The organism is Streptomyces sp. NBC_00536 (assembly GCF_036346295.1).
Taxonomy (GTDB): Bacteria; Actinomycetota; Actinomycetes; order Streptomycetales; family Streptomycetaceae; genus Streptomyces.
In genome coordinates this window covers 689,280-745,748 of sequence record NZ_CP107819.1, presented here as the reverse complement: position 1 = coordinate 745,748, position 56,469 = coordinate 689,280, and the positions used below count along the sequence as shown (strand labels likewise).

General features: G+C 71.6%; 49 protein-coding genes and 2 pseudogenes (2 of these 51 running past the window's edge). 21 read left to right on the top strand and 30 right to left on the bottom strand.

Features of this window, described 5'->3' with window-relative positions; all coding sequences use genetic code 11:
- Positions 1–523, bottom strand: the start of a protein-coding gene (locus OHS33_RS03200; protein WP_330328841.1) for an IS110 family transposase. 668 nt of this gene lie to the left of the window's left edge; 523 of the gene's 1,191 nt are visible here — the first part of the coding sequence; its start codon is at positions 521–523; the stop codon falls past the left edge of the window.
- Between the two features lie 297 nt (positions 524–820).
- Entirely contained in the window at positions 821–1,810 is a 990-nt protein-coding gene (locus tag OHS33_RS03195) for an Acg family FMN-binding oxidoreductase (protein WP_443065198.1), read from the bottom strand.
- 457 nt (positions 1,811–2,267) lie between these two features.
- Here OHS33_RS03195 and OHS33_RS03190 point away from each other — a divergent pair, with 457 nt between their 5' ends.
- The 3 genes from OHS33_RS03190 (at position 2,268) to OHS33_RS03180 (ending at position 5,946) form a co-directional block, all read left to right on the top strand.
- On the top strand, positions 2,268–3,170 hold the full coding sequence (locus tag OHS33_RS03190; RefSeq protein WP_330328840.1) for a universal stress protein: 903 nt from the start codon (positions 2,268–2,270) through the stop codon (positions 3,168–3,170).
- Positions 3,170–4,027 (top strand): universal stress protein, encoded by an 858-nt coding sequence (locus OHS33_RS03185; protein WP_330334886.1) that lies wholly within the window; start codon positions 3,170–3,172, stop codon positions 4,025–4,027. Before OHS33_RS03190 ends, OHS33_RS03185 begins: the two co-directional genes overlap by 1 nt.
- A 170-nt stretch (positions 4,028–4,197) precedes the next feature.
- Entirely contained in the window at positions 4,198–5,946 is a 1,749-nt protein-coding gene (locus tag OHS33_RS03180) for a sensor histidine kinase (RefSeq protein ID WP_330328839.1), read from the top strand.
- Positions 5,947–5,963: 17 nt separating this feature from the next.
- On the opposite strand, the gene OHS33_RS03175 is transcribed toward OHS33_RS03180, so the two are convergent.
- Together OHS33_RS03175 and OHS33_RS03170 are read right to left on the bottom strand one after the other, a co-directional pair.
- Positions 5,964–6,668: a response regulator transcription factor gene (locus OHS33_RS03175; protein ID WP_330328838.1), complete on the bottom strand. Its 705-nt coding sequence runs from the start codon at positions 6,666–6,668 to the stop codon at positions 5,964–5,966.
- Positions 6,669–6,875: 207 nt separating this feature from the next.
- A complete protein-coding gene (locus OHS33_RS03170; RefSeq protein ID WP_330328837.1) occupies positions 6,876–7,340 on the bottom strand; it encodes a Crp/Fnr family transcriptional regulator in 465 nt (154 codons plus the stop codon).
- A 277-nt stretch (positions 7,341–7,617) separates the two neighbouring features.
- On the opposite strand from OHS33_RS03170, the gene OHS33_RS03165 reads away from it, so the two are divergent.
- Positions 7,618–9,495, top strand: a complete 1,878-nt coding sequence (locus OHS33_RS03165) for a PAS domain S-box protein (RefSeq protein ID WP_330328836.1) — start codon at positions 7,618–7,620, stop codon at positions 9,493–9,495.
- 23 nt (positions 9,496–9,518) lie between these two features.
- On the opposite strand, the gene OHS33_RS03160 is transcribed toward OHS33_RS03165, so the two are convergent.
- On the bottom strand, positions 9,519–11,879 hold the full coding sequence (locus OHS33_RS03160) for a phosphoketolase family protein (protein WP_330328835.1): 2,361 nt from the start codon (positions 11,877–11,879) through the stop codon (positions 9,519–9,521).
- A 240-nt stretch (positions 11,880–12,119) separates the two neighbouring features.
- On the opposite strand from OHS33_RS03160, the gene OHS33_RS03155 reads away from it, so the two are divergent.
- On the top strand, positions 12,120–12,995 hold the full coding sequence (locus OHS33_RS03155) for a universal stress protein (protein ID WP_330328834.1): 876 nt from the start codon (positions 12,120–12,122) through the stop codon (positions 12,993–12,995).
- Positions 12,996–13,085: 90 nt separating this feature from the next.
- Here the strand turns inward: OHS33_RS03155 and OHS33_RS03150 are convergent, their stop codons facing one another.
- Positions 13,086–13,796: a response regulator transcription factor gene (locus OHS33_RS03150; protein WP_330328833.1), complete on the bottom strand. Its 711-nt coding sequence runs from the start codon at positions 13,794–13,796 to the stop codon at positions 13,086–13,088.
- Positions 13,797–14,117: 321 nt separating this feature from the next.
- On the opposite strand from OHS33_RS03150, the gene OHS33_RS03145 reads away from it, so the two are divergent.
- The gene (locus OHS33_RS03145; protein WP_330328832.1) at positions 14,118–14,612 is read left to right on the top strand and encodes a pyridoxamine 5'-phosphate oxidase family protein; all 495 of its coding nucleotides are present in this window, start codon (positions 14,118–14,120) and stop codon (positions 14,610–14,612) included.
- A gap of 15 nt (positions 14,613–14,627) precedes the next feature.
- Here OHS33_RS03145 and OHS33_RS03140 read toward each other — a convergent pair whose 3' ends face one another.
- The 3 genes from OHS33_RS03140 to OHS33_RS03130 all read right to left on the bottom strand — a co-directional run bounded on the left by OHS33_RS03140 (position 14,628) and on the right by OHS33_RS03130 (position 19,399).
- Positions 14,628–16,310, bottom strand: a complete 1,683-nt coding sequence (locus tag OHS33_RS03140) for a GAF domain-containing sensor histidine kinase (protein WP_330328831.1) — start codon at positions 16,308–16,310, stop codon at positions 14,628–14,630.
- Positions 16,311–16,505: 195 nt separating this feature from the next.
- Positions 16,506–17,540: a 3-oxoacyl-ACP synthase III family protein gene (locus tag OHS33_RS03135; protein ID WP_330328830.1), complete on the bottom strand. Its 1,035-nt coding sequence runs from the start codon at positions 17,538–17,540 to the stop codon at positions 16,506–16,508.
- On the bottom strand, positions 17,537–19,399 hold the full coding sequence (locus tag OHS33_RS03130) for a ThiF family adenylyltransferase (RefSeq protein WP_330328829.1): 1,863 nt from the start codon (positions 19,397–19,399) through the stop codon (positions 17,537–17,539). Before OHS33_RS03130 ends, OHS33_RS03135 begins: the two co-directional genes overlap by 4 nt.
- Positions 19,400–19,595: 196 nt before the next feature.
- Between OHS33_RS03130 and OHS33_RS03125 the strand changes: the two genes are divergently transcribed.
- Complete coding sequence (locus OHS33_RS03125; protein WP_330328828.1) at positions 19,596–21,290, top strand: SulP family inorganic anion transporter; 1,695 nt, start codon at positions 19,596–19,598, stop codon at positions 21,288–21,290.
- Positions 21,291–21,381: 91 nt separating this feature from the next.
- Here OHS33_RS03125 and OHS33_RS03120 read toward each other — a convergent pair whose 3' ends face one another.
- Positions 21,382–22,347: a GlxA family transcriptional regulator gene (locus OHS33_RS03120; RefSeq protein ID WP_330328827.1), complete on the bottom strand. Its 966-nt coding sequence runs from the start codon at positions 22,345–22,347 to the stop codon at positions 21,382–21,384.
- 71 nt (positions 22,348–22,418) lie between these two features.
- On the opposite strand from OHS33_RS03120, the gene OHS33_RS03115 reads away from it, so the two are divergent.
- Positions 22,419–23,069, top strand: a complete 651-nt coding sequence (locus OHS33_RS03115; protein WP_330328826.1) for an HD domain-containing protein — start codon at positions 22,419–22,421, stop codon at positions 23,067–23,069.
- Between the two features lie 127 nt (positions 23,070–23,196).
- Here OHS33_RS03115 and OHS33_RS03110 read toward each other — a convergent pair whose 3' ends face one another.
- A complete protein-coding gene (locus OHS33_RS03110; protein ID WP_330328825.1) occupies positions 23,197–24,003 on the bottom strand; it encodes an alpha/beta fold hydrolase in 807 nt (268 codons plus the stop codon).
- 62 nt (positions 24,004–24,065) lie between these two features.
- Between OHS33_RS03110 and OHS33_RS03105 the strand changes: the two genes are divergently transcribed.
- Both OHS33_RS03105 and OHS33_RS39775 read left to right on the top strand, forming a co-directional pair.
- Positions 24,066–24,485 (top strand): MarR family winged helix-turn-helix transcriptional regulator, encoded by a 420-nt coding sequence (locus OHS33_RS03105; protein ID WP_330328824.1) that lies wholly within the window; start codon positions 24,066–24,068, stop codon positions 24,483–24,485.
- A gap of 199 nt (positions 24,486–24,684) precedes the next feature.
- Positions 24,685–24,810: pseudogene (locus OHS33_RS39775) on the top strand (DUF1062 domain-containing protein); the annotation flags it as partial.
- 211 nt (positions 24,811–25,021) lie between these two features.
- Here the strand turns inward: OHS33_RS39775 and OHS33_RS03100 are convergent.
- Complete coding sequence (locus OHS33_RS03100; RefSeq protein WP_330328823.1) at positions 25,022–27,007, bottom strand: hypothetical protein; 1,986 nt, start codon at positions 27,005–27,007, stop codon at positions 25,022–25,024.
- 200 nt (positions 27,008–27,207) lie between these two features.
- Between OHS33_RS03100 and OHS33_RS03095 the strand changes: the two genes are divergently transcribed.
- From OHS33_RS03095 to OHS33_RS03075, 5 genes are read left to right on the top strand one after another with little or no spacing between them, the layout of a single operon-like run.
- Complete coding sequence (locus OHS33_RS03095; protein ID WP_330328822.1) at positions 27,208–28,563, top strand: ABC transporter substrate-binding protein; 1,356 nt, start codon at positions 27,208–27,210, stop codon at positions 28,561–28,563.
- Positions 28,560–29,483 (top strand): carbohydrate ABC transporter permease, encoded by a 924-nt coding sequence (locus OHS33_RS03090; RefSeq protein ID WP_330328821.1) that lies wholly within the window; start codon positions 28,560–28,562, stop codon positions 29,481–29,483. Before OHS33_RS03095 ends, OHS33_RS03090 begins: the two co-directional genes overlap by 4 nt.
- On the top strand, positions 29,480–30,310 hold the full coding sequence (locus tag OHS33_RS03085) for a carbohydrate ABC transporter permease (protein ID WP_330328820.1): 831 nt from the start codon (positions 29,480–29,482) through the stop codon (positions 30,308–30,310). Before OHS33_RS03090 ends, OHS33_RS03085 begins: the two co-directional genes overlap by 4 nt.
- Positions 30,311–30,312: 2 nt before the next feature.
- Positions 30,313–32,097, top strand: a complete 1,785-nt coding sequence (locus tag OHS33_RS03080) for a glycoside hydrolase family 36 protein (RefSeq protein WP_330328819.1) — start codon at positions 30,313–30,315, stop codon at positions 32,095–32,097.
- Complete coding sequence (locus OHS33_RS03075) at positions 32,094–33,107, top strand: LacI family DNA-binding transcriptional regulator (RefSeq protein ID WP_330328818.1); 1,014 nt, start codon at positions 32,094–32,096, stop codon at positions 33,105–33,107. The genes OHS33_RS03080 and OHS33_RS03075 overlap by 4 nt, the downstream gene beginning before the upstream one ends.
- On the opposite strand, the gene OHS33_RS03070 is transcribed toward OHS33_RS03075, so the two are convergent.
- The 7 genes from OHS33_RS03070 to OHS33_RS03040 all read right to left on the bottom strand — a co-directional run bounded on the left by OHS33_RS03070 (position 33,108) and on the right by OHS33_RS03040 (position 42,312).
- Positions 33,108–34,523, bottom strand: coding sequence for an ammonium transporter (locus OHS33_RS03070; RefSeq protein WP_330328817.1), 1,416 nt, complete (start codon positions 34,521–34,523; stop codon positions 33,108–33,110).
- Entirely contained in the window at positions 34,520–35,896 is a 1,377-nt protein-coding gene (locus tag OHS33_RS03065) for an ammonium transporter (protein ID WP_330328816.1), read from the bottom strand. The genes OHS33_RS03070 and OHS33_RS03065 overlap by 4 nt, the downstream gene beginning before the upstream one ends.
- A 181-nt stretch (positions 35,897–36,077) precedes the next feature.
- Entirely contained in the window at positions 36,078–37,403 is a 1,326-nt protein-coding gene (locus OHS33_RS03060) for a lipase family protein (RefSeq protein ID WP_330328815.1), read from the bottom strand.
- Entirely contained in the window at positions 37,400–37,528 is a 129-nt protein-coding gene (locus tag OHS33_RS03055) for a hypothetical protein (RefSeq protein WP_330328814.1), read from the bottom strand. The genes OHS33_RS03060 and OHS33_RS03055 overlap by 4 nt, the downstream gene beginning before the upstream one ends.
- 47 nt (positions 37,529–37,575) lie before the next feature.
- On the bottom strand, positions 37,576–38,427 hold the full coding sequence (gene xdhC, locus OHS33_RS03050; protein ID WP_330334885.1) for a xanthine dehydrogenase accessory protein XdhC: 852 nt from the start codon (positions 38,425–38,427) through the stop codon (positions 37,576–37,578).
- Between the two features lies 1 nt (position 38,428).
- Complete coding sequence (xdhB, locus tag OHS33_RS03045; RefSeq protein WP_330328813.1) at positions 38,429–40,828, bottom strand: xanthine dehydrogenase molybdopterin binding subunit; 2,400 nt, start codon at positions 40,826–40,828, stop codon at positions 38,429–38,431.
- Positions 40,825–42,312 carry a xanthine dehydrogenase small subunit gene (locus OHS33_RS03040; RefSeq protein ID WP_330328812.1) on the bottom strand — a complete coding sequence of 496 codons (1,488 nt, stop codon included), beginning with the start codon at positions 42,310–42,312 and terminating at the stop codon, positions 40,825–40,827. The genes xdhB and OHS33_RS03040 overlap by 4 nt, the downstream gene beginning before the upstream one ends.
- A gap of 574 nt (positions 42,313–42,886) precedes the next feature.
- Between OHS33_RS03040 and OHS33_RS03035 the strand changes: the two genes are divergently transcribed.
- Together OHS33_RS03035 and OHS33_RS03030 are read left to right on the top strand one after the other, a co-directional pair.
- Positions 42,887–44,080 carry a serine hydrolase domain-containing protein gene (locus tag OHS33_RS03035; RefSeq protein ID WP_330328811.1) on the top strand — a complete coding sequence of 398 codons (1,194 nt, stop codon included), beginning with the start codon at positions 42,887–42,889 and terminating at the stop codon, positions 44,078–44,080.
- Positions 44,081–44,186: 106 nt separating this feature from the next.
- Positions 44,187–44,615 (top strand): hypothetical protein, encoded by a 429-nt coding sequence (locus OHS33_RS03030; RefSeq protein WP_330328810.1) that lies wholly within the window; start codon positions 44,187–44,189, stop codon positions 44,613–44,615.
- 37 nt (positions 44,616–44,652) lie between these two features.
- Here OHS33_RS03030 and OHS33_RS03025 read toward each other — a convergent pair whose 3' ends face one another.
- Complete coding sequence (locus tag OHS33_RS03025; protein ID WP_330334884.1) at positions 44,653–45,264, bottom strand: nucleoside/nucleotide kinase family protein; 612 nt, start codon at positions 45,262–45,264, stop codon at positions 44,653–44,655.
- A gap of 116 nt (positions 45,265–45,380) precedes the next feature.
- Positions 45,381–46,142, bottom strand: coding sequence for a helix-turn-helix domain-containing protein (locus tag OHS33_RS03020; RefSeq protein WP_330328809.1), 762 nt, complete (start codon positions 46,140–46,142; stop codon positions 45,381–45,383).
- Between the two features lie 402 nt (positions 46,143–46,544).
- On the opposite strand from OHS33_RS03020, the gene OHS33_RS03015 reads away from it, so the two are divergent.
- Positions 46,545–47,957 carry a phenylacetate--CoA ligase family protein gene (locus OHS33_RS03015; protein ID WP_330328808.1) on the top strand — a complete coding sequence of 471 codons (1,413 nt, stop codon included), beginning with the start codon at positions 46,545–46,547 and terminating at the stop codon, positions 47,955–47,957.
- Complete coding sequence (locus OHS33_RS03010; RefSeq protein ID WP_330328807.1) at positions 47,954–48,859, top strand: hypothetical protein; 906 nt, start codon at positions 47,954–47,956, stop codon at positions 48,857–48,859. The genes OHS33_RS03015 and OHS33_RS03010 overlap by 4 nt, the downstream gene beginning before the upstream one ends.
- 59 nt (positions 48,860–48,918) lie before the next feature.
- Here the strand turns inward: OHS33_RS03010 and OHS33_RS03005 are convergent, their stop codons facing one another.
- The 3 genes from OHS33_RS03005 to OHS33_RS02995 are packed head-to-tail and all read right to left on the bottom strand — an operon-like array spanning position 48,919 to position 50,951.
- Positions 48,919–49,194 (bottom strand): hypothetical protein, encoded by a 276-nt coding sequence (locus OHS33_RS03005; protein WP_330328806.1) that lies wholly within the window; start codon positions 49,192–49,194, stop codon positions 48,919–48,921.
- Positions 49,191–50,213 (bottom strand): hypothetical protein, encoded by a 1,023-nt coding sequence (locus OHS33_RS03000; RefSeq protein ID WP_330328805.1) that lies wholly within the window; start codon positions 50,211–50,213, stop codon positions 49,191–49,193. Before OHS33_RS03000 ends, OHS33_RS03005 begins: the two co-directional genes overlap by 4 nt.
- A 45-nt stretch (positions 50,214–50,258) precedes the next feature.
- Entirely contained in the window at positions 50,259–50,951 is a 693-nt protein-coding gene (locus OHS33_RS02995; protein WP_330334883.1) for an aspartate/glutamate racemase family protein, read from the bottom strand.
- A gap of 163 nt (positions 50,952–51,114) precedes the next feature.
- Between OHS33_RS02995 and OHS33_RS02990 the strand changes: the two genes are divergently transcribed.
- Complete coding sequence (locus OHS33_RS02990) at positions 51,115–51,465, top strand: VOC family protein (RefSeq protein WP_330328804.1); 351 nt, start codon at positions 51,115–51,117, stop codon at positions 51,463–51,465.
- Positions 51,466–51,581: 116 nt separating this feature from the next.
- On the top strand, positions 51,582–52,268 hold the full coding sequence (locus OHS33_RS02985) for a hypothetical protein (protein ID WP_330335345.1): 687 nt from the start codon (positions 51,582–51,584) through the stop codon (positions 52,266–52,268).
- Between the two features lie 126 nt (positions 52,269–52,394).
- On the opposite strand, the pseudogene OHS33_RS02980 reads toward OHS33_RS02985, so the two are convergent.
- The 6 genes and pseudogenes from OHS33_RS02980 to OHS33_RS02955 form a co-directional block, all read right to left on the bottom strand.
- A pseudogene (locus tag OHS33_RS02980) lies at positions 52,395–52,613 on the bottom strand (cytochrome P450); the annotation flags it as partial.
- A gap of 140 nt (positions 52,614–52,753) precedes the next feature.
- Complete coding sequence (locus tag OHS33_RS02975) at positions 52,754–53,182, bottom strand: hypothetical protein (RefSeq protein ID WP_330328803.1); 429 nt, start codon at positions 53,180–53,182, stop codon at positions 52,754–52,756.
- 165 nt (positions 53,183–53,347) lie between these two features.
- Positions 53,348–53,971: a GOLPH3/VPS74 family protein gene (locus OHS33_RS02970; RefSeq protein ID WP_330328802.1), complete on the bottom strand. Its 624-nt coding sequence runs from the start codon at positions 53,969–53,971 to the stop codon at positions 53,348–53,350.
- Positions 53,972–54,083: 112 nt separating this feature from the next.
- Complete coding sequence (locus tag OHS33_RS02965; protein ID WP_330328801.1) at positions 54,084–54,662, bottom strand: DUF4396 domain-containing protein; 579 nt, start codon at positions 54,660–54,662, stop codon at positions 54,084–54,086.
- A gap of 102 nt (positions 54,663–54,764) precedes the next feature.
- Positions 54,765–55,688 (bottom strand): class A beta-lactamase, encoded by a 924-nt coding sequence (gene bla / locus OHS33_RS02960; RefSeq protein ID WP_330328800.1) that lies wholly within the window; start codon positions 55,686–55,688, stop codon positions 54,765–54,767.
- An 8-nt stretch (positions 55,689–55,696) separates the two neighbouring features.
- A protein-coding gene (locus tag OHS33_RS02955) for a M1 family metallopeptidase (RefSeq protein ID WP_330328799.1) crosses the window boundary here: on the bottom strand, positions 55,697–56,469 show its 3' portion. It continues 643 nt past the right edge of the window; the window shows 773 of its 1,416 coding nt (coding positions 644–1,416); the start codon falls outside the window, past its right edge — the gene reads right to left on this strand; its stop codon occupies positions 55,697–55,699.

The window sequence follows — 56,469 nt, the reverse complement described above, 5'->3', positions numbered from 1 at the left end:
TCAGCGGCCCGGCATTGGTGAGGTCCAGGGCCCGGTCCAGCGCGGGGAAGATGCCGGTCAGGAGGGCGCGGAGGCGGTTGACGGTGCGGGTGCGGTCGGCGACCAGGTCCGAGCGGTGGGCGGTGAGGATCTTGAGGTCAGTGGCGACCTCGTCGCTGGTCCGCAGGAGCTGCAGGTCGCGGCGGATGCGGGTCTGGTCGGCGATCACCGCCGCGTCCTTGGCGTCGGTCTTGCCCTCGCCGCGGTAGCCCTCGGAGGCGCGGTTGATGGCCCGTCCGGAGATGTAGAAGGCGCGCTGGCCGTGGCCCAGGAGCACTGCGATCACCAGGGCGGCTCCGCCGTCGGCCAGGTCGATGCCCCAGGTCACCTCGTCGCCCAGGTCCAGGACGTCGGCGAGGAGTTGGAGGAGCTCCGGCTCGTCGTTGGCGACTCGTCGCGAGAGCAGCCGGCGGCCGTTCTCGTCGATGACCACGCAGTGGTGGTGGGTCTTGCCTGCGTCGATACCGGCCCAGATGGCGGCCACTTGGTTCCTCCGTGCGTCGGACTGTGCGGACGTACCACGGACGACGTCGCTGTCGATTCCCTACGGAGCGATCGAGTCGCAATTCCTAATTGGCAGCCGAGTCGTCGTGGGGCGTCGGGCGGCCAATCGTTGGTAGCCACAAGCGGCAGAAGTTTGAAAGCCACACCCGACGCCCCTGGGTGGGAGAACCATACGAAGGGCTCGCCCGGTCCCGCAGAACAACGTAGGGATGACTGAGACCTTTCAGGACTGCAAGGACGCGGCATTGTCAGACCGGCGGTCGGGGCCGCGGCCGGCTCATCGGACCTCGAAGACATCGGCCACGGGGCGTCGGGGCGTGGCGGGTCCCTGGGGGCCGTAGCCGAGCCGGAGCACCATCTGGACGTGGCTCATCGAGGCAGCCGGGTCGCGTACCGTCCAGCGCAGTTCGGGCCATTCGAGCGGCTGCGAGGTCATGGAGGCGACCAGCCCGTCGGCGGTGGCCTGGAGCAGGACCCGTTCCAGGGCCTGGCCGGCGCGGAGCCAGTCCCCGGGTCCGTCGCCGGACGTACCCAGCAGTGCGATCTGCGGCCGCCGTTCGAAGGCCGCCCACCCCCGGCCGGGTACGGGCCGGGAGCGGCCGAAGTCGCGTACCGCGGCTCCCGGGCCGGACTGACGAGGGCCGAACGCCGAGGCGGGAATGCCGTCCGGCCGGGTCTGCCCCCCTGGGGTACCGGAGTGGGTCCACGCCGCCGTCTCCTCCCGCAAGGCGGGGTCCGTCTCCTCACGGTGCTCGGAGTCGTGGATGAGACCCAGCACGGTCTCGGTGTGCCAGGCACCCGGCACCGACAAGCGGCACCCTTCCAGCAGCGCGGCGGACCGCAGGCCGTCCAGCAGCGGAGCGGGGATCTCCTCTTCAGTGAAGGGGAAACGGCTGGAGTGCCGCCTGCGCACGGCCGGACGCAGCGCGGCCAGCGGCTCGTCCGGCGCTTCGGCCCGCTTGAGGTCGACCGTGGCGAGGAGCCACGGATCGCCGCTGTCGGGGAACAGGCGGACGGCTGACTCCCAGCCCGCCCAGGCGGCGGACACCCGCAGGTTGAACAACGCGGCCGCGCAGCCGACGTGGAGAGCCCGGTGGTCGGGGTCGGCATGGACCATGGCCCGGCCGGGGTCGCCGTGGAGTTCGACCACCCCGGTGGCCGGCCGGAAGACGAACTTCCAGGGCTGGGCATTGTGCATGGACGGGGCCATGACGGCGTCCTCGACGAGAGGTACGACATCCGATGCTGCCGGGAGCTGAGTGTTCACGGGACGTTCCTGCCTGGGTGGAGTGCCTCACCCGTGGGCGACCACGGGGAGCGGCGGATGCGCCGCCCGACGATGACGAGGGCTCTCCCCAGAGCCTGACCCCATCACGTCGTTCCTGGTGAGGGGCCGGTCGGTCCCTCCCGGGACCGATCGGCCCCCCGCGAGCCCCATGCGTGCGCGATGACCGCGACGGGAGCAGGCCCGCGTCGCTCGCCTCGGCGGCCGGCGCGGCGGCCGGCGCGGCGGACGGCCTGCCGGAAAGGCACCGGGTGGTGATCTCCATGTCCGGGTGCCGGGGGCGTACCTCCGCCAGGTCCCCGCTGCGGCGATCCACGCGGACACGCAAGGCCAACGGGGACCTTTGGCCCCCTCGAGGGACCTGAGAGGCCCTCTCCCCGCCGAAGCGGGTGGTGGCAGCGTGAAATCCGGACCCGTGCGGCTCTCTGGAGGAGGAACCATGCAGGACACCAGGAACACCTCGGAACTCGGCTCCGTCGTCGTCGGTGTCGACGGCTCCGAGCCGGCCCGTCAGGCGGCGCTGTGGGCGGCGGCCGAAGCCGCCCGCCGTGAGCACCCGCTGCGCATCGTGTACGGGGCCGACACCGACGGCAGGGCCCTCTACGTCTCGGCGGAGAGCGTCGAGCGCGTCCGGCAGATGGGCCGGGACCTGCTGGACACCACCGCCGCCGCCGTGTCGGAGCGGTTTCCCGGCCTGCGGGTCGACACCGAGTTCAGCCGCGGCGCTCCCGTCGCCAGCCTCCACCACGCCGCGGGCCTCCACGGCACCATCGTGGTCGGCAACCGCGGCGGAGGCGGATTCGGCACCCTCCTGCTCGGCTCCGTCGGCCTGAAGGTCGCGGCCGGTGCGAAGACGCCCGTCATCGTCGTCAGGGGCATCGAGAACAGCGCCGAAACGGGCGTGGTGCTCGCAGCAGTCCGGGACGAACACGACCTGGAGTGCGCGCGGTACGCCGCGCGCGAGGCCGAGCTGCGCAAGGCCTCGGTCAGACTGCTCCACGTGTGGAACATCCTGCAGTCCGTCGGCAACGTCGTGAGCCTGCTCGACGACGTGGAGGAGATCGTGGGCGAGCACGTCCATCACCTGACCGCGGTGGCGGACCGGATCCGCGAGGAGTTCCCCGCCCTGACCGTGCAGGCGGACGCGGAGAAGAGCGTCTCCGTGGCAGGGGTCCTGGTCGAGGCTTCGCGCCACTCGGACCTGCTGGTGATGGGAGGGCGGCGGTCGCCCAGCTACCTCGGCCCCACGCTCGGGCGGGCGACGCACGGCCTCGTCCACCACGCGCAGTGCCCCGTCCTGCTCGTTCCGCGCCACCGGCACGGGCACGGGAGTGATGCGTGATGGACACGCGCGAGCACCACGAGATCGTCGTCGGCGTGGATCCGGCCAGGGACTGGCGGCTGCCCCTGGCCTGGGCGGTGGACGAGTCCTGGAGACGCCGTCTCGGGCTGCGGCTCGTCGTCGCGGTCCCCCCGGAGCACGACGCGCAGCGCGTCGACGGCACCCCGGGCGGCAGCGCCCCGCGCCAAGCCGCGGAGCAGACCCTGACGGCGGCTGTCGCCTGGTGCAGGGAGCGCCGCCCGGAAGTGGAACCCGTGGCGGATGTGTCCGAGGGGTATCCCACCCAGGCGATCGGCCGGCTGTCGGAGAACGCCCGGATGATCGTGCTCGGATCGCGTCACCTCAGCCGTACGTCGGAGTTCCTCAGCGCAGGCTCCCTCGTCGTCCCCATCACGGCGCAGGCGAAGTGCCCGGTCGTCGTCGTGGGCGACGCCGAGCACATCACGCAGCAGCCGCCGTACCTGGTGGTGGGCATCGACGGCAGTGAATCCTCGAAGGCGGCGCTGGCGGTGGCGTTCGAGGAAGCCGGACCGAGGGGAGCCGAGCTGCGTGCCGTATCGGTGTGGCACCCGCCGCTTTTCGTCCTCCAAGAGGAGGAGGCGGCCGTCCGGGCACAGCGTCGGCTGCTGTCCGAAACGACGGCCGGATGGTCGCAGAATTACCCGGACGTCAAGGTGACGCACGAGGTGCCGACCGGGCACCCGGTGGAGGAACTCGCCGCTGCCGCCGAGCACGCACTGGCGGTGGTCGTGGGCCGTCGGGGCCGGGGCGGCTACACCGGGATGCGGCTCGGATCGGTCGTCCACGGGCTGCTCCACCGGGCGCACTGCCCGGTGATCACCGTCCCCGTGGTGTGAGGACCCGGTGACGGCGTCGCAAGCCTGACGGCCCGATGCACGCGCCGCGCCTTCCGTGGAAGCCGATGGGTCTTCCCCCGGCCCGCGTTCTCCTGCGCGGCCGCGGCACCCCGGGGCTACGGTGGGAGTGACGCGGTGCGGATCGTGCCGGGGCCCCGCTGGAGGTGCGGATGGGTGGGGAAGACCGGGCGGCCGAGGGGCCGAAGGCTCCACGGCTGAGGCTGGACGAACTGCTCGACGAGCTCCAGGCCCGCATGGACGAGGTGCGCGGTACCCGGGACCGGGTCAACGGGCTCTTGGAAGCCGTCATGTCCGTCGGCCGGGAACTCGATCTTCCCCAGGTCCTGCAGGGCATCGTCGAAGCGGCCGTGACGCTGGTCGACGCGGAGTACGGGGCCCTCGGCGTCATCGGCGACGACCGGAAGCTTGCCCAGTTCCTTCCCGTGGGCATCAGCGATGACCTCCGCGCCCGGATCGGCGAGCTGCCGTCCGGCCACGGCATCCTCGGTGAACTCATCCGGCACCCGGAACCGCTGCGGCTCGCCGAACTCTCCCAGCACCCGGCCTCGTACGGCTTTCCCGCCCATCACCCGCCGATGCACTCCTTTCTCGGCGTCCCCATCCGGGTCCGCGAGGAGGTGTTCGGCAACCTCTACATGACCGAGAAGCGGGGCGGCATCGACTTCGACCAGGAGGACGAGACGGTCCTCTCGACGCTCGCGGTGGCGGCCGGCATCGCCATCGAGAACGCCCGCCTGTTCGAAGAGGTGCGGCTGCGGGAGCGCTGGCTGGCGGCCAGCTCCGCATTCACCAGCGCCCTGCTCTCCGGGTCCCCGGAGAGCCAGGTACTCGAAGGAATGCTGGAACGGGCCCGGGACATCACCGCCGCGGACATCGGGGTCTTCTACCTCGTGGGACAGGGCGGGGAACTGCGCGGCTCGCTGGCCCTGGGGGACGGGGCGGAGAGGCACCGGGGCATCGTGCTGCCCAGCAGCGAGGGCACCCTGGCCGCTGCCGCCCTCGGAGAGGAGGAAGGGCTCGTCTTGGTCGCGGATGTCGAGACCGACGAGCGGATCACGGTGCAGCCGGAACGGTGGCGGGGGTTCGGACCGGCCCTGGCCGTCACGGTCGGCACCAAGGAGAAGCTCAGCGGTGTCCTCATGCTGGCCCGCAGGAGCGGCCGCCCGGCGTTCGCCGGATTCGAGGTCGCCGCGCTCCCCGGCTTCGCGGGTCAGGCCGCCCTGGCCCTGGAGCTGGCCGACCGGCGCCGCGACGCCGAACAGATGAGCCTGCTGGAGGACCACGACCGCATCGCCCGCGACCTGCACGATCTGGCGATCCAGCGCCTCTTCGCCACCGGGATGACCCTGCAGAGCGCCCAGCGGTTCGTCGACCATCCGGAGGCCTCGGAGAGGCTGGTCCGCGCGATCGACGACCTGGACGCCACCATCAAGATCATCCGCTCCACGATCTTCGGGCTCCGCGAGCGCGAGAAGCCGGGGGTGGCGCCGAAGCTGCGGCTCCGTGCGGTCCGGACCGTGGACGAGGCGGCCGCGGTACTGGGCTACGCACCCGCTCTGCGGATGCAGGGCCTGATCGACACCGACGTACCCGCGCCCGTGGCGGACGAGGTGCTCGCCGTGATCGGGGAGGCCCTCAGCAACGTCGCCCGGCACGCGGCGGCCACCCGCGCCGAAATCTCGCTGGCCGTGGGCGAAGGCGTCCTGAGCGTCGTGGTCACCGACAACGGGGTCGGCATCCCTGAGGGAGGCCGCCGCAGCGGACTGCGCAACCTTGAGGAACGGGCGCAGAGGCTGGGCGGTGAGCTGACCGTAGCGGCGCGCGGCCCCGAGGGGCGGGGCACGACACTGGAGTGGCGCATCCCGCTGACCAACGACCTCCCACAGCCGTCCCGGTAACCGGTCGACCGCCGTGCTCAGTGCATGTCCTTGCCCTGCTCGTGCTCATGCTCGTGGACCTGGGCGGCGATCACCGCTGCCTGCACCCGGCGCTCCACTCCCAGCTTCGCCAGCAGCCGGGAGATGTGGTTCTTGACCGTCTTCTCGGACAGGTAGAGCCGCTTGGCGATCTGCGCGTTCGTGAGGCCCTCACCGATGACCTCGAGCACGGCACGCTCCCGCTCGGAGAGGGCGTCCAGTCGGGCGTCCTGCGGAGCCTTCGTGGTGACCGGTTCCCGCAGGGAGTGCATGAGGCGGGCGGTCGTCGCCGGGTCCAGCATCGACTGGCCCGTCGCGACCGTCCGGACGGCGGCGACCAGATCGGTCCCCTTGATCTGCTTCAGCACGTACCCGGCGGCGCCGGCCATGATCGCGTCGAGCAGCGCGTCCTCGTCGTCGAACGAGGTCAGCATCAGGCACGCCAGTTCCGGCATGCGCGAGCGCAGCTCGCGGCACACGGTGATCCCGTCGCCGTCGGGCAGGCGCACGTCGAGCACGGCGACATCGGGGCGCAGGGCCGGACCGCGGGTCAGCGCCTGCTCGGCGGTGGACGCCTCACCGACGACCTCGATGTCGGGCTCCGCGTCCAGCAGGTCGTGCAGCCCGCGGCGCACGACCTCGTGATCGTCCAAGAGGAAGACCCTGACGGGTGCGTCGGCCGAGGCCGCCGGTGCGTCGGACATGTGCGCCCCTGTGCTCGGTTCGCTCCGCGTTCGTCTCGTACGCATCATCTCAGGGAGCGGTCGGACGCACCTCGCGGAGCCGGCCCTCCGCGCCGGGGGAGCGATCTCGGTGAGGACGGCGGACGGTGTACCGGGACGCGGGCATGGGGCGCTCCTTGTTCACGTGTGGACGGGGTGCGTTCGTGCCGTGCCGACGGGCAGAAGGCGTCAGAAGGTGTTTCCGCTGCCGTACGGCCCGTACAGGTCGAGCAGACGGACCCGGGCGGCATGCAGCCGGTGAGCGAGCACCTGCGCGACCCAGTGGCCCATCGCGGAGCCGAAGGCGGTGTCGGTTTCCATCATCGTGAGCACGGCGGCGGCATCGAAGGCGTGGACGCGTACGGGTGTGGTGGCGACCGCCCCCAGCTTCCACATGGGCGGCTGGAGCATCCACGAGCATCCGACCAGTTCACCCGGCCCGAGATTTTCGATCACCGCCGGCTGCCTGCCGGGCACGTGCACGTCCAGGGCGACGACGCCGGTCCGGACGATCCAGAAGCGGTCCGCGTGACCGCCCTCGTTGAAGAGGCGGGTGCCCTCGGGAAGGCTGACCTCTTGTGCGGCATCCATCAGCCGGTCACGGTACGGGGCCGGCAGCGCACCGGCGATCTTGGTGGGGCGAGTGGTTCGCATGGCGGCCTCCGGTCGGTTCCACTCCAAGTCTCGACCGCCTCCCGGCTTCGGGGGAGGGGCCGACCGGCCCTCGAAGCGCCCGCGGACGGGACCGTTCGGCCCTGCTGTGGCGTGCCGGACGCCGGGACGCCGGCCGCGTTCCGTGCGGGCCCGCACGTGCGGTGGGCATGTTCACGGCCGGTCATTTGTTGCTGGATTCCCGTCAATCCGGGGCGTGGTGTCCGGCCGCGTGGTCGCATGTTCCCTTCTGCGGGATCCGGCGAGCGCGAGGCACGAGATGGCAGCGACGACCGAAGAGCCCTTCCGGGCTCTGCTGGAAGCGGCACCGGACGCGATGGTCATCGTGGACGACGCCGGGGTGATCCGTTTGGTGAACGCCCAGACCGAAGCCCTCTTCGGCTACCCCCGTGAGGAACTCCTGGGGCACTCCATCGACGTCCTGGTGCCCGAGCGGTTCCGCGGCCAGCACCCCGGCCACCGGCACGGCTACGCGGCCAGCCGCCAGGTGCGCCCGATGGGCGCGGGCCTGGAGCTGTACGGGCTGCGGCGGGACGGACGCGAGTTCCCCGTGGAGATCAGCCTGAGCCCCCTGGAGACTCCCGAAGGGCTGCTGATCTCGGCTGCCGTACGGGACGTCAGCGAGCGCCGGGCCGCCGACGCGCGCTTCCGCGCGCTGCTGGAGGCGGCGCCCGATGCCATGGTGATCGTCGACGAGAGGGGCACCATCCAGCTGGTCAACGCCCAGACCGAGGCACTCTTCGGCTACGGCCGCGAGGACCTGCTGGGGCGGCCCGTCGAGGTGCTCGTACCGCACCGGTTCCGCGGCCACCACTCCGATTTCCGCGACGGCTACTTCGTCAACCGGCAGGTCCGGCCGATGGGCGCGGGCCTTGAGCTGTACGGGCTGCGCCGGGACGGGGGCGAGTTCCCGGTCGAGATCAGCCTCAGCCCCCTGGAAACCCCCGACGGCACCCTCGTCTCCGCCGCGATCCGCGACGTCACCGAACGCAAGGCCGCCGAGGAGATGCTCGCCGAGCTCTACGAGCAGCAGCGCCACGTCGCCCTCACCCTCCAGCGCAGCCTGATGGGCTCGCCGCCCGACGTGCCGGGGATGGCGACGGCCAGCCGCTACTTCCCCGCCCGGCAGGGCGCCGGGGTGGGCGGCGACTGGTTCGACCTGATCCCTCTGGGCGGCGGCCGGGTCGGTGTCATGATCGGCGACGTGATGGGCCGCGGACTGGACGCCGCCGCCGTCATGGGGCAGCTGCGATCCGCCTCCCACGCCCTGGCCAAGACCGGGATGCCGCCCTGGCAGCTGATGCGCGCCCTCGACGCCGTGGTCAGTGAACTCCCGGACCAGTTCGTCACCTGCTGCTACCTCGTCATCGACGCCGACGCGGCCGAGGTCACCGTCTGCTCGGCCGGTCACCTGCCGGTCCTGCTGGCCGGTCCCGGCGGCGAGGTGACCCGGCTCCCGGCGGAGGTGAGCGTCCCGCTCGGGGTCGGCGAGGTCCCCCACCACGAGAGCCGGCACAGAGTGGCACCCGGCTCGGTGCTGGCTCTCTACACGGACGGGCTGGTGGAGACCCCGGGCAGCGACATCGAAGGTCAGGTCGACGGGCTCGCGGCAGCACTGGAAAAGGGCCTGGCCGCGACCGGGTGCCTGGAGGCCGCGGCCGACCGGCTGCTGGCGGAGCTGCTTCCGGACGCCGACGACAACGCGGACGACGTCACGCTCCTGCTCGTGCGCATCCCGGAGGCCCCGGCCACCTCGCGGACCGTGATCCTGGCAGCCGAGCCCAGCAGCGTGGGTGAAGGCCGCCGGTTCCTGCGCGCCACCCTGGCCGCGTGGGGCAAGGGCGACGAACAGCTGCGGGAGACGGCCTGCCTGCTGGCCTCCGAGCTCCTCTCCAACGCGGTGCGCCACGGCCTCGGCCCGCTCAGGCTCCGGCTCCGGCAGGCCGGACAGGAGCTGGGGGTGGAGGTCTGCGACGGGAGCCCGGTGCTGCCCCAGGCCCGGTTCGCGGCCCCTGACGCGGAATCGGGCCGCGGACTGCTCCTCGTCGACTCCCTCGCCAGTTCCTGGGGCACCCTCCCGACGGCGGAGGGCAAGGCCGTCTGGTTCGCCCTTCCGTTGCCCTCGCCGCGCGGCTGACGGCGCGCGTCAGCCGGAGGCGCTCAGTAGGGCCAGGACCAGTCCGCGACCTCGGGCAGGTCGGTGCCGTGCGCGCGGATCCAGTCGTGGTGGCGGATGCGCTGGTCGTCCATGGCCTGGCGCAGTCCTTCCGCCCGTCCGGCGAGCCCGGGGACGCGGTCGATGACGTCCATGACGAGCCGGTACCGGTCCATGTCGTTGCGCACGACCATGTCGAAGGGGGTCGTGGTGCTCCCGGACTCCTTGTATCCGCGGACGTGCAGCTGGGCGTGGCCGGTGCGGCGGTAGGCGAGACGGTGGATGAGCCACGGATAGCCGTGGTAGGCGAAGACCACCGGCCTGTCCGTGGTGAACAGGGCGTTGAACTCGGTGTCCGTCATGCCGTGGGGGTGTTCCTCGTGGGGCATCAGCCGGGCGATGTCGACGACGTTGACGACCCGGACGGCCAGCGCGGGAAGGTGCTCGCGGAGCAGGGCGGCCGCGGCCAGCACCTCCAGGGTGGGCACGTCACCGGCGCAGCCGAGGACGACGTCCGGCTCGCGTGAGCCGTCGTCCGTCCCCGCCCACTCCCAGACGCCCGCGCCCCGCGTCACGTGGGTGCGGGCCCCGTCGATCGACAGCCAGTCGAAGCACGGCTGCTTCCCCGCGACGATCACGTTGACCCGGTCGCGGCTGCGCAGGGCGTGATCGGCCACGGCGAGCAGGGTGTTGGCATCCGGCGGGAGGTAGACGCGGACGACCTCGGGGCTCTTGTTGAGGACGTGGTCGACGAACCCGGGGTCCTGGTGGGAGAAACCGTTGTTGTCCTGGCGCCACACGTGCGAGGTGAGCAGGTAGTTGAGGGAGGCGATCGGGGCCCGCCAGGACAGTTCGCGCGCTGTCTTCAGCCACTTGATGTGCTGGCCGACCATGGAGTCGACGATGTGCGCGAAGGCCTCGTACGTGGAGAAGAGACCGTGGCGGCCGGTGAGGAGGTACCCCTCCAGCCAGCCCTGGCAGGTGTGTTCGGAGAGGATCTCCATGACCCGGCCGTCCCGGGACAGGTTCCGGTCCGTGGCCTCCGTGAGGGCCTGCCAGGCCTTGCCGGTGACGTCGTACAGGTCGTCCAGGCGGTTGGAGGCGGTCTCGTCCGGGCCCACCACCCTGAAGTCCCGCCGTCCGGCGGTGTCGCGCATGACCTGGGCGAGGAACCGGCCCAGGACGCGCGTCGGTTCGTGGAGGGTGGCGCCCGGCTTGTCGACCGGGACGCAGTACGCGTCGAGGGCGGGCAGCGGCAGCGGCCGTAGCAGCCGCCCTCCGTTCGCGTACGGCACGGCGCCCAGGCGGTGTTCGCCCCGCGGGACGCAGGCCAGCACCCGCTCCGTGGGGCACCCGTCGGCGTCGAACAGCTCTTCCGGCCGGTACGAACGGAGCCAGCCCTCCAGCTGCTTCAGGTGCGCCGGGTTCTCGCGGACACCGGCGAGGGGGACCTGGTGCGCCCGCCAGGTGCCCTCGACCGGCTCGCCGTCGACGGTCACGGGCCCGGTCCAGCCCTTGGGGGTGCGCAGGACGATCATCGGCCAGCGCGGGTACTCGCGTCCCGGATCGGCGCCGCCCGTCCGCGCCTCGTGCTGGATGAGCGCGATGCGGTCGAGCGCGTGGTCCATCGCCCGGGCCATGGACTGGTGGACGAGGGCCGGGTCGCTGCCCGTGACGTACAGCGGGTCGTGCCCGTAGCCGCGCAGCAGCGCGTCGAGTTCGGAGTCGGGGATCCGGGACAGCACCGTCGGGTTGGCGATCTTGTAGCCGTTCAGGTGGAGGACGGGCAGGACGGCGCCGTCGTGCACCGGGTCGAGGAACTTGTTCGCGTGCCAGGACGCGGCCAGCGGGCCCGTCTCGGCCTCTCCGTCCCCGATCACACAGGCGACCAGCAGACCGGGGTGGTCGAAGGCCGCTCCGTAGGCGTGGGACAGGGCGTATCCGAGTTCGCCGCCCTCGTGGATGGATCCCGGGGTCCCGGGAGCCACATGGCTGGGCACACCGCCCGGGAACGAGAACTGCCGGAAGAGGGTGTTCATGCCGGCCGCGTCCCGTGTGACACCCGGGTACGTCTCGGTGTACGTGCCCTCCAGCCAGGAGTTGGCGAGGACGGCGGGGCCGCCGTGGCCCGGACCCCAGACGCACAGGGCCTGCAGCGCACGGTCCTTGATGACCCGGTTGAGGTGGGTGTACACGAGATTGAGGCCGGGCGAGGTGCCCCAGTGGCCGAGCAGCCGGGGTTTGATGTGCTCCGGCCGCAAGGGCTCGGCCAGCAGCGGATTGCCCATGAGGTAGATCTGGCCGGCCGCGAGGTAGTTGGCGGCGCGCCAGTGCGCGTCGAGTTCCGGGATGGGGTAGGCGGTCATGTCCGCTCCTGCGTGCGACGGTCCGGGACGTTCGTCGACTGAGCCGATCCCGCAAGTCTGCGCTCCGGCCCGCTTCTTGGAGGAGGGGAGGACCGGCCCCAGGGGAGGGACTGTCGGCCCCTGTGAGGCGGGGCAGGGGGCGGCGAAAGTGAGGTGTGCGGCGCCGGTTCCCCCGGCCGGGGCCGCACATCCCCTGCCGGCCGACCCCGATGCACTGGCATCAGTACGGAGGACAGACCCGTGAAGCGCACCCTTGTCGTCGGAGTGGACGGATCCCCGCAGAGCCGGGCCGCGGCGGACTGGGCCGCACGTGAGGCCGTACGGCGTGACCTGCCCCTGCGCGTGGTGCACGCCTGGCTGTGGCAGTCGCTCGCACTTCCGCTGCCCCAGGACCGCGAGGTGGAAGAACGCCGGGCCGACGACGTCATGGAGGAGGCCCGGGACGCGCTCGGCCACCGGTACCCGCACCTGTCGCTCAGCGCGGAGGTGATCCTGGAAGCGCCGGTCCAGGCCCTCCTGCACGCGGCGAAGGAAGCGGAGATGCTGGTCCTCGGCACGCGCGGCCACAGCGCCCTGGCCGGCTTCCTGCTCGGCTCCTACGGCCGGCAGGTGATCGCCGCGGCGGAGTGCCCCGTCGTCTCCGTGCGGTCCCCGCACGGCGGGCCGCTGGTGCTGCCGGAGGAGGGGGAGGTCGTCGTGGGGCAGCAGGGCGGTGTGGAGGAGTCCGCCGAAGTGCTGGGAGTCGCCTTCGAAGCGGCCGCCGTGCGCAAGGTCCCGCTGCGCGCGGTGCGCGCCTGGAACCTCCCCCCGGTGTACGGCTACAGCCCCGGGTCGATGTGGCTCGCCGACCAGTTCGGCGGACTGGAGCCCTATGAGAAGGCCGCGCTGGAGCAGGCTCTGGAGCCGTGGCGGCTGAGGTATCCGGACGTGGAGGTCATCGAGCACGTCGAGCGGGGCAGCGCCGGACACGTCCTGCTGACCGCCGCCTCGGACGCCCAGTTGCTCGTCGTCGGCCGCCAGGCCCGCGAGTCGTCGCTGGGCGCGCGCATCGGTTCCGTGGCCCACGCGGTCCTGCACCACGCCGTCTGCCCGGTCGCCGTGGTGCCGCACCCCTGACCCGTGCGGGACGGCAGGGAGGGCGGGGCACGCCACCACACGGTGTGCCCCGCCCTCCCCGCCCGCCGGGAGTCTCCGTGCCCGGCAGGGCTACTGCTCGGCGGCCGGGACCGGCTGCCGGCCCGGCGGGATCAGCGTGTGGCTGGCGATGACGGCGGCCTGCACACGGCGTTCCACGCCCAGTTTGGTGAACAGTCGCGAGATGATGTTCTTGACCGTCTTCTCCGCGAGGAACAGCCGCTTGCCGATCTCCCGGTTGGTGAGCCCCTCGCTGACCATGATGAGGATTTCCTTCTCACGGTCGGTGAAGCCGGGGAGCCCGGGCACCTGTTCCTCCTTGGGGACGTCGCCGCGCATCCGCGCCATCAGGCGCGTGGTGGCGCCCGGATCGAGCATGGACTGGCCGGCCGCCACGGTGCGGACGGCCGTGACCAGGTCCGTGCCGGAGATCTGTTTGAGCACGTAGCCGGAGGCGCCCGCCATCACGGCGTCCAGCAGCGCTTCCTCGTCGTCGAACGAGGTGAGCATCAGGCAGGCCAGCCCGGGCATCCGCGACCGCAGCTCGCGGCACACGCTCACACCGTCGCCGTCCTGGAGCCGGACGTCCAGGATCGCCACCTGGGGGCGCAGCGCGGGGATGCGGATGAGTGCCTGTTCCGCGGTGCCCGCTTCACCGACCACGGTCAGGTCGGGCTCGGCGTCCAGGAGGTCGTGCACCCCTCGGCGTACGACTTCGTGGTCGTCGAGCAGGAAGACGCTGATGGGCGTCTTCGCGGGGGAGGGGGCACCGCTGTCGGTCATGACGCAACTCCTTCGACGGGTTCGTCCCGGGTGCACGAACATCAGCATCCTGCCGGTCGCGTGGGCCGAACGGACAGGGCCGATCGGCCCTCATCGGCCACGAGCCGGACCGCTTGGGCGCCGGGCGGGCCCGGTGGAAAAAGGGCCTTCGGCCCTGCGGGCGTGGCCTGCCGGCCCTTCCCGGACGGGTTCGACGGGCGACGAGCCGAATCCGGTGCCCGAGTGGGGACCATTCGGCCCTGGCTCCCCTGTGGATCACGGGGGAGGCTGGGGAGTCGGAAGCAGCAAGGGGCCCACGGGGGCTGGACGAAGGTGCGCATCATGGATCAGGAAGGCACACGGCGCTCCCACGGGCGCACCGGTGACGGCCAGGGTGCACGGCGCATGCGGGAGCTGGACCGCACCGAGGCGCTGCGGCTCCTGTCGACCGTGTCACTGGGACGCATCGTCTTCACTCAGCACGCCCTGCCCGCCGTCCGTCCGGTGAACCATCTGGTCGAAGGCCAGGACATCGTCGTCCGGATCCACGACGGCGGGGCCCTGGCCTCCCTGGTGGCACCCGCTGACACCACAGGGGTGGTGGTGGCCTACGAGGCGGACGTGATCGATCCCGACACCCACCTCGGCTGGAGCGTCGTCGTCACCGGCTACGCGTGCCCGGTGGCCGACGCCGACGAGGCCGACCGGTACGCGTCCCTGCTGCGGCCGTGGGTGGGAGCGCCGATGGCCAGTGCCCTGCGCATCCGCCCCGATCTGGTCACCGGATTCCGGCTGGAGGCGGCGGCGCCACCGTCGGTGCCGGTCACCGGGGCGTGACGGTCCTGGTGGGCGTCAGGTCCCGGTGTGCAGCGGCGCCCTCCACACGAGCCTGCTGCCCCCCTCGTCGGGAACCTCCACGGCGAAGGAACCACCCAGGTCCCGTGCCCGTTCGGCAAGGTTGCTCAGACCGCTCCGGCGTCCCTGTGGGGGGATGCCGACGCCATTGTCCGAGACGGTCAGCACGATCTCGTCGGCCCCCGCTTTGAGGTTCACCCCGACCCGGGTCGCCTGTGCGTGGCGCGCGGCGTTGCTGAGGAGTTCACCCAGCACCGCCATCACGTGGTCGGCGATCCGCGGCGGGACGTCGGTGTCGAGCAGCCCCTCCATGCTCAGGCGCGGCGGATGGCCGAGAGTGGTGGCGGCGTCACCGATCGCGCGGGCGGCGCGTGCCCGCAGCCCCGGTCCGCTCTCGCGGTCCTTGGTGCGGAGCCCGAAGATCGTCGAACGGATGATCTTGATGGTCTCGTCCAGGTCCTCGACGGCCCGGCCGACCCGTTCGGCCGCTCCTTCGTGCTCCACGAGACGGGCGGCGCTCTGCAAGGTCATACCGGTCGCGAAGAGGCGCTGGATGGCCAGGTCGTGCAGGTCGCGGGCGATCCGGTCGCGTTCTTCCAGCAGTGCTATCTGCTCGGCGTCCCGTCGTCTCTCCGCCAGCTCCAGTGCGATCGCCGCCTGGCCGGCGAAGGCGCCGAGCGGTTCCAGCTCGTTCTCCCCGAAGGCCGGCTCTCCCGCGGCGCGTGCGAGCAGCAGGACACCCCGGCTCTCCCTGCCGGCGGTGCCCAGCGGAACGGCGACGGCGGGCCCGAGGCCCTCCTGTACCTGGGGCTCGGCCGGGAAGCGCTCGTCGGCCGGTGCGTGGACGGCCGTGACGGGCCTCCCGGTCCGGTGCGCCGCCCCTGTGAGCGTGCCCGAGAAGGCAACGACGAGACCCTGCCGGGAGGCGCCGTCCGCACCGGCCGCGAACTCCACGACCAGGCCGTCGACGCCCGCGACGGGCATGGAGATGTCCGCCAGACCGGCCCCGGTGATCTCCTGCGCCCGGCGCGCGATGAGTTCCAGCACCGCCTGGCGGGAAGAGCCCGACAGCAGGCTCTCGGTGATCTCGGCATTGGCCTTGAGCCACCGCTGCTGGCGCTGAGAGCCCTCGTAGAGCCGTGCGTTGTCGATCGCCACTCCCGCCGCCACCGAGAGGGTGGCGATGACCGTCTCGTCCTCGGGGTCGAAATCGCCCCCGCCCCGCTTGTCGGTCAGGTAGAGGTTGCCGAACACCTCGTCGCGCACCCGGATCGGTACGCCGAGGAACGTGCGCATCGGCGGGTGGTGGGCCGGGAACCCGTACGACGACGTGTGCGCGCCGAGATCGGTGAGCCGCAGGGGTTCCGGATGATGGATGACCTCCCCGAGCAGGCCGTGACCGGCCGGAAGCGGACCGATCGCGGCGATCTCCTCCTCGCTGAGTCCCACGGTCAGGAACTGCGAGAGCGTACGGCCGTCGGGGCCGATGACCCCGAGCGCGCCGTAGTCGGCGTCGACGAGCAGCGCCGCGGCTTCCACGATACGGCGGAGAACCTGGGCGAGATCGAGTTCCCGCCCCACGGACACGACCGCCTCCAGCAGGCTGTGCACCCTGTCCCGGGTACTCCGCACGGCGTTGATGCGCACCTGGAGCTCGTCCAGCAGCTCGTCCAGCCGCATGCGAGGCACGTGATCCAACGGATCGCCCACGCCCACGTTCGTCTCCTCCGCCTGCCACCCAGCCCCCGGTCAGCCTTCAGCGTATCGACAGGCCCGAGCGGCAAGCGCCTGGCTCCGGGCCGGGCCTCGACGGCCCGGCGGGCGGCGGCGGTTCCCGCCCCCGGTCCCGGGGCGGGAACCGCCGTACGCCGTTGGTCAGGCGTGGCGGAAGACGAGGGTGCCCCAGTGGAAGCCGGCGCCGATGGCGGACACGACGTAGGTGTCTCCCGGGCGCAGGCGGCCCGTGGTGGCGGTGCGGTGGAGGGCCGTGAACATGCCGGCGGCGCCGGTGTTGCCGAGGAGGTCCAGTGTGATGGGGGCGCGATCGGCGGGGACCGCCAGTTGACGAAGCGTTTCCTCCAGGATGTTGATGTTGGCTTGGTGGAGGAAGTAGTGATCGATGTCGGCAGGATCGAGGCCGGCCTGACGGGTGGCGTTGGTGATGCTCTCCGGGAGGCGGGTGGTCGCGGTGTCCCAGACCGCGCGGCCGTCCATGGAGAGGTAGTGCGCGCCTGCCGTGAGGGTGGCGTGGCTGGTGGGCAGACGAGAGCCGCCGCCGGGGATCTGGACGTCGTAGGAGAGCTGTGAACCGAGGTCGAACGCGAGCAGTCCCGCTCCCTGGGTCCCGGTGCGGGTGAGGACCACGGCGGCAGCGGCATCGCCGAAGAACACCCCCGCGGTCCGGTCGCCGGGGCGGGTGACGCGGGAGGCGCAGTCGGCGGCGATGACGAGCACCGTGCTGATGGACGGGTTCTGCAGGAGGTGGGCGGCCAACAGCAGGGCGTGGACGCCGGACGCGCAGGCGGCCTGGGCCACGTCCAGGGCCAGCGCCCTGGTGGCGCCGAGGGCGTTCTTGACGATGAGCGAGGTGGAGGGGAGGGGCTGATCATGGGTGTAGCTGGCCACGATGATCGCGTCCAGGTCGGAGGGAGTGATTCGGGCGGCTGCCAGGGCGGGGTCGGCAGCGGCCACGCACATGTCGGAGGTGGCCAGTTCCGGGGCCAGACGGCGGCGTTCGCGGATCCCGGTGCGGGCCGTGATCCACGCGTCGGTGGTGTCCAGGGTCCGGGTGAGCTCCTCGTTGGTCACGATCGTCGGGGGCAGGTGGAGACCGGTGCCGGTGACCGCGAAGGGGACCGGGAGGCCGGCTCCGGTGTGGGTGTCGGTGGTCTGCTCTTGGGTGAGGGTCATGCGACGGTGCTCCGGTCGGCAGAGGTGAGGATCTCAAGGTCGGCGTAGAAGCGGCCGGAGGGGCGGGGCTGACCCAGCAGGATCCGGCGGGCGGCCTCGGCGGTGAGTGCGCCCCCGAGCGCGACGCCGGAGGCGAGCTGCGGCCAGCTGCTGAGCGTGGTGCCGATCTGCCCGATGGCGGCGCTCAGTTCGGGGCTGATGCGCTCGCGGTCGACCATCGTCAGGATGACGTCCACGGTCTGCTCGAAGGTGAGGCCGGTGAGGTCGGCGGAGGTGGTCTCGCCGAGCAGGCCGTGGAGGAGGGGCCGGTCGGGTTCCAGGTCGAAGCGTTCGACGTCGAGCAGGCCGCGGTCGTTCGCGTCCATCACGACCGGGATGCCCAGCGCCCGGGCGCGCTCGCGCGCGGCGAGCTTCACGTAGGGGGTGTCGCACTCCTCGACGAGCAGGTCGATGGGGCCCGCGCCGCCGGTGAAGAACTCCTCCATGGTGTCGTCGGTCAGACCGCCGGGATGGATCTCGATCTCCAGCCAGGGGTCGATCTCCAGCATCTGCCGGGCCGCGATCACGCACTTGTTCAGGCCCAGGTGGTGCACGCCGGCGCGCAGCCGGTTGAGGTTGGAGACACTGAGCGTGTCGAAGTCGGCGAGTTTGAACGCGCCGCCGATGCCCTCCATCGCGAAGGTCAGGGCCGCGCTGCTGCCGACCGAGAGGCCGATGATCCCGATGCGGCGGCCGAGGAGTCCGCGCTGCTGGGGGCGTTCGATGCGGCCCCGGTTGCGGTCGGTGCGGACGAGCCGGAACTCCTCCCGGGGCAGCAGGTGGACCAGGCGTCCGGACCACGGGTACCAGACCCAGGTCCCGTACTCATGGGTTCGGGTCCCGGCCAGCTGCTCGGCGACGGCCCGGTCCACCGCCTCCGGCGAGGAACGCAGGACCGGCTCGCGGCTGGTGATCAGTTCCCTCAACTGGTCATCGATCGTGTCCAGGACCTCGCGGACCCGGCCCGAGCCGAGCAGGGCGTCGAAGTCCCGCCGGTCCGGCTCGCGCCCCACATCGAACAGCACCGGCTGCCAGGACTCGTCGGTGGGCCCGAGTGCGGTGGCCGGTCGGGGCGCACCCTGCGCCAGGGACCCGGGCACGGTGGGCGCCAGCGGCTCACGGGGACCGTCGAGCCCGCTCCGCCGGGCCGGGACGATGACGGCCGGGAACGTCTCCTCCAATCGTTCGACGAGGTCGGTGTACTCGCCGGCCCGGTCCGCCGCCCGGTAGAGCATGATCACCACGTCCTCGGTGTACTGCCCGACGTACCGGCGCGTTCCCGGTACCGGGCGGAAGCCGAAACGTTCGTGGAAACGATCCTGCCCGTCGGCGGTGCCGGAGGTCCCGATCATCGCCTTGGCGCCCAGGCAGCGTGCGGCGGCGATGGCGGTGGCGTTCAGATGCACTCCCAGGCCCAGCTTCCGTGCCTGGTGCTCGACGACGAGACGGCTGTGCTCGAACGTTTCTGCTACGCCGAGGCCGTGCTCCCGCAGCACCTCCTCGTAGCGGTCCGCGCCCAGATACGCCCGGGACTGGAACAGCGCCCCCGTCTCCGGCGTCGAGAGCCTCACGTACCCCAGCGGCGGGCCGTCCGCTTCCCGCCTGCCGACGAAGTGCCAGGCACCGAAGTCCAGTTCCTGGTCGTCGGCGTACCCACCCTCCGGCGTACGGAAGTCGGGCCGACGGCCGCGGTCGAACAGGATCCTCGCCCTCAACTCCCTGATGCTCCCCACCAGCTCAGCCGCCTCCGGTTCCTCGCGCGGGACGCGGAACGCGGTCACGTGCCACGGCACACCCGGAGTCGTATGAACGTTCTTCATGGTCAGCCACCCCTTTTGACCAGCGCACACCACCCGGTTGCGCTCCGGGGCGTGCACCGGCGCACACCCAAGATCACAACGAGCGCCCCCTTGATCGGTTGCGCCGTGGAGAAGGAATCGGCCACGCTCGGGAAAGACTGAACCGTGGCAGTCGGCCGCGCGGGACGGGGGGACGTCGGTGAGGAGCAAGGTGCCGGTGCATGGAAGGCCGCCTCTGTCGGCTCCCGGGCTGCGGGGGTACCAGCGGTCGTGGTTCGGGCGGGACGCGTTGGCCGGCGTCACCGTGGCCGCCTACCTGGTGCCGCAGGTCATGGCCTATGCGGGCGTGGCAGGACTGTCACCGGTCGTGGGGCTCTGGGCGGTCCTGCCCGCCATGGTGCTCTATGCCCTGACCGGGTCTTCGCGTCTGCTGTCGGTGGGCCCCGAGTCGACCACCGCACTGATGACCGCCGCCGCCGTGGGACCGATCGCCGCGGGGGACCCCGGCCGGTACGCCGCCCTCGCCGCGGCGCTCGCCGTGATGGTCGGCCTGCTGTCGCTGGCCGCCTGGGCCGCGCGCCTCGGTTTCCTCGCGGACCTGCTCTCGCGGCCCGTGCTGGTCGGCTACCTCGCCGGCGTCGCGCTGATCATGATCGTCGACCAGTTGCCCCGGCTCACCGGAGTACGTACGACCGGTTCCGGGTTCTTCCCGGAGTTCTGGTCCTCCGTCCAGAACCTCGCCCGCATCCACTGGCCGACCGCCGCTCTGGCCTGTGGGGTCCTCGTCGTGCTCCTCGCGGCACCGCGGTACGGGCGGGCGGTCCCACGCCCCTTGCTGGCACTGGTTCTGGCCACGGTCGTGGTGGCGGCGTTCAGGCTTGACGACCGGTTCGGGATCGGAGTCATCGGATCCGTACCGTCCGGGCTCCCGACGCCCGGCCTCCCGCCGCTCGACGACCTGGCCCGGCTGCTGGTCCCCGCGCTGGGCGTTCTGCTCGTCGGTTACTCGGACGTGATCCTCACCGCCAGGGCCTTCACCGACCGCGGCGATCCGCTCTCGCTGGAACCCAATCGTGAACTGCTGGCCCTGGGAGCGGCGAACCTGGGATCGGCCGTCCTGCACGGGTTTCCCGTCAGCAGCAGTGCCAGCCGTACCGCGCTGGCCCGGTCGGCCAAGGCACACAGCCAGGCCTACTCGCTCGTCGCGGCGCTCGCCGTCCTGCTGGTGCTGCTCTTCCTGGGCCGACTCCTGGCCCACACGCCGAGCGCCGTCCTCGGCGCCATCGTCGTCTATGCCGCGCTACGCCTCATCGAAGTCGGCGAGTTCCGCCGCCTCGCGGCCTTCCGCCGACGTGAACTGCTGCTGGCTCTGGGGTGCCTGCTGGGGGTCCTGGCCCTCGGCATCCTGTACGGCGTCCTCGTCGCCGTGGCCCTCTCCGTCGTCGAACTGCTCGCCCGCGTGGCCCGTCCGCACGACGCCGTGGAGGGCACGGTCCCCGGACTCGCCGGCATGCACGACGTGGACGACTACCCGACGGCCCGGACCGTTCCGGGGCTGGTGATCTACCGCTACGATTCGCCGCTGTTCTTCGCCAACGCGGAGAACTTCCGCCGTCGCGCCCTGGCCGCGGTCGACGCGCAGACTTCCCCGACCCGGTGGTTCCTCCTGAACGCCGAGGCGAACGTCGAGGTGGACATCACCGCCCTGGACGCCCTGGACGCATTGCGCCAGGACCTGGAACAGCGGGGCATCGTCCTGGCCCTGGCGCGGGTCAAGCAGGAACTCCGGGAGGACCTCGACGCCTATGGGCTCACCGCGTCCGTGGGCGCCGAGCGCATCTACCCGACCCTGCCCACGGCCCTGGAGGCCTATCGGGCCTGGAGCCGTGAGGCCGGGAGGGAGCGGGCGTGAACCGGGCCACCGGTAGCGCGGGACGCAGGCTGCGCATGCGCTGGGCGAGGGTGGTGAAGTCGTCGACGTCGGCTCGCGGTCCGGGCGTCCGTCAGCCGACGAACGTCTCGCGGTAGACACTGGGCGGCACTCCGACGTGTGCCTTGAACAGGGTCCGGAAGTTGGCCGGGGTGCCCAGGCCGCAGTGGCGTGCGACGGCTTCGACCGTGAGGTCGCCGGTTTCGAGGAGTTCGCGTGCGCGGGCGAGGCGGGCGTCGAGCAGCCATCGCATGGGCGGCAGGCCGGTGTCGGTGTGGAAGCGGCGGATCAGGGTCCGGCGGGACGTGCCGGCCTGGCGGGCCAACTGATCGACGGTGAGCGGCTGGTGCAGGTTGCGCAGGGCCCAGTCGTACAGCGCGGGGTTCTCGGACGGCTCGGGTCGCACCGGCAGGTCGATGAACGGGGCCTGACCGCCGGTACGGTGCGGGGCGGCCACCATCATGCGGGCCTGCTGGTTCGCCAGGCGGGGGCCGTGGTCGCGGCGGATGAGGTGGAGGCACAGGTCCAGGCCGGAGGACACGCCGCCTGAAGTGAGCACCTGGCCCTCGTCGACGTACAGATCTTCGGGCACGACCGTCACGCTGGGGTACCGCCGGGCCAGTGCCCGCGCGTACAGCCAGTGCGTGGTGGCCCGGCGGCCGTCGAGCAGTCCGGCGGCGGCGAGGGCGAAGGCACCGGTGCAGATGGACGCCATGCGGGTGCCGCGCTCCGCCGCCTCCGCCAGTGCGGCCGTCACCTCGGCGCCGGGCCCGTCCGGCTCCAGCCCGTCCGGCTCCATGTAGCCCGGGACGATCACGGTGTCGGCGGATACCAGGGCGTCCAGACCGTGCGCGACGGACAGCGCGGGGCCACCGTGCACCGGGACGGGGCCGGGCCGTTCGGTGCAGACCGTGAGCGTGTACGGGCCGTCCCGCCAGCTGCCGAAGACCTGCCAGGGGATCCCGATGTCCAGCGCGAGGACGTTGTCCAGGGCCACCACAACCACGTGGTGTGCCCCGCCCGATGCCCGACCCGTCATGGCATGATTCTATCGCTCGATGGCACGAGTGCCACTGACAGATGGGTCCGGTACGCGCCTACGGTCGCCTCATGGATACTGAAGCCCGCCTCCTGCCGGCACTCCCGGACACCCCCATCGCCCGCGCCGCCGTCGAGCTCGTACTGTCGTGTGAGAGCGAGCCCGTCGCCAACCACAGCATCCGCAGCTACGTGTTCGCCGCGCTGCTGGCCGAACACGAGGGGCTGAAGCCGGGCACCGACTTCGACGCCGAACTCCTCTTCCACGCCTGCGTCCTGCACGACCTCGGGGCCTCGCCGTCGGCCCCGGGCCAGGCGCGCTTCGAGGTCGAAGGCGCCGACATGGCCGCCCGGTTCCTCACCGAACACGGCTACGGCGCCGACAAGACCGACCCGGTGTGGGAGGCGATCGCCCTGCACACCTCGGACGGCATCGCCGAACGCCGTGGCGTGCTCGCCTACCTCACCCGCCGGGGCATCGGAGTCGACATCGGCTTCGGAACCGAGTTCGTCACCGACGCCCAGGGCGAGGCGCTCCACGGCCGCTACCCGCGCCTCGACATGGCCACCGTGCTGGTCGACGACGTCGTACGGCAGGCCGCCCGCTCCCCGCAGGCCGCCGGCCTCTACACCCTCCCCGGCGAATTCCTCCGCGAGCGCGGCGAACCCGGCGCCGTCACCGCCCTCGAACGCGCGGCGTGGGCCTCCCGCTGGGGCTCCTGACCCCGACACCGCGCCGCAGGGCACAACGTCGGCACCGGGCACTCTCCGCCGGACCGGTGTGCACCGGATCCCCGCGAACCTCGCGCGTCGACGGCAGGCTCTGGTGCGCGTCGTCCGGGCGTACGCGTCAACTGCTCGCGCGGGAAGGGCTGTCGATGGCGCCCAGGTGTGCATCGATCAGGGCGAAGGTGGCTTCGGGTTGTTCGATGTGGGGCAGGTGGCCTGCCTCGGGAATGATGTGGAGGCGGGCGTTGGCGAAGGCGGCTGCGTAGGCGGCGCCGTAGGCCGGGGTGACGATCCGGTCGGCGGCTCCCCACAGCAGCAGGGCCGGGACGTGTACGCCCGCAAGGCGGCGCAGCAGCTTGGGATCGTGCATGTAGGGGTCGCCCGCGAAGGTGCGCAGGGCGGCCATGTCGGCTTGCCGGGCCGTGAGTTGTGCGGCAGGCACCGTCGTGGGGTCGACGAAGTACCGATCCGAGTCGTGCCAGGCGTGGTCGGCGATGCCGCGGCCGTCGAGGGCGAAGAAGTCGACGACCGGTTCGTCCTCGACGTGCACGCCCACCGAGTCGATCAGGACGAGCCCCGAGATGAGGCCGGCCGTGTCCCGGACGGCCATCTCCGCGGCGACCCAGCCGCCGAACGAGGAGCCGACGACCACGACGTCACGCAGCCCCTGCTCGTGGAGGTGGCGGAGGTAGGTGAGGGCGAGATCGTCCACGCCGGTGAACCAGGCGGGCCGCGGGGTGCCCTGCCAGCCGGGGTGTACCGGCGCGATGACCCGGGTGCTCCGGGCGAGGTGGCCGATGAGACCGGCGATGGTGGCCGGGCCTCCGCCGCCGTGCAGCACCAGGACGGGCCTGCCGTGGTCGCTGCCCGTCTCGGTCAGGGTCAGCGGCAGGTCTGGATGCGGGGTGATGGTGCGTGTGGAAGTCATGACCAGCACTCTAACTAAAGATGTTTATATAAGCTAGCTTTGTTGCGGGTTAAGCTGGAGCCATGCACAACGAACTGCAAACCCTCGGCAGGGCGGTCAAACAGGCCCAGTACCGCCAGCACCGCGCTCTGGAGGGCGGGTTGGCGGCGATCGGCACCACGCTCGCCCAGTGGGACGCCCTTCGGGCGATCGGCAACGCGCTCGGGGCCTCTGCCCGAGAGCTGGCCGCCGCCACGTTCCAGAGCGAGCAGGCCTTCGGCACGCTCGCCTCCCGTCTGGTCGCGCAAGGCCTGGTCGTGCGCCGACCCGGCCATGGCCGCCGTATCGAGCACCACCTCACACCTGAGGGTGAGCGCGTCCTGAAGGAAGGCCATCGCGTCGCCGACGAGGTGCTGGCCTCGTGCTTCTCGGCGCTGCCCGCGGCCGACCGCAGCACCCTGCTCGCGCTGTTGCAGCGCCTCACCTCCGGCGAGGAGGCGTAACCGGTTCGCTGCGGTCGCCCGGAATTCAGTGGCGCCGTGTTCCCGTGGGCCGTTAGCGTGCTCCCGCCCGCAGTCGCCCCCGGCAAGGACGTGCCGATGTACACCAAGTGAGATCCCCGAGCGCTGAACCGTCGCGCGTCGCACCTGTGCGCCGCGCTCCCTTTCGCTGCCGTCTTCTCACTGAAACCGGTGTATCTCCATGTCCAGCACCTGGGTGGTCGTTCCCACCTGCCTGCCGATCGTTCTCCGCCGTTGCCGCGGGTGCCCCTTCGGGCACTTCCGTGCGCACGGCACGTTCCGCGTCAACGCGCACCACAAGCTCCTCGGCCCGGGTGTCGCGGGTCGAAGCGACCGGCCGGCCTGGCAGTCGCCGTACGGTCCCCCCTCGCACCGGGCGCACCGCGGCCGGTGGGCCCCCGTACCGGGGGTGGCGAATCCCCGGTCCTCCTTGCCGCGCGAGTACCTGTGCGGCCGGTGCGACTGATCAACGCGGGGCCTGTCCGGCGGGTTCCGACCCGCTGGGCGGGCCGGCGGCCTCAGCTCACCTGGACCGTGACCGTGTGGCCCGGGGCCACGACCGGGGTCACATAGGTGTACGTCGCTCCGTCCACCACCTTGGTGCGGGCGGGCCGGGCCACGCCGTCGACCGTGACCGTGGTGTACGTACCGGGGAAGCGGGCCTCCCAGGTGTATGAGGAGCTGCCCGAGGTGTGGGTGAGCGAGGACTTCGTCGCCCCGTCGTGGCGCAGCGCGAAGACCGATCCGCCGACCTGGAGGTCGTCGATCCGCAGCCAGTCCATGCCCGACGGCAGTCGGGACTGGGTGCTCAGGGCGTGCGCGGGCGCGTTGGGGGTGACCCCCATCAGTCCCTCCACGGTCTGGCCGAGCAGGGTGAAGGAGACCTCGGGGTAGTCCCCGTTGGTGCCCTGCTTGGTGTTCACGTGCTGGATGTCCTTGTGGTCGTAGACGTCCTTCATCCACTTCCAGCCGGTGTCGGCGCGGTTGTTGCGGAAGAAGGTGTCCGGCAGGTAGGTGAGGGCCTCGATGTTGGAGGGCCGGCCCGGGCCGGAGGCCTGCTGGTCGATGTAGTCCAGGTAGGCCTCGCGGCGGGCCCCGGGCTCGATGATCTGCTTCATCGGCATGAACCAGCTGTTCTCCTTGCCCCAGCCGGTCAGGGCGCGGCCGTCCGTGGTGTAGCCGCGCACCATGTCCGCGCCTGAACCGGTGCCGCTCCAGGTGGAGTTGAAGTACGTCTTGAGGTCCCGGGCCTTGGCCTCGTACCGGTCGGCGAGCGCGCGGTCCCCCTTGGAGCGGGCGAGCGAGGCCACCGCCAGGTACGCCTGGTACTGGGAGCCGATCGCGTCGCCGGCCTCGGCGAGCGGCTCGCCGCTCTGCTCGTTGTAGCTCGCGGTGCCCTGGAAGATGCCCTGGCCGGTGCCCTCGGCCACCTTGACCGCGCCGTTGTCCTTGAGGCCGTCGTGCAGGGTGACGAACTCGTCGGTGGCGTGCCGGTAGAAGTCCCACAGCGCCGGGTCGTCGACGTAGGCGCGGTCCCCGCTCCAGCGGTACGCCTCCTCGGACTTCTGCACCAGCTCGAAGGTGGCGGGCACCTCGCGGACGAAGTTCGTCGGGCTCTTGTAGTCGATCGCGAGGTAGGTCCTGGTGTCGAAGTTCAAGGCCCACGCCGGGTAGTACTTGTGCGCGGGGGTGGCCGAGGCGGCGAAGGAGCGGAGCATCGCCTTGTTCTCCGCATTCAGGGCGAGGACCCCGGCCCCGGCCAGCTGATGGGCCATGTCGCGCGAGTAGTAGCCGCTGCGGTTGGCGTAGCCGGCCCAGTAGGAGGCGGCGTAGGTGCCGCTGCCGCTGCCGGAGGTGTGGTTCTCGTCCACGTTGAGCGGGCCCTGGGTGCCCGGCAGCTGGACCCAGCTGTTGGCCTTGCGCTTCGACCAGTCGAACATCTCGACGATCTTCGGGTCGGAGGAGGTGATCTTCGGGTCCGCGGGGGAGGCGGGGGAGAGCATCACGTCGTCGGCGTTGACCCAGCCGTCCCCCGACTCGAAGGCGATCTCCAGCGTGTCGCCGGGGGCGAGCGCGATCCGGCTCAGCGTGTAGCGCCGGTAGTTCGTCGCGCTCGGCAGGGTGAGCGCGGCGGCGACGGCGCCGTTGACGCGGGCGACGTACCGGCCGTTCGGCCCGCCCGTCGCGACCCAGGCGGATATGTCGTACGCCCCCCGGGCCGTGGCCGTCACGGTCTGGGACACCTTCATCCCCGGCCCGGCGTCGAGGTAGACGAGGCGTGACCCGCCGTGCGGGTAGTTGGTGGCGACTCCCGTACCGGAGGTGAACTGCCATCCCGTACCGCCCTGTTCGAAGCCCGGGTCGGCGACCGCGAGCGGGGCGGGTACGGCCGGTGCGGTCGGCGCGGCCGGTGCGGCCACGGCCGCCTGGCCGCCGAGGGCGAGCGGGGTGAGCGGGAGGAGCAGGGCGAGGGCGGACAGGAGCGACACACGGGAACGCGTCATCGGGTTCTCCCTGAGGGGGCGGGCGGAGCAGGGCGGGCGGCACGCTAGCAATCCCGCCGGAAGTTTTGCAATGAGCTTGTCAGGAATCGATGCAGGATCGAACTGAAAGTTTTCATCGGAGTATTGCAAGTCGAGAGAGTGGCTGGTTACAGTCCTGGCCAGTCGGCTTCGGCAACGGTGCGAGCAGGGGTGGGTCAGGCATGGAACTGGAACGTCGCAGAGTGCTGCGGATGGGCGGCGCGATCGCCGCGGGGGCCGGACTGACCGGCCTGACCGCCTGTTCCGGTACGGGCGGTACGGGCGCCACGGGCCAGGGCGGGAGCGCGGGGGAGCAGGACAAGGGCAGGATCTCGGTCTGGTCCTGGCAGGGTCCCGCGGCCGAAATGAAGGCCCTCGTACCGGAGTTCAACAAGAAGTACCCCGGGATCGAGGTGACGGTCGAGGACATCGGCAACCCGGCGATCTGGGACAAGATCACCACGGGGCTCGCGGCCGGCGGCCAGGGCCTCGCCGACGTCCTGCACATCGGGGTCGACTACCTGCCGGGCTACGTCGAGAAGTTCCCCGGCGGCCTCGCCGACCTCGGCCCCCTCGGCGCGGGCGCCCACCGGAACGCCTTCGCGCCGGGCATGTGGCAGACCGTTTCCCCCGACGGCAAGCGCGTCAACGCCCTGCCGTGGGAGGCGAATTCGGCGGGCTTCTACTACCGCGCCGACCTCTTCGAGAAGGCCGGGGTCGACGCAGGCGCCCTCCAGACCTGGGAGGAGACCATCGAGGCGGGCAAGGCGATCAAGGCGAAGACCGGCGCCCACCTGCTGGGCATCGACAAGCCCGCCTCACAGGCCGACGCCGCCAACTTCTTCCAGATGCTGCTCCAGCTCCAGGGCGCCTTCTACTTCAGCCTCTCCGGGGACATCACGCTCGACTCCCCGGAGGCCGTGAAGGCCCTGACCCTCATCAAGACGATGAACGACGCAGGCCTGGTCAGCGATCTCGCCGGCGGCTGGAACACCCTGATGAGCTCCCTGAAGCAGGGGACCGCGGCCGTCCTGCCCATGCCCACCTGGTTCGGCGGCATCATCCAGGAACAGGTCCCCGAGGAAGCGGGCAAGTGGAAGGTCCGCCTTCCCCCGGCCGTCCGCCGGGGCGGCTCCACCGCGGCCACGGTCAACTCCACCCACCTCGCCGTCGCGGGCAGCAGCAAGCACCAGGCCGCCGCCTGGTCCTTCGTCGAGTTCGTCCTCACCCGCCCGGCCTCCCAGGTGCAGATCTACAAGGGCAAGGGCATCGCCCCCGCCCTGATGGCGGCCTACGACGACGCGGTCTTCCACGAGCCGTCCCCCTTCTTCAGCGGCCAGAAGAAGGGCGAGGTCTTCCTGGAGGCCCTCAAGGCCCCCTCGTCCGCCTTCAATTACACCGCCGACTACGCCCGCGCCCTCAAGCTCGTCACCGACGCCCAGTCCAAGGTGCTGCTGGGCGGCGCGGACCCGGCGAAGGTGCTCAAGGAGGCCGCCGACCAGCTCGCCCGGCAGACCGGACGCAAGGTCTCCCGATGACCGCCACGCTCACCGGCAGCGCCGCCCGGGCCGTGCCCTCCGCGGGGACGGCCCCGCGGCCCCGGCCGCGCCGGCGCGTGGCACCGTACCTCTTCGTCCTGCCCGCCCTGGCCCTCTTCGCGGTCTTCAAGCTCTACCCCATCGGCCGGTCCTTCGTGATCAGCCTGCACAAGACCGTCGGCGGGACCGACCGCTTCGTCGGCGCCGACAACTACGAGCGGCTGCTCCACGATCCGCTGTTCTGGACCGCCCTGAAGAACACCGCGGTGATCCTCGTCGTCCAGGTGCCGGTCATGCTGGCCCTCGCCACCGGGCTCGCCGTCGCCCTGAACTCCACCCTGCTGCGCGGCCGCGCGGTCTTCCGGCTCGGCTTTTTCCTGCCCATGGTCACCGGCCTGGTCGCCTACGGGATCGTCTTCTCCGTCCTGCTCAACAAGGACTACGGGCTGGTCAACTGGCTGACGGGGCTCGCCGGCCTGGATCCCGTGCCGTGGCTGACCGACCCCCTGTGGGCGAAGATCTCCCTCGGTCTCGCGCTGACCTGGCACTACACCGGGTACAACGCGGTGATCCTGCTAGCCCGCCTCCAGTCCGTGCCCGCCGAGCTGTACGACGCGGCGGCCGTGGACGGGGCCGGCGCCTGGACCTCCTTCCGCCACGTCACCCTGCCCGGCCTGCGCCCCGCACTGCTGCTCACCACGGTGCTCTCCACCATCGGCACCCTGCAGATCTTCGACGAGCCGTACGTGCTCACCGGCGGCGGACCGGACAACGCCACCCTGACCATCGGCGTGTACCTCTACCAGAACGCCTTCAAATACTTCGACTTCGGATACGCCTCCGCCATCGCCTACGCCCTGGCCGTGCTCATCGGCATCCTCGGCGTGATCCAGTTCCGCTTCCTGGGGGAGAGGTCATGACCGCCGCCCGCCACCGCGGCCGGAGCATCCTGCTCAGCTCCGGACTCGCCATCGCCCTGGCCGTCGTCCTGATCCCGTTCTACTGGCTCGTGGTCGCCGCCACGCACAGCTCCCGGGAGATCTTCGACAGCCCGCCGCCGCTGCTGCCCGGCGGCCACCTGGGGGCCAACCTCAACACCCTTCAGAACACCGCCCAGTTCGGCCGGGTCGTCCTCAACTCCCTGCTCATCGCGGTGGTGTACACGCTCTGCGCGGGCGCCGTCTGCGCGCTGGCCGGATACGGCTTCGCCAAGTACCGCTTCCGCGGCCGCGAGGCGCTGTTCGGGCTCCTCATGCTCGGACTCGTGATCCCCGCCCAGGTGACCCTCGTACCGCTCTTCCAGATGATGGCCGAGCTGCACTGGCTGAACACGTACCAGGCCGTGATCATGCCCAATCTGGCCCTGCCCTTCGGCATCTTCCTGATGCGCCAGTCGATGGCCGCGCTCCCCGACGAACTCCTCGACTCCGGGCGGATGGACGGCTGCGGCGAACTGCGGCTGTTCTGGAAGGTGGTGCTCCCGCCCATGAAGCCCGCCCTGGCCGCCTTGGCGATCTTCCTCTTCCTCTACCAGTGGAACGACTTCATCTGGCCGCTGATCGTCCTGCGCGACAGCGCCTCGTTCACCGTCCCGGTGGCCCTGGCCGCCCTCCAGGGCCTCGACGAGACCGACTACGGAGCGATCCTCGCCGGAACCGCGGCCGCGGCGATCCCCATGGCCCTCGTATTCCTGGCGCTCCAGCGCCACTTCGTGTCCGGCCTGCTCGCCGGCGCCGTGAAGGAGTGACCGTGCACACCACCACCGCCCCGACGGACGCCGCCGAGGCCGTGACCACCGCGGGCCTGGCACCCGCCCAGGGCGAGCCGCTGCTCGACGGGGTCTCGCTCGCGGTCCTCGCCCACGCCACCGACGCCCACCCCACCTGGACCCTGGGCGAACTCCCCGGCGGGCTACGGCTGCTGGAGGTAGGGGCCGACGGCGCCCCCGTCGAGATCCGTTTCTCCGTGCCCCTCGGCGACGCCGCCGGGTACTGGCACCCGCAGGGCGGCTGGCGGCGCACCCTCCTCGCCGACTGGGAGGGCCGCTCCCGGGTCTCGCTGGTCGACGGACACGCCGCCGGATGCCTCTACGACCACACCGGCGCCACCCTGCTCACCTTCGCCGCCGCCGACCCCGTGCCCGAGGCGGCGCTCCGGTTCGGTGTGTCCGAGGAGAACGACACCCACGTCGTCCACCTCCGCCTGCCCGCCTCGCACCACGCCCACCGGATCCTGCTCGTCCCCCGCTCGCCGTCGGTCGCGCGGGCCATGCGGGCCCTGCGCGGCTGGTTCGCCGCCGCGTCCGCCCCCGCGCCGGTGCCCGACGCGGCCCGCACCCCCGTCTACTCCACCTGGTACGCCTTCAACCAGGACGTCAGCGCGGCCGCCGTGGAGACCCAGGCCGAACTGGCCGCCGGACTCGGCTGCGGAGCGCTGATCCTCGACGACGGCTGGCAGGAACTGGGCCACGGGCGCGGATACGCCGGCTGCGGCGACTGGGAGCCCGACCGGGCCAAGTTCCCCGACTTCGCCGGGCACGTGGCCCGGGTCCGGGCCCACGGGCTGAGCTACCTCGCCTGGGTCGCGCCCCTGCTGCTCGGCCCCGGAGCCGCCTGCCACGGCCAGTGGGCGGCCGCCGCGCCCGCGCCCGCCACCGTGCCCGGCGCGCACGTGCTCGACCCCCGCCGCCCCGAGGTGCGCGCACACGTCGTGGGGCTCTGCGTCCGGCTGGTCCGCGCGTACGGGCTCGACGGACTGAAGCTCGACTTCCTCGACCAGGCCATGGTCTACGCGGGCGACGGCGCGGGAGACGTCGGACGGGCCATGGTGGTCCTGCTGACGGAACTGCGCGCCGCGCTGGAGACCGTACGCCCTGGTGTACTGCTGGAACTGCGCCAGCCCTACACGGGACCCGGCATGGCCCCCTTCGGCAATATGCTGCGCTCCTTCGACTGCCCGGCGGACGCGACCGCGAACCGGGTCCGCACCCTCGACACCGCGCTGCTCGCCGTCGGCGGCGCCGTCCACTCCGACATGCTCCTGTGGTCGCCGGACGCGCCCGTGGCCGCGGTGGCCCGGCAGCTGATCGGGGCCCTGCACTCGGTGCCGCAGATCTCCGTACGCCTCGACCGCCTGCCGGCGGCGCACCGGGAGGCGGTCGGCTTCTGGCTCGGGCGGTGGCGCCTGCACCGCGAGCTGCTGCTCGACGGGGAGGTGGAACCGGGCCGGCCCGACGAGCTGTACCCCCTCGTGCGGGCGAGCGCCGGGGACCACTGCCTGCTCAGCGTGCACGGCGACCGGGTCGTCCCGCTGGACTTCTCCGCCCACCGGCACTTCCTCCTGGTCAACGGCTCGGACCGGGACCGGGTGATGGTCGAGGTGCGGGGCGCCGGGGGCGGCGTCCGGGGCGTGGTCCACGGGCCGGACGGCCGTATCATGGACGGTCCGCCGACGTATCTGCCGGTGGGAGCACGCTCACTGTCCGTGCCGCGCGGCGGTCTGGCATCGCTCACGATCACGGAAGGACCGCGATGAAGGTCGGGATCACCGAGGTCGCAGCCCGCGCCCAGGTCAGCGAGGCGACCGTCAGCCGGGTGATCAACCGGCGCCAGGGCGTGTCGAAGAAGACCCGGGACGCGGTCGAGCAGGCCATGGCCGAGCTCGGCTACGAACGCCAGACGCAGGGCCAACTGGTCGCGGTCATCACCGAGTTCGTGTCCAACCCGTTCTTCGCGGATGTGGCCGAACGCATCGAGTCGGCGCTCGCCCCGCACGGACTGAAGACGGTCCTGTGCCCCGCCTTCCCGGGCGGAGTGCAGGAGCGGGACTTCATCTCGGCGCTCGTCGACAAGGGGGTCGCGGCCGTCGTCTTCCTGTCCGCGTCCAACACCGTCGAGGGCGCCGACACCGAGACGTACGAACTGCTGCGCCAGCGCCGCGTCCCCTACGTCGGGATCAACGGCGAGTTCGCGGACGGGGTGCCCACCCCGGTCTTCTCCACGGACGACGCGCTCGCCGCCGAACTGGCCGTCGACCACCTCCACCGCCTGGGCCACCGCAGGATCGGGATGGCCTCGGGGCCGGCGGGTAACCAGCCCGCCGACCGCCGGGTGCGGGGCTTCCTGGCATCCATGGCCAAGCGGGGCATCGAGGACCCGGAGAGCTGGGTGGTACGCCAGTCGTACACGGTGGAGGGCGGCCAGGCCGCCGTCGGTCCGCTGCTGGCGCTGGGCGCCACCGCGATCGTCGCGGCCAGTGACTACATGGCGCTCGGCGCGATCCGGGGCGTCCGCCGCCAGGGGCGCTCGGTGCCCGGGGACGTGTCCGTCGTGGGCTACGACGGCTCGGCCATCACCGAGTTCACGGATCCGCCGCTGACCACGGTGCGCCAGCCCGCCGACCGGCTGGCGCTGGAGGTGGGCCGGAGCGTGCTGGCGCTGGTCAGCAACCGGGACGTACCGACGGGGGAGCTGTTGTTCGACCCGGAGCTGGTGATCCGCGCCACGACCGGGCCCGCCCCCGGGGAGCGCGGGGGCGGGTCCTGATCAGTCCTTCCGGTGCTCGGGCTCGTGCGTCTGCTCGGGGCGGGCGGCCAGGGTGCGCCGGACCTGGTCCAGGAGGGCGCTCGCGTCCGGCTGGGCGCCGGACCGGCCGGTGGGTTCGTCGGCGCCCCGGAGCGCGTCGACGATCTCCTTGAACTGGTCGTCCCAGTCGTTCTGGTAGACCTGCTCGTGCTCCTCGGCGCCGCCCGGCTGGCGGAGCCCCAGGGTGAGGTCGACGACCTTGCCGATGAGCGCGGTCATGCCGAAGGAGAAGAGGCCGAGCACGAGCACGGCCACCAGCTGCTTGCCCAGCAGGTCCCAGCCGCCGCCGTAGAACAGGCCCTTCTTGCCGGTCATCGCGCCGGTCGCCGCGAGGCCGGCCATCAGCATGCCGAACAGGCCGCCCCAGCCGTGGATGCCGACCACGTCGAGGGTGTCGTCCACGCCGAAACGGTACTTCCAGCTGATCGCGAATGCGCAGGTCAGACCGGCCAGGAAGCCGATGACGACGGCCCACGTCATGCTGACGCCGCCCGCCAGCGGGGTCGTCGCGACCATGCCGGTGACCGCGCCCATGGACATGTCGAGCAGCCCGACCTTGCGGGTGCGCAGGTAGACGGTCACCGCCCAGCCGGCCATCGCGGCGCCCGCAGCCAGCTGGGTGTTCATCACGCCCATCGCCGCGGCGCCGGGCGTGCCCAGCGACGAGCCGGTGTTGAAGCCGAACCAGCCGAACCAGAGCAGGGCGAGGCCGATCACGACCAGCGGCAGGTTGTGCGGACGGATCTTCGTCCGCTCGAAGTCCTGCCGCTTGCCCGCCACGAGCGCCAGGGCCAGTCCGGCCGCTCCGGAACTCAGCTCGACGACCGTACCGCCCGAGAAGTCGACCGCGCCGACCTGTTTGCTGACCCAGCCGTCGGGCGCGAACACCCAGTGCGCCATCGGAATGTAGACCAGCAGGGTCCAGGCACCGACGAAAGCCATCCAGCCCTTCATCGTGGCCCGCCCGGCGACCGAACCACTGATCAGGGCGACGGTCACGATGGCGAACGACATGTGGAAGACCGAGAAGATCACGGTGGGGACGCCGTCGGTCGTGCTGTCCGTGCCGACGCCGGTCATGAACAGATGGTCCAGTCCGCCGATCAGCCCGTGCCCTCCGGCGTCCGGGCCGAAGGCGAGGGAGTAGCCGACCGAGAACCAGATGATGGTCACGACCACCAGGCACAGGAAGCACATCTTGAGCATCGCGATGACCTGGCTGGTCTTCACCATGCCGCCGTAGAAGAACGCCACTCCCGGTGCCATCAGCAGCACCATGGCGGACGCCATCATCAGCCAGGCGGAGTTGCCCGAATCCACCGGGGCAGCGCTCAGGGCGGGAGCGGCCAGGGCGCCGGACATCAGGGTGGGAGTCACTTCTCGTTCTCCCGTCGCTCCAGCACCTCGCGCAGTTCGGCGAGCAGCCGGTGGTCGGCGGCGGCGGGGTCCGCTCCCTGCCGGTCCGCGCCGACCGTCACCGGGACCCGGGCCTGGACCAGACGCGAGCGGATCTCGGCGATGGTCTCGTCGTCGTAGGCCTGCTCCTCCTCCTGGCCGGGGACGTGCTCGTACTCCTCGTCGGCGCGGAAGCCGATGGTCTTCTCGATCACCTTGGCGATCAGCCAGGTCGCCGAGAAGGAGAACGCCGCGCAGGCGAGCACTGCGACGGCCTGCCGCCAGAGCAGATCGCCGCCGCCCCCGTAGAACAGGCCCTTCTTGCCGCTCATCTGGGCGGTGGCGAACAGGCCGATGGCCAGCGTCCCCACGATGCCGCCGAAGCCGTGCACCCCGACCACGTCCAGGGTGTCGTCGTAGCGCAGCTTGTACTTGAAGTTGATCGCGAAGGCGCAGACCACACCAGCCATGAAGCCGACCGCCAGGGCGCCGGCCGGGGAGATCTCACCGCAGGACGGGGTGATCGCCACCATGCCCGCCACCGCCGCACCGGCGACGCCGAGCATCTCGACGTGCCCCAGCTTCCACTTCTCGATCAGCGGCCAGCCCACCATCGCACCGGCGGCGGCGAGCTGGGTGTTGAAGAAGGCCATGGGGGCGGTGCCGCCGGTCTGCAGGGCGGAACCGGCGTTGAAGCCGAACCAGCCGAACCAGAGCAGGGCCAGGCCGATCACGACCAGCGGCAGGTTGTGCGGGCGGATGGCCTCCCGCTCGAAGTCCTTGCGCTTGCGGACCACGATCGCCACGGCGAGCCCGGCCGCGCCGGAGTTGATCTCCACCGGGAGGCCGCCCGCGAAGTCCAGGGCACCCAGGTGCGCAATGACCCATCCGTCCGGGGCGAACACCCAGTGCGCCATCGGCACGTACACCAGCAGCGTCCACGCGACCACGAAGCAGAGCCAGCCGCGCATGGTGGCGCGTCCCGCTATGGAGCCGCTGATCAGTGCCACGGTGATGATGGCGAACGCCATCTGGAAGCCGGAGAAGATCACGGTGGGGATGCCGGTGGAGCCCCAGAGGCTCGTCATCCCGACGTCGTGCATCATCCAGTGCGCGGGCGTGCCGATCAGACCCAGGCCGCCGACGTCCTTGCCGAAGGCCAGGCTGTAGCCGATGGCCAGCCAGAGCAGGGTGACGAGGGCCAGGCAGACGAAGCTCATCTTGAGCATGACCAGGACGTGTTTGGTCTTGACCATGCCGCCGTAGAAGAAGGCGAGGCCGGGGGTCATCAGCAGGACCATGGCGGTGCTCGCCATCAGCCATGCGGTGTTGCCTGTATCGAGGGTGGTGGGCATCCGGGTCTCTCTGGGTCGGGGGCGCCATGGGACAGCATCGAATTCCACAATCCGGAATTTGTATTCCGTATGGAGGGAACCTAGGGTCGTGGCGCATTCCCGTCAACGACTTGTTGAAGGCCTTGGACGTTTCTTTAGGCGAGCTTGGAAAGCGGCTCAGGGAACGGCTCAGGAAGCGGGCTCAGAACGCGCAGCTCGCGGCGACCGGCGTGCCGGCGCGCCGGGCGTCCATCCAGGCGATCGCATCGTCCAGCGGTGCATCGCTGATGGTGTGCCCCTGGTCGGGGTAGTACGTGAACTCCAGGGGCACGCCCTTGTCGCACAGCTCCCGGGCGAGCGTCCGGTTGAGGTTGCTCAGTACGTCGTTCCCGCCCTGCGGCAGCAGCACCGGGACCTTGGTCGTGGCCTCGTTGGCGGCGCTGGCCTTGAGCGTGGCGTTCAGCGGCCCCAGATCGGCGCCGGGGCGCAGGATGTCCGCGGGGGCCGGGACCACGGTCTCGCCCGACATGCAGGGCTCCGTCCACATGCGGTCCGCGGCGGCCAGCGCGTCAGGGGTGAGGAGCGCGGCGGGCTTGACCGCCGGGTCGGCCGCCGAGGCCCCGTCGATGAGCGTCAGCAGCATCCCGGCGTAGGGAGTGGCCACCGGGCTCTGCTGGGCGAACAGGGCGGGCATCCACTCGAACCCGACCGCCGGCGCGTTGGCCACCACGCCCTTGAGATCGACTTCGGGCGCGTAGCCGGCGGCGTAGTGCGCGGTCCACAGCGCCGCGTGCCCGCCCTGCGATCCGCCGTAGACGAGCGTGGTCGCCGCCGCCCCCGGGTCGATCCTGTGAGCGGCGCGCAGGATGTCGAGAGTGGCGTACGCGGCGGACTTGCCGCCCAGGTACGGGTGCCTGACCCCGGTCACCCCCAGGCCGATGTAGTCGGGCTGCGCGACGACGAAACCGCGCGCGAGGAGTTTCGCGACCGGGCTGGTGTCCGCCAGCCCGGCGAAGGCGGGCATGCGGGACGGGCTGCACGTCGAGCCGATGCCCATGGTGCCGTGGTCCACGGCGGCAACGGGCCGCCCCCCGGCGGGCGCGGGCCCGTCCGGAACGCTCACCAGTCCGCTCGCGGCCACCGGCTTGCCGTCGGTCCCGGTGCTCAGGTACATCACCAGGAAGGTGTGCGACGGCACCGTCAGCGTCGACTCCGGCGGCGCGTACGGGCGTTGGCGGATCACCGTGCCCGGCTTGCCCGGGGGCAGCGGCTTCGGCGGGTCGTAGAACGCGTCGCCCTCGGGTACGGGCGTGCTCGCGGCCGGCCGGTCCGGCACCCGGCCGTCACCGGCCCGGCTGCAGCCCGACAGGGCCAGCGCCGCGAGGATCGCACCGGCGACGGCCCAGCGGGACGCGCGGACCAGGGCCGCCGCGCGCCTGCCGGGGCCGCCCCGCGGGCCCGGCGGTGCACTCGGGGGGAGCGGAAGGGTTCGTATCGTGCCGGGGAGGTGGCTCTGTCCGTGCGTCACAGGCGCACCAGACCGGCCACATCGCCGCTGCGGCGCATCGGCGCGTGCATCGGCGAGATCGGGTCCCCGTAGGACTCCTGGGCGATCCGCTCCTTGGCGAGCCTGGCGGCACGCTCCGGATTCATGCGCGAAAAGCTAGCCGAGTTCACTTTTCCCGTCTACGGTCCCGGACTCAGGGGAGGTGTGCCGCATGCGCCGTGGAGGTCAGCACCGGCAGCCGACTGTCCTGCTCGAAGGTCCGGAGCAGGTCCGCCGCGACGCTCAGTGCGATCGTGGCCGGTTCCTTGCCGGTGATACCGGTCATTCCGATCGGGGTCTTGATCCGGTCGATGGTGGCGGGGTCGTGACCGCCCTCGGTGGACAGGCGGTGGCGGAACCGCGCCCATTTGGCGGAGGAGCCGATCAAGCCGATCGAGCCGAGACCGGGAATGCGCAGGGCGGCGTCGCACAGGGCGGCGTCCTCGGCGTGGTCGTGGGTCATGATCAGGACGTGGGTGCCGGGCGGCAGTTGGGTGAGGGCCTCCTCCGGAAGCAGCGGGGTGTGGTGCACGTGGACCTGCGCCACCGCGTCCGCGAGCACGCCGAGCCGTTCGTCGGCGAGCATGTCGGGCCGGGTGTCGATCAGGTGGAGGTCGAGGTGGTGGCGGGCCAGGATGCGTGCCAGTTCCAGACCGACGTGCCCGACGCCGAAGACGGCCACCGCCTGGACCACCGGCAGGGGTTCGAGCAGCACGGTGACGGCTCCGCCGCAGCATTGCACGCCGTGCCGGCCGGTGACCTTGTCGTTGAGGGCGAATTCCATCAGCTCCGGCTCCGGATCAGCCGTGTCGTTCAGCTCGCGCGCCCGGTCGATGGCGACGGCTTCGATGTTGCCGCCGCCGATCGAACCCCACGTCTCGGTCCGGCCCACGACGAGTTTGGCACCGGCCCGGCGCGGCGCGTGGCCGCGCACGGTCGCGACGGTCACGAGCACGCCGGGTTCCCGGCCTGCCCGCAACCGTGCGACCGCGGCCACCCAGCTCATGTCAGGCATGGCTCAATGTGTCCGCGTCGGCGGGAGTCCCGCTGCCGTCGGGTGCGTGAGCGTCGTACCGCGCGCCGCCCTCGCGGGCCGCTTCGATCGCCCAGTACACCGCCTCCGGTGTCGCGGGGGAGGCGAGTTCCAGGCTGATTCCGGCGGGCCCGAACGCCGCGGCGGCCTGCCGCAGTGCTTCCCGTACCGAGAAGGCCAGCATCAGCGGAGGCTCACCGACCGCTTTGGAGCCGTAGACCGCGCCCTCCTCGGTGGCGTTCTCCAGCAGCCTGACGTTGAACTCCTCGGGCATCTCCGAGAAGCTCGGCAGCTTGTACGTACTCGCGGCCTGGGTCAGCAGCCGGCCGCGGTTCGGCCCGTCGCCCGCGTCCCACCGCAGGTCCTCCAGCGTCAGCCAGCCCGCTCCCTGTACGAAACCGCCCTCGACCTGACCGATGTCGATCAGGGGGGAGAGGCTGTCGCCGACATCGTGCACGATGTCCACCCGGCGGATCCGGTAGGCGCCCGTGAAGCCGTCCACCTCCACCTCGGCCGCGGCGGCGCCGTAGGAGAAGTACTTGAACGGGGAGCCGTGGAAGGACTTCGCGTCCCAGTGCAGCCCCTCGGTCCGGTAGAAACCGGCCGCCGACAGCTGGACCCGCTGGAAGTAGGCGGTGCGCACCAGGTCGTCCCAGGCCAGTTGCTCGTCCTGGCCGAGGACCCGTGCGACGCCCCCGACGATGCGCACGTCCGAGGCGTTCGCGCCGAGCCGGGTGCCGGCCACCTGGAGCAGCCGCTCGCGGATCTGCTCGCAGGCGTTCTTGACGGCCGCGCCGTTGAGGTCCGCCCCGGCGCTGGCGGCGGTGGCGGAGGTGTTGGGCACCTTGTCGGTGCGCGTCGGGGCCAGCCGCACCTTGTGCAGCGGGATGCCCAGCGTGGTCGCGGCCACCTGCAGCATCTTGGTGTGCAGGCCCTGCCCCATCTCGGTGCCGCCGTGGTTGATCAGGACCGAGCCGTCCTTGTAGACCAGGACCAGCGCGCCCGCCTGGTTGAAGGCGGTGAGGTTGAAGGAGATCCCGAACTTGATCCCGGTGAGCGCGAGCGCCCGCTTGGTGTGGGGGTGCGCGGCGTTGAACTCCTCGATCCCGCGCCGCCGTTCGGCGATGGCGGCGTCGTCCTGGACCTGTTGCCAGATGACGGAGATCCGTTCGGGGTGGGGGACCGGCTGTCCGTACGGGGTGGACTGGCCCTGCCGGTAGAAGTTGCGTGCGCGCAGCTCCATCGGATCCAGGCCGAGCAGCGGTGCGCACCGGCCCATGATGTCCTCGATCACCAGCATGCCCTGCGGTCCGCCGAAGCCGCGGAAAGCGGTGTTGGAGACCTTGTTGGTCTTGGCGATGCGGCCGGTGACGCGGGCGTGCGGAATCCAGTAGGTGTTGTCGATGTGGCACAGCGCGCGGGCCACGACGGGCTCGGAGAGGTCCAGACTCCAGCCGCCGTCCGCGGTCAAGGTGGCGTCGAGGGCCTGGATGCGGCCCTCGGCGTCGAAGCCGATCTTCCAGGTGGCGTGGAACCCGTGGCGCTTGCCGGACATGGTCAGGTCCTGGGTCCGGTTGAGCCGTACCCGGACCGGCCGGCCGGTCAGCCGGGCACCCAGCGCGGCGATGGCCGCGAAGCCGTGCGGCTGCATCTCCTTGCCGCCGAAGCCACCACCCATCCGCAGGCACTGCACGGTCACCTCGTGGCTGTGCAGGCCGAGTACGTGCGCGACGATCTCCTGCGTCTCCGAGGGGTGCTGGGTGCTGCTCTGGACGAACATCTGCCCGTTCTCGTCGACGTGGGCGAGCGCCGCGTGCGTTTCGAGATAGAAGTGTTCCTGATCGGAGAACTGGAACTCGCCGGTGAACACGTGCGCGGAATCGGCGAAGCCCGCGTCGACGTCGCCGGTCAGCAGCACGGGCCGGGCGCCGTGGAAACTGTCCGCCGCGATCGCTTCCCGCAGGGTGATCACGGACGGCCGCTCGTCGAGTTCCACCTCGACGGCCGCGGCGCCGAGCCGGGCCGCCTCGACGCTCTCGCCCAGCACCCAGGCGACCGCGTGGCCGTGGAACATGACCGTGTCCGGGAACAGCGGTTCGTCGTGCTTCATTCCGGCGTCGTTGACGCCGGGCACGTCGGCGCCGGTCAGTACGCGGACCACACCCGGCACGGCGAGCGCGGGCGCGGTGCGCAGCTCCGTGATCCGGCCGTGTGCCTTCATCACCTGGACCGGATACGCGTGCAGCACGTCCTTGGTGCGGTGGACCAGGTCGTCGGTGTAGAGGGCCGCGCCGGTGACGTGCAGGTTGGCGCTCTCGTGCGGCATCGGGACGCCCACGACGGGGTTTTCGGGACGCTGGGACAAATGGCTCATGACGACACCGCCTCGGTGGTTCGCGCGTACAGCTTGAGCAGGCTCTGGCCGAGCATCGCGGAGCGGTAGCCGGCGCTGGCGCGGTGATCGTCCATGGGTGTGCCCTCGGTCCGCAGCAGCCGGGCCGCGGCCTCGACGGTCTCCGCCGTCCACGGCCGGCCCTCCAGGGCCGCCTCGGTGGTGCGGGCGCGGACCGGGGTGGCGGCCACGCCGCCCAGGCCGATGCGCGCCTTCCCGACGACGCCGTTCTCGATGTCGAGGGCGAAGGCGACCGCCACGCTGGAAATGTCGTCGAAGCGCCGCTTGGCGATCTTGTGGAAGGCCGTGACCCGCGAGAGCGGCAGCGGGACGCGCACCGCGCGGATCAGCTCGCCGGGACGGCGCACGCTCTGCCGGTAGCCGGTGAAGTAGTCGGACAGGGGGACCTCGCGCTCGCCGTCGGCGTCGGCGAGCAGGAGCGACGCCTCCAGCGCGAGCAGCACCGGCGGGCTGTCGCCGATGGGGGAGCCGGTTCCCAGATTGCCGCCGAGGGTCGCACTGTTGCGGATGAGCCGGGAGGCGAACTGCGGGAACAGGTCGGCCAGCAGCGGGACATCGCCGTCGAGGCGGCGTTCGATCTCGGTGAGCGTCAGCGCCGCCCCGATCTCGATGTGATCGGATGCGACGCGCAGGCCCCGCAGTTCGGAAAGCCGGTCGACCGCGACCACACAATCGGCGCGGCGGGAGCGGATGTTCACCTCCACACCCCAGTCGGTGCTGCCCGAGACGACCACGGCCCCGGGCCGCTCGCGCAGCAGCCGTACCGCCTCCGCCAGGGTGCCCGGCCGCAGGAACGTGCCGTCGTCCCGGGTGTACGCGGTGGCGACCGGTGCGGGCGGGGACTGCTCGCGACGCCGCGCGAGTACGTCGTCCTCGGCGGGCGAGCCGACGGCGAAGGCGGCATCGCGGATCGGGCGGTAGCCGGTGCACCGGCACAGGTTCCCGCTCAGCGCGTGCAGATCGAAGCCGTTGGGGCCGTGCTCGGAGTCGGCACCGCTGTCGGCACCGGAGTCGCCGGACGGGTCCGGGTCCGCGTGCGCGCAGCGGTCGGGCCGGTAGTACTCGGACGCCATGCTGCAGATGAACCCCGGTGTGCAGTAGCCGCATTGGGAGCCGCCGCGGGCGGCCATCTCCTGCTGTACGGGGTGCAGCGCGGCGGGCGCGCCGGGTTCGCCGGCGGTGGCGAGACCCTCGGAGGTGATGACCTCCTGGCCGTCGAGCGCCGCGACCGGAACCAGGCAGGCGTTGACCGCCACCCAGTCCGTGGGCTTCCGCACCCCGGGCCGGGCCACCAGGACCGAACACGCGCCGCATTCACCCTCGGCGCAGCCCTCCTTGGTGCCGGTGAGGCCGCGCTCGCGCAGGAAGTCCAGCGCCGTGGTGTGGGCCGCGGCCGGTGAAATCTGCGTTTCTTTCCCGTTGACCGTGATCCGCGCCGCTACCATGGCAGGCCCTCGTTCCGGGGCGCGGTGGAACTGACTGTCCTAGTCGCCATTTCAGGAGCTTTCTCGTTCAGTGGTCGCAGCTCGATAACGCGGAGCGCGACGAACCGGCACGCGATGAGGTGCCGCAAGTGGTGACAGAGGTGGGCAGGGAAGACCCCGGGGCCGCGAGCGGGCACGCCGGGGAAGGGGGCCGGCTGCTCAGCAGCCGTGCGCCACCCGGCCCGGAGCCCAGGCGATCCGGTGGGCGAGGCGAAGCAGTTCGGAGATGGTCGGCATCCGGCTTCGCCTCCTTCCGGTGGGTCACGAGTGGGTGCCGACGAAGCTACGTGGCGGAGGGTGATCGGTCAAGGAGGCATGGGTGGATTCCACGAGGCCCGGCCCCTTCGCGTGGCGGGAATCCGTACGCGCAACCAGTCGTGTCCCGCTGGATCGCCGGTTCACCAGTCGTGTCCCCACCGGATCCGTGCCCCGGATGGGCCATCGCCGGCCGGCGCCCGGACGTGTCGCCGTCGGCATCGGTGCGGCTCCTGCCATGGTGGGCCACCGCGATCCGTCTTCCCCGGGAGGTACCTCCGTGTCCCGACGCCCGTACGGCCACGCCGGCCGGATCCGCCCGTCGCTGCGCCTCGCCGCCGCGGCCGCCGTGTGCGGCGCCGTGCTCGGCGCCACGGCGGCGCCCGCCCAGGCCGGAGCGGACCGGAACCCGCCGTCCGGGACCTCCCTCCACCAGGAGCTGCGGGAGCTGGTGGATCGGCCGGACGGGCCTCCCGGAGTCATCGCCGTCCTGCGCGACGGCGACCGCACCGAGGTTTACCGGGCGGGCGTGGCCGACGTGGAGAGCGGCCGCCCGCCGAAGGCGACCGACCACATGCGCATCGCCAGTGTCGCCAAGGCCTTCAGCGGAGCGGTGGCCCTCGGACTCGTCGACCGGGGGCGGCTGCACCTGGACGACACGATCGGCGCGGTGCTGCCCGGGCAGCCGTCCGCCTGGCATCAGGTGACCCTGCGTCAACTCCTCAACCACACCAGCGGGTTGCCCGACTACTCCAGTTCCCAGGGGTTCGTCGACATCGTCTCCGAGGACCCCCGTCACCACTTCGATTCCCGGCGCCTGCTGGAGTTCGTCGCCGACGAGGACCTCGCCTTCCCGCCGGGCAGCCGCTACCAGTACTCCAACTCCGACAACATCGCCATCGCCCTCATGGCCGAGGCCGCCACCGGACGCCGGTACGAGGCGCTGCTGCGCGAGCTGGTCTACGAGCCGTTGGGCATGGACGCCACGACCCTGCCCCAGGGATACCGGCTGCCCGAGCCCTTCCTCCACGGCTACCAGATCGATCCGCAGGCCGGGCCCGTCGACGTCAGTGAAGCCGTGGGCGCCTCCGGAGCCTGGGCGGCCGGGGGCATCGTCTCGACCCCGAAGGACCTGACCGCGTTCATCCGGGGCTACGCGGGCGGTGCGCTCGTCTCGGACCGCACCCGAAGGCAGCAGTTCACCTTCATCCCCGGCGCGCTGTCCCAGCCCCCCGGGCCCGGTCGCACCGAGGCGGGCCTGGCGATCTACCGGTACACCACGCGCTGCGGCACGGTGTACGGCCACACCGGCAACACGCCCGGATACACGCAGCTGGTGGCGGCCACGGCGGACGGCCGGCGCTCACTGACCTTCTCGATCACCACACAGACCTCCCTCAGCAACAACCCCGGCCTGCTCGCACGGGTCCGGGAGATCCAGGAGGACTTCGTCTGCGCCCTGCTGCGCAGGTGACCTGCCCTGCGGGTGCGAGGGTCCCGCGCATGCGGGAAGCTGGATGAGGCGGCGGCGGAGTGTGTGGAGTGTGTGGAGTGTGCGGAGTGTGGCGAGGAAGGCTTTGGTGAACGTTCCGGTAACCCTGCTGTGCACGGCGGCGGTCATGACGGCCGCCGTGCTCCCGGCCGCGGCGCACACGGATGTGGATCCGGTGGACCCGGTCGTGGTCGTCGACTGTTTCTCCCAGGCCCGGCTGCGCCCCGAGGAATACCTCCTGGCCTGCGGGGACGGAAACAACCGGCTCGTCGGGCTCCGCTGGGACAGCTGGGGGTCGAGGACCGCGACGGCCACGGGCACCGACATGGTGAACGACTGCCGCCCGTACTGCGCGGCCGGCCGCTTCCACCCCTATCCGGTGACGGTGACCCTGACCGATCCGCAGGTCTGGCCCGAGCACCCCGATGTCCGGCGCTTCACGACGATCCGCCTCCTCTACACCGACACCGCACCCGGCCCGGTCCCCAAGGACGTGACCTACAAGCTGGTGTACTGAGAGCCCCCTCGGCCCGCACTGTCAGCCGGTGCGCCCGTCAGCCGGTGCCGAGCACGAGGTCCGCGCGGTCGCGGCCCGCTGCGATGAGCCGGGCGTTCGCCTCGTCCGAGCGGGCCACCCACGCGCGGGCGTACGCCGGGTCCTTGCCGTGGCGCACGTGCCGGTCGACCAGGCGCCCGATGCGCAGGTCCCGGTCCGGGGCGAGGTACCAGACCTCGTCCAGCAGGGGCCGTACGGCGGCCCACTCACCCGCGTCGTGCAGCAGGTAGTTCCCCTCGGTGATCACCAGCGGTACGTCCGGCGCGACGGGAACGCTGCCCGCGACCGGCTCCTCCAGGGAGCGGTGGAAGGCGGGCGCGTACACCGTGGCCGTGCCGGGCGCGCGGAGCCGGCGCAGCAGGGCGACGTACCCGGCGGCGTCGAAGGTGCCCGGGGCGCCCTTGCGGTCGGTGAGCCCGAGCCGGGCCAGCTCGGCCTGGGCGAGGTGGAACCCGTCCATCGGGACGACCACGGCCGTCCGCGGCCCGAGCGCCCCGGCGAGCCGGGCGGCGAGGGTCGACTTTCCGGCCCCCGGCGGCCCGGCGATGCCGAGGATCCGCCGGTCGCCGCGGACGGCGAGCGCGCTCGCCCTTGCCACCAGGTCCGTCATCTTCTGCACAGGAGCATCCTGCCCGAGCCCGTGCCCGCCGGGCGCCTCACCGGCCGTGCTCGCTCCGCGGACCACGTGGTACCCGCGTCCCGGCGCGCGTGTCGCGCGGCGTACCGCTAGTGCGGCCGGGTCAGGGCGGGCTGCCGGGCCTTGGGCGTGGACCGCGGGGCCGGCAGCCGGGCCAGATTGGCGCTGATCATCGAGGCCGCGCGGGCCACGGCCTCGCCCAGCGGAGCGATCCGCTTCCCGTCCAGGGCACTCGCGGCCACCGCGGCGACCACCTGGCCCGTCGTACAGAGCACCGGCGCCGCCACGCACGAGAGCGGGCCCACGCACTGCCCGTACTGGAAGGCGACGCCCTCCGTGCGGGCCCGCGCGACCTCACGGACCCAGGTGGCCTTCGTCCACCCCTTCGGGAGCCGCTCCACGGGTGTGGACGCCGCCAGGATCAGCTCGGCCGCGCTCCCCGGCGGCAGTACGACGCCGGCGCGCAGCGCGAACACCTCGTCCGCCTCACCGCGAATGCCTCCGACGATGATGGTGTGCCCCGCCTCGGGAACCGACACGCTGAGGCTCAACCCTCCTGCCGTGGTGGCGAGTTCACGGAGCGGCCCGGCCGCCGCCGCGCGCAGCGCACGCGCCGGATGCCATGCCTGCCCCAGCCGGAACGTCCTCGGGCCCAGACAGTAGCGGCCCTCCCGGCTCTGCACCGCGCCGAGCGCGACCAGCTGGCCGAGCAGCCGGTGCGCGGTGGCCTTCGGCAGCGCCGCATCGGCCGCCAGCCGGGTCAGCCCGACCTCGTCGTCCTGGGCGAGTACTTCCATCAGTGCGAACGCGCCTTCCAGCACGCCCCGCCCTTCTGTACCGGATCTGGCCATGAGAGGTTCCCCCCGTCTCACGCTGGCCCCATCGGTCGGATGGTGCCAGAACTCCCCGTTCGTCCCAGGTCAAGGGGGGTAACGGTGTCGCCGTTCCCCGTTCACCGGTCCGTTGAATGGACTAGATCATTGCCCGCGCTTCGAGATCGCGCCACTGTGTTGTCAGCCAAGTGACGGACGTTACGACGCCCTTCGGGTGCCGGGACGGCCGTCCATTCGGAACGAAAATAGGAGGATTCATATGAGCGCCATCAAGACCAGCGCCAAGCAGTTCAAGTACGTCATGGGTGCCATGACGTCGGTCTTCTTCTCCTACTGCTCCGTCAGCTAATACAGAGCCTGAACGAGGGGGTGGGGGCGGCTTCCGCCCCCACCCCCTCGCCACGCCCAAGGGAGGCAAGAGTGCTGGAGACCGGTGTCCGGCAGGTACGAGTGGCGTTGTCCATGGTGTTCGGCCGACGGCTGAACGTACGGGCCGTGGAACGGCTGGTCGCCGACGCCCTTGCCACGCTGGAGGAGTTCGGCTCGCTGGGCGACGACGTCGAGGAACTGGCCGACGGCCCGTTCGCCGACCCGGAAGAGCGCCGGGAGCTGCAGAACCGCGCGCTCCGGCGGACCGCGCGCAGACTCGCCAAGAGTTCGCCCTTCTACCGCGAACGGCTCGCCGGAGTGGACCTCGACGGGCTGACCACCGAGACGCTCGCCCGTATCCCGGTGACCCGCAAGGCCGATCTGATCGCGCGCCCCGCCGACTTCCTGTGCAGCGCCCCGTACTTGTCGACGCAGACGACCGGCACCACCGGCCGCCCCGTCCAGATCTGGCTCTCCCGCTACGAGATGGAACTCTGGCCCGCACTGATCGCCCTGTCCCTCGTCCTGCGCGGTGAACTCGGCCCCGGCGACCGGATGCAGATCAACCTCAGCTCCCGGGCGACGGCCGCCGTGCAGGAGGACGTCGCGGTGTGCCGCCTCGCCAACGCGTCGTGCCACGTCGTGGGGCAGATCCCGCCGGAGGAGTCCATCGAGCACCTGCTCGGCCGGGACGGCGTACAGCCCACCATCCTCACCGGCGCCCCCAGCTACCTGGGCCAGATGGTGACCGCCGCACGCCAACAGGGCTACGGCCCCGACGACTTCGGGCTGCGGGCGATCTACGGCGGCGGCGAGATGCTGTCGCGGAACCTGATGGACGCCCTGCGCGAGACCTTCGGGGCCAAGGTCGTCGGCGATGCCTTCGGCATGACCGAACTGCTGCCCGTGGGCGGCCGCACCTGTAGCAAGCGCCATCTGCACATCGACCCCAACATGGGGTACGCGGAGGTGCTCGACCTGGAGACGGGCGAGCCCGCCGGACCCGGCCGGCTCGGCGAGCTGACGGTGACGCCGTACTTCCCCTACCGGGAGTGCATGCCCGTCCTGCGGTACAACACCGGGGACGTGGTCCGCACCCTGGAGGAGGAACCGGACTGCGAACTGGCCGTGGTGCCCGCGGTCTCCTACATCCTGGGCAAGGCGGGCCTGCTGTACCGCACCGGCGACGGCGTCGTGACCCCGCGCGACATCGTGGAAGCGCTGGACGGCACCCCCGGGCTGCCCTTCCCGCTGCGCCACCGGGCGAGTGTCGGGGAGAACGGCCGACTCCAGGTGGAGGTCGCCGCCAAGGAGGTCACCGCCGACGAGGTGACCGGGCGGCTGCGGGAGCGGGACATCGACGCGGACGTCACCGTCCTGCCACTGAGCGACGAAGAGGCCGCGCAGCGCTTCCCCCTCCGCTGCGACCTGACGGAGCACACCTTCACCCGGAGCCACGCATGACGGTCTTCTTCCAGCTCACGGTCACCACCGTCCTGGCGCTCGCGGTGTGCGCCGGAGCGGTCCACTACTTCCGCACCGTGCGCGCGGCGAGGCCGCCGGTCGGCGTCTTCAACGGGCGCGACATCTTCGTGATCATGGGCTTCGTCCTGGCCCTGCCGTACGTCTACCTCGCGCTGCCCGGCGGTGTCCTCCCGGTCGTGCTCGCCCTCGTCTTCGCGGGCGGGCTGTCCGTCGGCTACCAGCCCGTCATCGCCTCCGGCCGACTGCGCTGGGCGCTGATCGCCGCCCTGATCGCGAGCGTCCTCGTCTCCCACATGGCGTTCGGCGAGGCCGCCCCGCCGTACTGGGTGGCGAACAGCTGCCTCGTCGGCCTCGTCGTCGTATCCGCCACGAACCTCAACGTGCAGGGCGGCATGCGCCTGAGCAACGTCGCGTGGTTCCTGCTCGCGCTCGCCGTGTACGACGCCTTCTTCGCCTGGGTCATCCCGCTCACCGAGGAACTGGCCGACGCCATCCAGGGCTATCCCTTCGCCCCCGCCGCCGGCCTGCGCATCGGCGACGACCTGGGCGCCGTGGTCGGCATGGGCGACCTGCTCGCGTACGCCCTCTTCACCACCTGCGCGTACAAGGCCTACGGGAAGCCGGGCCTGCGGGTCGGGATCGTGCTGGTCACCGTCTTCGGCGCGGTCGCGCCCGTGGTCGCGCTGCAGCTCGTCACGGCGGTCACCGGCCACGCGCCGACCATGATCCCCGCCCAGGTGATCTTCGGCCCGGCAGCCTTCCTCGGCCACCTGTACCTGCGCCGCCGCGGCCCCGAGCGGCGGATGGCGGACGTGGTGTTCCACCGCGACCGGGCGGCGGCGCCGGTGAGCGTGGCGGCGGGCGGACCGGCACCCCGGTAGACGTGTGCCCGGTGCCGGCCGCCCCCGCCCCCGCCCCGGCCCCTGACGGGGCGGAGCCGTCAGCTGCGCATCAGCGTGGAGTCCTCCGGGAGCCCAGCGAGCGGGTGGTCGCCGATCGGGAACAGCTCTTGCCGCGCCCGACAGGCCCAGACGTAAAGGCTGCGCGGCGTGTGCGAGCGGAACAGGCCGCGTGACGAGGCCAGTTCGCCCGCGACCCGGGAAAGCCGTTCCACGGCGGCCGACTGGGCCGGGGAAAGGGTGAACCCGCCCTGCTCGGCGGCCTGTTGGAAGTGGCCGCGCATCGCCTCGGACCGCTGGCGCATCTTGTCGCTCACGCTGGCTCCGCGATCGGATCCGACGTGTTCGCGAGGGCGTCCGTCAGCGCGCCGAGCGCCTCCTGCCCCAGACCCCGCAGGAACGCGGCACACACCCACGCGTCCAGCGGCTCACCTTCCTCATCGCCTTCATCGCCCTCCTCCTCCGCGTCCCACCCGTGGTGCTCGGCGATCTCGGCGCGGCCGCCCGGACTGCGGAGGAAGTATCCGACCTGGGCGAGGTGCTCCGGATCGCCGGTGTCGGGGTGCTCGCCGGGGCCGTGCGTGCACTCTCCGTCGCTCAGCAGCGCGAGGGCGGCCCGGATGCCCTCGATCATCGCCTCGGGTACGGAGCGTTCGGTGATCCGTTCCGAAGCGGCGTACCAGCACGTCGCGTTCATGGTCACGAGGTAGCCGGCCAGTACGCCCCGGGTCGGCCGTGACGGCAGCCGGCCCGCCTCGTCGGCCAGCACCTCGTCGGGCTCGCAGTACGGGTAGTCGGACACGATCCCGGAGAGGTCGTCGATCCGGCTCTGGTGGTCCTCCGGCGCGCCCACGGGGATGCGGCGCACGGTGAGCGGGGCCAGTACGTCCGTGACGAGGCGGGCCCAACCCGCCACGTTGCGCGGGCAGAGCACCCGTTCCGCGTCGACGCCACCGTCCCGCGCCGCGAGTTCACCGGTCAGCAGCCCGGTGTCGCCCTGCCAGACCTCGTCCTCCACCGAGTCCATCGCGGCCTCGTACGGGTGCCCGTCGTGCGAACAGGCCCGACTGTCCAGCGCCTTCGCCGCGGCGCGCAGCGCGTCGAGCGCGGCGCGCTCGGCGGCCGCCCCTGGCCGCCACGCGAGGTAGCCCGACATCGCCACCAGCCCGGACACCCACACATGGGCCCGGTCCCCGCCGGGGTCGGCGGCGAGCCGCCGGGCGCAGTCCAGGACGAGGGGGTCCGCTTCCGCCGCGGGGGAAGCGTCGTTGATGTGCTGCCAAGCATCGGCGAACTGCTCGACCTGCTCGACCGTCATGTTGTTCGTATTGATCACGGCTTACAGGACGGACGCCGGGCCGCGGTGGTTCCGCTCAGCGGCTCAGTCGCTCAGCGCCGCGTCGACCGCCGCCTCGGCGTGCAGGCGGGCCGTGGGAAAGAGCGGTACGGGGCTGTCTTCGGGGCCGAGGAGGAGTTCGATCTCGGTGCACCCCAGGATGACGCCCTCGGCGCCCCGGGCGATGAGGTCCGCGACGACCTGCCGGTAGGCCTCCCGCGAGTCGTCGCGGACGACGCCCAGGCAGAGTTCGTCGTAGATCACGCGGTGTACGAGCGCACGCCCTTCGGCGTCGGGGACGAGGACGTCGAGCCCGCTCGCCGCGAGACGGCCCCGGTAGAACTCCTGCTCCATGGTGAACGCGGTGCCCAGCAGCCCCACCCGGCGCAGCCCCGCGCCGTGGACGGCGTCCGCGGTGGCGTCCGCGATGTGGAGCAGCGGGACCGGGGTCGCGGCCTCGACGGAGTCCGCGACCCGGTGCATGGTGTTGGTGCAGATGAGCAGCAGCTCGGCACCGGCCGCCGACAAGGACCGCGCGGCGTCGGCGAGCACCTCACCGGCCTCCGCCCACCGTCCCTGGACCTGCAAACCCTCGATCTCCGCGAAGTCCACGGAGTAGAGCACGCAGCGGGCCGAGTGCAGCCCGCCGAGCCGCTCGCGCGTGCGCTCGTTGAGGATCCGGTAGTACTCGGCCGTCGACTCCCAGCTCATGCCGCCGATGAGCCCGATCGTCTTCATATCCATGCCCATGCCCATGCCCTCGTTCCCATGCCGTGCTGCCCGTAGGCAAGCAAGCATAAGCGAGACAATCCATGTCACCCGTATCCATAAGGATTGCTTTGATGTGACCGAAGCTGCGTCGTATCACGGTGTCGCCCATCGCGGCACCTACCCTGACCGCATGATCACTGGTGGGCACGTCATCGTCTACAGCCGTGACGCGGAAGCGGACCGGGCCTTCTTCAGGGACGTGCTGGAGTACCCGCACGTCGACGCGGGAGGCGGCTGGCTGATCTTCAAGCTTCCGCCGACCGAGGTCGCGGTACATCCGATGGACGGCCCGGAGTCGCAGGAGCTGTACCTGATGTGTGACGACATCGACGCGACGGTGGAGAACCTGACCGCCAGGGGAGTGGAGTTCTCGCAGCCGGTCACGGACGCGCGCTGGGGCAGGCTGACCAGGCTCCGACTGCCGGGTGGTGGTGAGATCGGCCTGTACGAGCCCCGTCACGAGCGGGCCACCGACCTGTAAGTGGTGTGCCCCTGGAGCAACTCTGACATCATCTCAGCTGCGCCAACGTAGTCCTGGAGCGCGGAGAAGATATGAGGCTGGCAATGAAGACCTTACGGAACCACATACCGCATCTGGTGACGGTCGTGCTGTTGATGCTGGGCGTGATGACCGCCGCGACCGCGCCGTCACAAGCGGCCCCGCAACAGCTCGCCGGCAGCGCGATCATCTGCTCCAACTCCCCCATTCCGGCAGGGTGGGTGGTCACCAGCTCCTACCGCAGCAGCGGCTGCCCCGGCACCGGCGTCGCGTACAACATCGCCGATCCGAGCGGGCAGAACGGCATCATCGTGTGCTCGTTCTCGCCGATTCCGGCCGGGTGGGTCGTCACCAGCTCGTACCCGAGCTCGGGTTGTGCGGGCACTGGCATCGCTTACAACATTGGCAACGCGGCCACGGTGAACTCGGCCACGGTGTGCTCCTTCTCCCCGATTCCGGCCGGGTGGGTCGTCACCAGCTCGTACGCCAGCTCCGGTTGCGCGGGCACCGGTATCGCCTACAGCATCAGCAACGCGGCCAACGCCAGCTCCGCGACGGTGTGTTCGTTCTCGCCGATCCCGGCCGGGTGGGTCGTCACCACCTCGTACGCGACCTCCGGTTGTGCCGGCACCGGCATCGCTTACACCATTGCCAACGCCGCCGGAGCGAACTACGCCAGCGTGTGCTCCTTCTCTCCCATCCCGACAGGATGGGTCGTCACCGGCCAGTACCAGAACTCCGGCTGCGCCGGCAGCGGTATCTCGTACAACATCCGCAGGGCCTGACGGTCGTAGGTCACAGCACCGGCCGGCGGCGGGTGAGGCGGGCGGAGTACGGGCGGGGGGTGAGCGACGCGCCAGGAGGTGCCAGATCCAGGAGAGGAGCCCCGCGGTGGTCTCCATGCCCGCGAGGAGGAAGGTGATGACCTGGTCGTGGATCTCGTCGTCGCTCAGGCCCCGGCCGTTGTCGTCCCGGGCGGCCAGCAGCATCGACAGGAGGTCGTGGTGCGGGGTGTCGTCGGCGCGGTAGTCGGCGATCAACTGGTGGGTGAGGGCGCGCAGGTCGGTCTGGGCGCGGCGGTAGCGCCGGTTGGCCGGGGTGGGGATCCGGTCGGCGCCGGGCACGGGCATCATGATGCGCCGGGCGACGCCCTTGGTGACGATGTCCATGCTCGCGTGGACCGGTAACGAGGAAGCGCGTTCATGGGCGGCGAAGAGGCGCCGCGCCGTGACCGCGGTGGTGATCCGGTACATCGTGAGGGGTACGTCGATCACCGCACCGTGCTGCCACGGCCGGGTGGCGCCGCCGATGTTTCCCGGGTGTGCGGGCGCTGGTGGTCGAGGTACCGGGCGGTGGAGAGTTCCCACTCGTGGTAGCCGCGCATCATGTGGTGCATGCTCTCGACGTAGCGCTCCACGCCCCGTTGCTCCGCGGCGGTCAGGCCGAGGGTGGTGCGCAGTCCCCGGAGCGAGTCCTCCAGAACGGCGAACTCGTCGACGTGCCGGGCGACGACGCCGACGACGTGCTCGATGGCCTGGTCCGTGGGTAGGCCCCGGTAGTGCCGGGCTGCGGTGACCAGGTTGTTGACCTCGTCGCCCCCTTCCTTCTCCAGGTAGTCCGCGCCGCCGGAGAATCGGCGCATCTCCGCGGCCGGGGCCACCACGCGCGTGCAGAAAAAGCGGAATGTGGTCATGGGCATGGGGAAATCGCTTCCTGCCACGGTCGAGGGTGCCGTCCGGACGTGGAAGCGTCACCCTGCTGGACAGGCTGCCCCCGTGGGCCCGGCCGCGAACAGCCGCGGACAGTCGCGAAAGGGCATGCGGGAGCACGGCCGGGCCGTGGGCGCACTACGGCGTGCGGGGGGTCAACCGCCGCTGCCGCGCCAGATGTTGTCGAAGGCCGCGTCCTCGATGGAGCGGCGTTGCCGTACGGCCGCCAGCTCGACCAGGGCGTCGCCCACGGTCGCCAGCACCGTCGCCACGGCGTCGTCGGTCACGTCCGGGGGCGGGGAGTCCGCGGTCCGCGCGTCGCGGGGCAGCACCCCCACGGCCTCCGCCAGGCTGGACAGTACGGGCTCGTCCGATGCCCAGCGGTCCGCGGCCTGGCGGCGGGCGGGCGAGTCGACCAGCTCCGACTCGCCGGCCCGGAAGGAGATGCCGCGGCGGCGCGGCCGGACGAGCTGACCCTCCGCTTCGAGTTCGGCGCGGTACGCCGCGGACAGGCCGCGGCCCCTGCGCCACAGCCAGTCGGCGACCGGCTCGTACGGCTCCGTACGGACGAGCGCCCCGGCCGCCTCGCCCAATAGGCGGTCGGCCAAGGCGGGTTGGTAGCCCGGCACGATGTGGTCCCCGTCCAGCCGGACGGCCTGCGCGGCGAGGAGGTCGATCACCTCGGCCCCCGCGAGCGCGAGCGACAGCTCGCCCTGTTCGACAGGGCGACCGGTCTCCATGTCCATGGCGACGATCAGCAAGTCCCGCGGTGTGGTCATGAAGGGCCCCTTCCGGCCACGCGTGCAGTTCCTCGGCGTCCTCGGTCGATTATGGATCGGCCGAGGACGCCGAACGCGTTCCCACGGCTCTCGTTCCGTGTTTCGTAAGAACTCAGTGGTAGGCGTGGACGACGGCGTGGCCCTTGCCGCGGCCGATCAGCCACTTGTTGACCGGGGTCGTGAGCAGGAAGGCGATGACGAAGCCGCCGAGCAGCGAGGTCCAGAAGAGGAGCTCGTTCAGCTGGGCGTCCATCGCGCCGGGGACCACGGCGACGATCCCGTTGTCGACGAGTTCCATCACGATGATGGAGACGGTGTCGGCGGCCAGTGCGATCTTGAGGGCGCTCTTGAAGTCCAGACCGGCCTTGCGGATCCCGAACAGGGTCAGGGAGTAGCCGAAGACGAACGCCAGGACGATCGCGAGGATCATGGTGGGTGCGTTGCCCCAGCCCAGGGCGGTGCCGACGGCCATCCCGAGGATGTCGCCGATGGCGCACCCGGTGAGGCAGTGCACGGTCGCCTGGGCGGCGGCCCCCCAGGTCACCCCGCCCGGCTGATGCCCCGCGTGGCCCGAATGCCCTGCGTGCCCTGCGTGCCCTGCGTGGTCCCCATGCCCCGTGTGTGCCTGGTGCGCCTCGTGCTCGTGCGCCTCGTGCTCGTGAGTGCCGTGCTCGTGCGTGCTGTGGTCCATGACCGTCATCCCCGTCCGTTCCCGTCCCCTGTGGCCGCGCTCCCGCGGACTCACGGCATAACCGTATACCCCCAGGGGGTATTCCGCGAGGCCCTTTTTTCATCAGCCGAGCGCCGTCGCCAGCAGGGCGGCGGCCCGGGCGATCAGCGGGCTGTCGCCAGGGGCCGCGGGCTCGTGCTTCGTCGTGAGCACGGCCATGACGACCGGTGGGCGGCCCGGGGGCCAGGCGATGCCCACGTCGTGGCTGGTCCCGTACCCTCCGCTCCCGGTCTTCTCCGCGACGGTCCAGTCGGCGGGCAGGCCGGCCCGCAGCTTCTCGCCGCCCGTCGTGTTGGCCAGCAGCCACCCGGTGAGCCGTTCACGGTCCTCGGGCGCGAGCGCGGCGGCGAGGGTGAGGTGCGCGTAGGTCCGCCCGATGGCGAGGGGGCTGGTGGTGTCGGTCGTACGCCCCGGCTCGGCCGAGTTCAGAGCGGGTTCCCAGCGGTCCAGGCGCGTGGTCCCGTCCCCGACCGACCGGCAGAACCGGGTGACCGCGGTCGGCCCGCCCAGTGCACGGAGCAGCAGGTTCGCGGCGGCGTTGTCGCTCTGGCCGATCGCGGCGGCGCACAGCTCCTCGACCGTCATGCCGCCGGCCAGGTTCTCGGGCCTGCCGGTGACCGGTGCGTATCCCGAGTCGGTGACGTCCTTCGCGGTGTACCGGACGCGGTGGGCCAGGAACTCCCCGTCGCGGTCCAGGTCGCGCAGGACCGCCGCGACCGCCACCGTCTTGAAGACCGAGCAGACGGGGAAGCCCTCGGTCGCGCGGTAGCGCACGGTGCGGCCGGTCGCGGTGTCGCGGGCGTAGATCCCCAGGCGCGCGGAATGCCGCCGTTCGAGCGCCGCCAGCCTGCCGAGCAGCGAGCGGCCGTCCTCGCTGAGGGGGGCGGCGTACGGACTCCCGCCCGCGGCCGGACCGATGGCCAGAGCGGCTCCGGCCCCGGCTCCCGCTGCCCACGCGAGCGCCGTGCGGCGGGACGGACCCCGCACCGGGGCGGTCAGCCCCGGCCGTGGCCCGCGGGCTCGCCGTTCGTCGGCGGGTACGCGGGCCGCGCCGGTGTCACGGGCCGTACGGGCGCCACCGACGCCCCCGGCAGCGGCGGGAGGGACTGCTCGTACAGCCAGGCGTCGAGCAGGTCGTCCAGCGGCTCCGCCGCGTAGCGCGCGCCGTGCGCCGCGAATCCGGCGGTGTTCACCACGCCGTGGCGGTGCAGGGCGGCCCAGTCGCGCAGCATGCGGAAGAACGCGGCGTCCCCCAGCGCGCAGCGGACCGCGTGCACGGCGAGGCTCCCGCGCTGGTAGAGACGGTCGTCGAACATCAGCTTGCGGCCGGGGTCGGCCAGCGTGAGGTCCTGCGGCTGCGCGGCCAGCAACCGGTGTGCCGTGCCCGCCAGTTCGTGCGCGGAGCGGCCGCCGGAGCGCTCGGACCAGAGCCATTCGGCGTACTTCGCGAAGCCCTCGTTCAGCCAGATGTGCCGCCAGTCGGCGATGCTCACGCTGTTGCCGAACCACTGGTGCGCCAGCTCGTGCGCGACGAGCCGCTCCGAACCCCGGGCGCCATCCACGTGGTTGACGCCGAAGAGGGAGAGGCCCTGGGCCTCCACCGGGACGTCGAGCTCCTCGTCGGCGACGACCACCACGTACTCGCCGAAGGGATAGGGCCCGAACAGTTCCTCGAACAGCCGCATCATGTCGGGCTGCCGGGCGAAGTCACGGGAGAACCGCGGCAGCAGGTGCGCCGGTACGTGGGCGCTCTGCGGCACACCGCCGA

Bases quoted from the DNA above. Each gene is read 5' to 3' on its own strand.
- OHS33_RS03075 (WP_330328818.1), top strand. From the start codon at position 32,094: ATGAAGGTCGGGATCACCGAGGTCGCAGCCCGCGCCCAGGTCAGCGAG.
- OHS33_RS03130 (WP_330328829.1), bottom strand. From the start codon at position 19,399: ATGAAGAACGTTCATACGACTCCGGGTGTGCCGTGGCACGTGACCGCG.
- OHS33_RS03065 (WP_330328816.1), bottom strand. From the start codon at position 35,896: ATGCCCACCACCCTCGATACAGGCAACACCGCATGGCTGATGGCGAGC.
- OHS33_RS03095 (WP_330328822.1), top strand. From the start codon at position 27,208: ATGGAACTGGAACGTCGCAGAGTGCTGCGGATGGGCGGCGCGATCGCC.
- OHS33_RS02975 (WP_330328803.1), bottom strand. From the start codon at position 53,182: ATGCCCATGACCACATTCCGCTTTTTCTGCACGCGCGTGGTGGCCCCG.
- OHS33_RS03110 (WP_330328825.1), bottom strand. From the start codon at position 24,003: ATGACTTCCACACGCACCATCACCCCGCATCCAGACCTGCCGCTGACC.
- OHS33_RS03115 (WP_330328826.1), top strand. From the start codon at position 22,419: ATGGATACTGAAGCCCGCCTCCTGCCGGCACTCCCGGACACCCCCATC.
- OHS33_RS03165 (WP_330328836.1), top strand. From the start codon at position 7,618: ATGGCAGCGACGACCGAAGAGCCCTTCCGGGCTCTGCTGGAAGCGGCA.
- OHS33_RS03120 (WP_330328827.1), bottom strand. From the start codon at position 22,347: ATGACGGGTCGGGCATCGGGCGGGGCACACCACGTGGTTGTGGTGGCC.
- OHS33_RS03160 (WP_330328835.1), bottom strand. From the start codon at position 11,879: ATGACCGCCTACCCCATCCCGGAACTCGACGCGCACTGGCGCGCCGCC.
- OHS33_RS03175 (WP_330328838.1), bottom strand. From the start codon at position 6,668: ATGTCCGACGCACCGGCGGCCTCGGCCGACGCACCCGTCAGGGTCTTC.
- OHS33_RS03105 (WP_330328824.1), top strand. From the start codon at position 24,066: ATGCACAACGAACTGCAAACCCTCGGCAGGGCGGTCAAACAGGCCCAG.
- OHS33_RS03100 (WP_330328823.1), bottom strand. From the start codon at position 27,007: ATGACGCGTTCCCGTGTGTCGCTCCTGTCCGCCCTCGCCCTGCTCCTC.
- OHS33_RS03140 (WP_330328831.1), bottom strand. From the start codon at position 16,310: ATGCGGCTGGACGAGCTGCTGGACGAGCTCCAGGTGCGCATCAACGCC.
- OHS33_RS03145 (WP_330328832.1), top strand. From the start codon at position 14,118: ATGGATCAGGAAGGCACACGGCGCTCCCACGGGCGCACCGGTGACGGC.
- OHS33_RS03085 (WP_330328820.1), top strand. From the start codon at position 29,480: ATGACCGCCGCCCGCCACCGCGGCCGGAGCATCCTGCTCAGCTCCGGA.
- xdhB (WP_330328813.1), bottom strand. From the start codon at position 40,828: ATGAGCCATTTGTCCCAGCGTCCCGAAAACCCCGTCGTGGGCGTCCCG.
- OHS33_RS03090 (WP_330328821.1), top strand. From the start codon at position 28,560: ATGACCGCCACGCTCACCGGCAGCGCCGCCCGGGCCGTGCCCTCCGCG.
- OHS33_RS02970 (WP_330328802.1), bottom strand. From the start codon at position 53,971: ATGACCACACCGCGGGACTTGCTGATCGTCGCCATGGACATGGAGACC.
- OHS33_RS02965 (WP_330328801.1), bottom strand. From the start codon at position 54,662: ATGGACCACAGCACGCACGAGCACGGCACTCACGAGCACGAGGCGCAC.
- OHS33_RS03055 (WP_330328814.1), bottom strand. From the start codon at position 37,528: ATGAATCCGGAGCGTGCCGCCAGGCTCGCCAAGGAGCGGATCGCCCAG.
- OHS33_RS03020 (WP_330328809.1), bottom strand. From the start codon at position 46,142: ATGGCCAGATCCGGTACAGAAGGGCGGGGCGTGCTGGAAGGCGCGTTC.
- xdhC (WP_330334885.1), bottom strand. From the start codon at position 38,427: ATGAGCTGGGTGGCCGCGGTCGCACGGTTGCGGGCAGGCCGGGAACCC.
- OHS33_RS03180 (WP_330328839.1), top strand. From the start codon at position 4,198: ATGGGTGGGGAAGACCGGGCGGCCGAGGGGCCGAAGGCTCCACGGCTG.
- OHS33_RS03170 (WP_330328837.1), bottom strand. From the start codon at position 7,340: ATGCGAACCACTCGCCCCACCAAGATCGCCGGTGCGCTGCCGGCCCCG.
- OHS33_RS03040 (WP_330328812.1), bottom strand. From the start codon at position 42,312: ATGGTAGCGGCGCGGATCACGGTCAACGGGAAAGAAACGCAGATTTCA.
- OHS33_RS02995 (WP_330334883.1), bottom strand. From the start codon at position 50,951: ATGAAGACGATCGGGCTCATCGGCGGCATGAGCTGGGAGTCGACGGCC.
- OHS33_RS03185 (WP_330334886.1), top strand. From the start codon at position 3,170: ATGGACACGCGCGAGCACCACGAGATCGTCGTCGGCGTGGATCCGGCC.
- OHS33_RS03190 (WP_330328840.1), top strand. From the start codon at position 2,268: ATGCAGGACACCAGGAACACCTCGGAACTCGGCTCCGTCGTCGTCGGT.
- OHS33_RS02990 (WP_330328804.1), top strand. From the start codon at position 51,115: ATGATCACTGGTGGGCACGTCATCGTCTACAGCCGTGACGCGGAAGCG.
- OHS33_RS03010 (WP_330328807.1), top strand. From the start codon at position 47,954: ATGACGGTCTTCTTCCAGCTCACGGTCACCACCGTCCTGGCGCTCGCG.
- OHS33_RS03025 (WP_330334884.1), bottom strand. From the start codon at position 45,264: ATGACGGACCTGGTGGCAAGGGCGAGCGCGCTCGCCGTCCGCGGCGAC.
- OHS33_RS03135 (WP_330328830.1), bottom strand. From the start codon at position 17,540: ATGACCCTCACCCAAGAGCAGACCACCGACACCCACACCGGAGCCGGC.
- OHS33_RS03150 (WP_330328833.1), bottom strand. From the start codon at position 13,796: ATGACCGACAGCGGTGCCCCCTCCCCCGCGAAGACGCCCATCAGCGTC.